We start from the raw sequence: 56,479 nt of genomic DNA, 5'->3' as shown, positions 1-56,479 counted from the left end.
TTTTGCCTTCATCGTTTTGCCCCCATCGTTTTGCCCCCATCGTTTTGCCCCCATCGTTTTGCCCCCATCGTTTTGCCCCCATCGTTTTGCCCCCATCGTTCTGCCTCATCGTTTTGCCCTCATCGTTCTGCCCTGAATCATTCTGCCTCCCCCTACCGCGCATAATCCCAGCGCGGGCCGCTCGCTTACGCTTCCCGCTGGCATTTTTCCCCCATCGCTTTTCCCTTGTCCTCACCAGTCCCGCAACATCATTCCGCTCTCGGGGACTTCCAGACATGCGGCTTCAATCAGGGGGCAGCTAGAACTCGATCGGAGTGAGCTTGTTTTGCGTGTCGTCCAGCACGGCGGCGAATCCGTTCATCACTGCTTGCATGACGACGAAGTATCGCTGGTCGGGCTCCAGCACCAGCGGACGCTCTCCGCGCCAGTCCAGTTTTCCGGCCGGTGTGGCGGCAAGCCAGCGATGAAAATGCCCGATCAGCATGATTTGGTGGTGGAACCTTCGAAAGCAGCCGCCAACCCAATCGTCGTCCTCCGGTTCGCCAACATAGTATGCCAGAATGTCGCTGGCATCTTCGGTCGGAAAGGTGTGCGAGAACAGCACGTCGCCGATCTCAAGCCTCGGCCGCAGCGTGCCGAAAAATCGCATCGCATTCGTTGAGTACAGTTCCCGCAAATCGTCGTCGGGATCGACGCACAGTCCTAATTCATGGTTTCCCCAGACTCCGACGGCATCACACGATCTCAACAACTCAACCGTCGCATCGGCATGGCTTGATTGATAGATGACATCGCCGAGCACGATGAACTGATCGACGTGTTCCTGTCGAAGCCGCGCGATCGCCTTTTGCAAGTTTTCAACGTCACCGTGGATGTCAGCCAACAGTCCAAGTTTCATTGCGGATTCCCAGGCCGGTATCAATTGTAAAAACGGTGCAGCACGAGTGGAACGACGTCCTTTCGAGGTCGTCGCAGGGAGTCCGACGGACGACCTCCCGGAAGGGCTGTCGTACCCGGCGGAATGAATCTCCCGTGACCGGACCATCCCTGTAGTTTTAGACGATGTACGGCCCAACCATCGGCTGCGAATCGGGGCAGGAGTCAAAACGCAACGCATTTTTGCTAAGATGTATCTAGGACTCCTACCGCTCACTGATAGCAGGTGTTTCGTTGGCGGTCGATGAACAAGAGCACGGCGAGATCACACAACTGTTGCTTGCGCTGGATCGAGGCGATCCGAGCGCCGCCGATGCCCTATTGCCCTTGCTCTACGACGAATTGCGACGTTTGGCGATTTCCAAGATGTCGCGTGAGTCACCTGGGCACACCTTGCAGGCGACCGCACTGGTCAGCGAAGTCTATCTACGCTTGGCGGGCAGCAAAGGCCAACGTTGGAAAAGCCGCGGCCATTTTCTCGCCGCGGCATCGGAAGCCATGCGCCGAATCCTGATCGACAGCGCTCGCAGGAAACGGAGTTTGAAGCGGGGAGGCGATCGAGAACGCGAGGTCCTGGACGACGTCATCGTTGTCAATGACCGGGGCGTCGAGATTGAAGACTTGCTGAGCTTGAACGAGGCGCTCGAAAAACTGGAGGCCAAGGATCCGAAAGTCGCGGCTCTGGTCAGGCTGCGATTCTTCGGCGGGCTGACCGGCCAGCAGGCGGGGGAAGCCCTCGGGATCTCGCACAACACCGCCGATGCTTATTGGGCGTACGCGAAAGGCTGGTTGCGGCTGGCGACCGATGGCGAAAAGTCGCTCTATCTGATCGACCCCGACCCGATGGCATTCAAACCACTGGCGTCAGCAGAGCTGCTCGGGGAAGGCGGCGACAGCAGTGGAATCGCCGGCAGGATCGGTGGACGGACCCAAAACTGGGCGCCGCTGGCTCTTTCCGAAGGCAAACTCCTCATTCGCGATCAAACCGAGTTGAAATGTGTCAAAGTTGCGGAGTAGACTCTCGAATCGATTCATGTGCGCATTGATGGTCCTCGTGTCCACGACCGCTGTCGCTCAGGAGAAGAACGTGACGTCGGCCGAGACTTGGCCGAATTTTCGCGGTTCTGGCGGGCTTGGGAGGGCTACTGCAGCAGATCCGCCCTTGTCGTTCGATGTCGATTCGGGGCAGAACATCCTTTGGAAAGTGACGCTTCCCAAACACGGCATGAGTTCGCCCGTGGTGTGGAATGATCGCATCTTTCTGACCGGCGCTGATCCAGACTCGCGGCAGATCTACTGTCTTGACGTAACTACTGGCGATATCAACTGGACTCACGATGTGAACCGCCTGGAGGGTGAATCCGCTGACGGAACGCTGCCACGCGTCCTCGAAGAGACCGGATACGCCGCGCCGACCCCAACGACCAACGGCCGGTACGTCGCCGCCGTTTTCGCGACGGGCGAACTTGCGTGTGTCGATTGGAACGGGAAACGGTTGTGGGCAAAGCACCTCGGTGTCCCCAAAAACCACTACGGTCACGCCTCTTCTTTGATCAGCGACGGTGACCGTCTGTTCGTTCAATTCGATCATGACGCGGGAGCAAAACTGCTCGCTTTTGATTTTTCCACGGGGAAGCTTCAATGGTCGGTGACCCGCACTCTGATCGCCTGGTCATCACCCATCTTGATCGACAATGCGGGGCGAAACGAATTGGTGCTGGCTAACTCCAACGCGGTCGACGGGTACGATCCGCAAAGCGGCGACATACTGTGGCACGTGGAGTGTCTCGGTGGCGAGGTGGCTCCATCGCCGGCGTTTTCCGATGGCAGAGTGTTTGTTGCCAACGACGGTGAATTTGCGACCGCAATTGACATTCGCGATCGTGACGTCGGTGCCAAAGTCGATTGGCAGTGGGACGAATCCTTGCCAGACACGTCCAGCCCCGTTGCCGACCGGGGCCTCCTGATCTTGCCGACGGCCTTCGGTGTCGTTTCCTGCCTGGACGCAGCGACGGGAACGTTGCGTTGGGAGCACGAGTTCGATGTCGGATTCTCGAGTTCTCCCATCGTTGCCGGAGATCGAGTCTTCCTGGCGGATTTGTCAGGGACGGTCCAGATCTTCAAGCTCAACGCGTCGTTTGAGTTGCTCGGAAAAGGCAACCTCGGCGAACCCATCTATGCGACTCCGGCGCTGGTCGGAAATCGCATCTTCATCCGAAGCCTGCGTCAGCTTTTCTGTATTCAATCCACAAACAACTAGCACTCCAACATTTTTTTTCCAGAGGTAGCGGAACTCGCCAAGAGTTTCGTTTACTCGACGCACCGCCGAAAGTCTTGGCGACTTCCGCTACCGAACCTGTCCGACCAACCTTCTTCTATAAATGATGAATCATATGAATCGAAACAAGGCGATCTTCGCGGTAATCCTCCTGCTTTCCACCAATCTTTGCATCGCCGAAGATTGGCCGCAGTGGCATGGGCCGAATCGTGATGCGATGTCGACCGAAACCGGATTGTTGCAGCAATGGCCGAGCGAGGGGCCGCCGTTGGCGTGGAGGATCGATGGGCTGGGCGGCGGCTACAGCGCTCCATCGATCGACGCCGGCAGAATGTTCGGCCTGAGCAATCGGGGTGACGACGAGGTGGTCTGGGCACTGTCGGAAACCAATGGCAAACAGCTTTGGGTCACGCGACTCGGGCCGGCACAAACCGAGGGCATGCCGCAGGGGCGCGAGGGCGCGGGCTGCTCGCCGACGATCGATGGCGATCTGATGTACGTGATCGGTGCCGGCGGCACGATGGCCTGTCTGCAGGTATCGGACGGAAAGATCATTTGGCAACGGAGCCTGACCGAGGATTTTGGCGGGGTGGTGCCGACGTGGCGATACAACGAGTCACCGCTGGTAGTGGGTAACTTGGTGTTTTGTACGCCCGGCGGGCCCAACGCGACGATGGCGGCGGTCGACAAAAAGACCGGTCAAACCGTGTGGACCAACCAGTTGGTCGCGAGTGCCGGAGAGTCTGAAAGAGAAGCGTCCGCAGGACGTCGCGGACGGGGACGCGGTCGATTCGGCCCGCGATCCGGAGCCGGGTACTCGTCTCCGATCTTGATCGAAGCGGCCGGAATGCGGCAAATCGTTCAACTGACGGCCGACGCCCTCGTTGGAGTCGACCCCGACAGCGGTGAATCTCTCTGGCAGTACAAAGCACCGGCCAACCCGATGGGAATCAACTGTTCGACTCCGATCTTCCGAGACGGCCTGGTATTCGCAGCGTCGGCCTACGGCACCGGAGGCGGCGCCGTGGTGTTGAAAAATGACGCGGCAGGAACGGTCAACGCTGATGAGGTCTATTTCACGCCCAAGATGCAAAACCATCACGGCGGGATGATCGTCATCGACGGTGCGCTGTACGGTGCCAACGGTGGCAACGGAGGCGGTGTGCTGACCTGCTTGGACTTCCAAACCGGCGATGTGCTTTGGCAAGACCGCGATGCAGACAAAGGAGCCCTTTTGCACGCCGACAAACGGCTCTACTTGCGAACCGAAGAAGGTGAGTTGATTCTGATCGAGCCCAACAAGCAGGAGTTCATCCAGCGGGGACGATTTGAACAACCCGATCGCACCGAATCACCCGCCTGGACGCATCCGGTCATTGCCAACGGAAAGCTATACATTCGCGACCAAGACGCCCTGTTCTGCTACGACATCCAGTCGAAGACCTAAACACCCTGAACACGTGTTGGTGTCCAGGCTTTAGGCGATTCCCGGTCACTGCATCGCAGCGACCAGCTCTCAAGGAGGGAAGGAGTGAAGGAGTGAAGGAGTGAAGGAGTAAAGGAGTAAAGGAGTGAAGGAGTGAAGGAGGCAGAATGATGGAAGGCAGATCGTTGACGCGCTGACTGACGGGGGCGCGGTGTGGCTGGATCCGGAGGGATGGAACGGTGGATCAATTGAGACGTGAAATGTGAAATCACCAGAGTGAGCCTTCGTCGTCTGACGACATCATCATTCTGCCCCGAATCATTCTGCCTTCCATTGTTTTGCCCCCATCGTTTTGCCATAAAAGAACACTCGCACCGAGGATTTTCTGGGAATCAAAGTAAGGATCCATGGTCTTGCGGCATCAAACGGGAAACACCCCATTCACAATTGGAGTCACTCCAAGGAGAACCATGATGCCTCGCATTCAACCCGTGAACGCCGAAACTGTCGATTCCGCGACGACCACGCTGCTCGGCGCGGTCGAGAAGAAAATGGGTCGGGTCCCGAACCTGATTGCCACCATGGCGCATTCGCCCGCGGTGGCGAACGCCTATCTCGGTTTCAGTCAATCGCTGTCGACCGGGACGCTTCCCGCTCGATTGCGAGAACAGATTTCGCTCGTCGTCGGCGAAACGAACGGCTGCGATTACTGTGTCGCCGCACACACGGCGCTGGGCAAGGGGGCCGGTCTGTCGGAAAAGGAGACGTGTGACGCCCGCCGTGCCGTCGCGAGCGACGAAAAAGAGGGCGCGGCCTTGGAATTCGCACGCAAGATCGTCGCCGAACGTGGAGTCGTGTCCGATGCCGACGTGCAAAACGTTCGTGCGGCCGGCTACACGGACGGCCAGATCAATGAAATGGTGGCCAATGTGGCGTTGAACATCTTCACCAACTATTTCAATCACGTCGCGGAAACGGAGGTGGACTTCCCCGCCGCGCCGGAACTGGCAACCGTATAATCGACTGAGTTGCTTCGCGATCGACACGAAGGGGATGGCTGCGACATGGGCCGGGACAATGACCGCTGGGTCGAGGACTTGAAAGCAGGTGACGAATCGGCGATCGCTGATCTTCGTGACGCTTTGCGACGCAATCTTCGCAAGGCACTGTCGCCCCATCCCCGTGCGGATGAATCGTTTCTGGAAGATGCCGTCCAGGATTCGATCCTGCGAATCATCCAGCGCGTTAACCAGTTTCAGGGACGCAGCCGGTTCCTGACCTGGGCGACGTCCATTGCCATCCATGTTGCGATGGGTGAGTTGCGGCGGAAACGTTGGCAGGACGTTTCGCTCGATGATGTCATTTCAGATGCCACTGGCTCGCCGAACTTTGCCATCGACCGGCAGGCAACACCCGATGCCGAACTGGAACGAAAGTCACTTCGTGCGCTCATGGAGCGAGTCATTGAAGAAGAGCTTACGGAAAAACAGAGAACGGCGCTTCGGGCGGAGTTGAAAGGAATGCCACAAGCGGAAATCGCCCGTCACCTCGGCAGCAACCGAAATGCCATGTACAAGCTGACCCATGATGCTCGGAAGAAGTTAAAAGCAGGGCTAGAAGCCGCCGGATACACTGCCACCGATGTCGCAACCATGGTGACGCGTTGAGGACCGAAACATGCCACTATCCAAACAAGAAATCGATGATCTGCTACGCTTGGTCGGCCTCACCGAGAGGACAGAAATTAACTGCGAGCAATGTCTCGCGTTGGTTGCAGAGTTTGCCGAGCAAAAGTTGACCGGCAAATCGATCCATGAAGGATTGGTCGCCGTCGAGCAGCATTTGACCGTATGCTCCGAATGCCGAGAGGAATACGAGGCGCTACGTCGAACCCTGAACGACAAGTCATTTGCTGATTGATTGTTAACGATTACTCGTTTGAAGGATAAACATGATAGGGGAGACGAAGAGAAGGAGGCAGAATGCCCCGGATCATTCTGCCTCCTCCCTACCGCGCACGATCCCAGCGTGTGCCGCTCGCTTACCGGCCTGTTGATTTAGTCGAAATGAAACAGCTAACGATTAGCCGAGGGGCGCTAGCCCCGGTTTTGCGGCGGCGAGAACCGCGGCTAGCGCCGTGCGGCTGATTAGATCAATAGGCCGTTACGCTTCCCGCTGGCATTTTACTCTTATCGTTTTGCCACAGGAATCCACATTGTCCGAGTCTGAATCATGGATCCTCGCTCAGTGTCATGTGCAACAATGGGTAGGGTTTGCCTTGGCCGTCCAGCGGTGATCGCCCCGTGACGCGGAACCTCATGCGTTTGTAAAAGCCGACGGCTTGCTCGTTTTGCTCGTTGACGTCAACCCTTGTTGCTCCCTGCTGCCCGATCGCTTCCTCGGTCAACAGCCGTCCGATCCCAGAGCCTCTCGCCTGCGGGGCGACGAACAGCATCTCGATGTTCCCTTCATGCACGCCGCAAAAACCGCGGATCTCGCCGGCATCGGACTTCGCGCATCGCAGGTCGACCGCGTCAAAGTACTGGTCCAAGATCATCGGTCGGAGCCTTTCGATGTCGCCTTCCTGCAGAAAGTCATGCGTGGCTCTCACAGACGCCTCCCAGATTTGGATCAGCGTTGAATAGTCATCCTGGGTCGCTTGCTCGACTCTCATGTCGTCCTACTTCCTTTGCACTGAATGTCTTGAAATTCTTCTTGGCCCACAAAAGTGGCCCTGGCGTTCTTCGCAATTGTGGCTCTGGTGCAGGGCCACCCTGATCCTAGAATTGCGGTCGAGTGTCCCGCCCACAAAAACTTCGTCGAACAGGTGAAATTGTGAAACAACTCTTAGCAAATTTTGTTTTAGTGATCGCCACCCTTTGCACAAGCCACGTCGCCAGCGCCCAGCAGGCGACAATCACCGCACCGGAAACTTGCACCATCAACGTCAAAGACAGTGTCAGTCGGTCGACGTTCGACGCGTCGCTGCCGACGATCGGCGTCCTGCTATTTGACAGCGTCTTGATGACGGAAGTGACCGCGCCGATCGATGTGTTTTCCAAGCCTGACAAAAACGGGAAAACACTCTTCAACGTCGTCACCGTCGCCCGGGCCCTCCAGCCGGTTTCGATGGAAAGCGGGCTGCGAGTCGTACCGGATTATTCGTTTGACGATTGCCCCGAATTGAACGTTCTGGTGGTGTCCAGCTCCTATGAAATGGAATCGGTGGTGGCTTCCGCCGAGATCGTGGACTTTGTCAGATCCAAAGGCAAAACGACGGACTTTATGGTCAGCAACTGCGCGGGTGCCCACTTGATTGGCGCAGCCGGCGTCGCCGATGGCCGCAAAATCGTCACCTACATCGGCGGAGGCAATCTGCTTCAAGACACCTATCCGAAGCTCGCGGTCCAAGATGACAGCCGCGTGAGCTTCGTGAAAGACGGCAAAATGATCTCGTCCAACGGCAACCTCGCCAGTTACATCTCCGCGTTAGAGTTGCTGCAAGAGATGACGAGCCGGCAGCATCGCAACTTCGTCGAATCGCATCTGTATCTGGACCGATTGAAGAACTACAACCGCTGAGACGACACTGTGGGGGCTCACTTTTGCAGCTCTTTCCCCCAACGACGGACCGTTCGACGGATCGATTCTTTGTCGAACGCGGCAAAGCCCAAGATCATGCCAGGTGCGTCCCCGTTTCGTGAATACATGCTGACCGGGTGAAATTCAACTTTCGCTCGGTTGGCGGCTGCGATGAGCTTGGTTTCGGTCGCTTTCGTGACACCGCGCGCCACCAGGTGCATCCCCGACTCAAGTTGATCCACCTGCACGTACCCGGCGAGGTGTTTGTCGAGCGACTCGAGAAGGACTGATTGCCGTTCGCAGTACAACGCTCGCATCCGGCGAATGTGCTTCACGAAGTTTCCGGACTCGATGAATCGGTGCAGCACCATTTGAACAAGCGGCGGTGACGCACGGTCCTGCAAAAAGCGAGCGTAGGCGAAGGTCTTCGCCAGGGCCGTCGGCACGATCAAGAATCCCAATCGGATCGCCGGATAGAGCATCTTGCTGAACGACCCCATGTAGATCGTACGTCCCGAAGAATCGAGACTGCTGAGCGAAGCATGGGGACGTCCGGCATAGCGAAACTCACCGTTATAGTCGTCTTCGACAATCCAACTATTGTCCCGCTGTGCCGTCGCAATCAGTTCCAGCCTACGATTCAAGCTCATCGTCATGCCCATCGGCCATTGGCCACCGGGTGTCACAAAGATCAGTTTGGGCGATGCGGTGTTTTTTGGAACTCGTGACAAGTCGATCCCCTGGGAATCCAGCGGCAACGGTATCAGGCGTGCCCCCGCGATTTCCAGCAACCGATTGGCCGGCGCGTTCCCCGGATCTTCCACCCAAACCGTCTCGTTCCGCTCCAACAACAACTGCGAAATCAACGTCACCGCCTGCTGCGATCCGGAGCTGATCACGACCTGGTCTGCGTGGCATGAAAGCCCTCGCGAAACCGCCATGTACTGGGCAATCGATTCCCGCAGCGGTTGATAGCCTTGCGGATCGCCAAGGCATAGATGGCGGCTAGACCACCGAGCCTGTTCGTTGCGGAAACGATTCCAGATTTCGAGCGGAAACTCATCGATCGCTGGCAAGTGGGGAGTGAACGCTTTCGGTGCCGCCGTCATCGTCGGCGTCCAGCGAGCCTCTTCGCAGAACTCCCGGCCCAAGGGTGATAGACCTTCCGTGGAATCCATTTGCGGCGTCTTCGGGTTCGTTGTGGCATCGAATTCGAACGCTTGTGGCGGCATTTTGGCGACGCGAGTTCCACTGCCGCGAACCGATACCAAATACCCCTCGGAAATCAACTGTTCATAGGCGGCCAGTACCGTATTGCGAGAGACGCCGATGGCGGTCGCAAGGTTGCGGCTGGAGGGCACGCGGTCTTCGGGATGCAAGACTCGGTCGGCGATGGCCTGCCGCAGATGATGCTCCAATTGTTGGTAGACCGGCGTCGCAGATTCGGGAATCAACTGAATGGACTCGAACTCGAACTGCTCGTTTCTGCGCCGCGACATGACTTCCCCAAAGTGGTCCCAACAAATTGCCGTAAAGTGGCCCTTTGCCGGTGCCACCGGGATTCTATGATTCTACTTCGAAACGTCGTTCTATGACCATCGGAGAATGAAATGCGAGCAGATTACTTTCAATTGGTTTCCAAAGAAATCCGGCAGCTGTCCGGCGTCGAGGCGACGATGTCGGGCTACCCGATGGGGCAGCGATTGCTGGAACTGGTGAAGCTGCGGGTGTCACAAATCAACGGCTGTGCCTTCTGTGTCCGTTTGCACACACAACAATTGCGACTGCTTGGCGAATCCGATCAGCGGATCGATTTGATCAGCGTTTGGGAGGAAGCCCCGTGCTACACCGATCGCGAACGAACGGCGTTTCGTTGGGCGGAAGCGTTGACCCGACTTTCCAACGGAGAAGGTGTTGACGAAGAACTCTATGAAACCGCGGCCCGAGAGTTCAGCGAGGAAGGGATTTGCCAGCTGAGCATGGTGGTGGCCATGATCAACACTTGGAATCGGTTGGCCGTCCCATTTCAAACGGCCCCTCGGTATATCGACGCCTTTTTCAAGAAACCCACCGCAGCGGTCTAGCCCCAAACGATCAAGTCGAGGAACTCGCCACGAGTTTCGTCCGTATCACATTTTGCACCAGCCCGACGCGCTAGCGAGTGAACCTCGAGAAATACTTGACATCAATCTCCATCGACACGCCAAAAGCGGGCGCTCACTCGCTTGCGCGTCGGGCTTGTCTTTGTAAAAGCGTGAGTGAGGGGCACAGCGCAGCGATGGCATGCGCACGCAAGAGTGGCGTCATGTTAAACTGGGCCCCCGATGACTCGCTGACTCCAACGGAACTTGTGTCCCACCATGCCGACCCCCACGCCGCGAACTCGCACCTTCGTTCCATTCTTCGTGTGGTTATGTACCGGCGTCGCCTGCGTCGCAGCCGACGGACTGGTCAATCCAACCGATGCAACGCCCCACACGGTTCAAGAAACGGGTTCTAGCGTCAAAGAGGGAACGCCGATTTTCTTGACGGCCAACGACCTATCGATCGCGACGGGAAAGCCTTCGCTGGTGACCATGTCCAGTGGGTCCACGCATGTTCCCGTGTGGTCCTTGTCCGGGGGCACCACGGGGCAGTCTGTCGCCGGAATCGTCAACGGTCTGCCCAGCGAGTGCGTCGCGGTGAGGGTCGAGATTGTGGTCACGACGACGGACGGTACGACCAGCCCCGAGTTCCAGGATCTCTACCGCGTCCATTTGTCTCAGTTGGTCGATGACGCCCCGTTCACGGACCGGTACGCACTAGGAAAACCGGTGCAAACCAAGCTCCCCGCCGCACCGTTTCATAGCCGGACGATCGTGCTGGAGACGTTTTACCAAGTGGTTCCCGAAGCTCCGTTGTGGCTGAGGATTCAGCGTGAACCGGGGCTCCCCGGCGACACGTTCACACGGCCCACTGGCCTGGCGGTCGTGAAGGTGACACCCTTGATGACCAACCCTCCGGAAGCGCACGTCGTGCAGGACGTGGCCGGCTATAACTCCTGGCCGATGATCCAGGCCATCGGAGAAAAGCTCGTCTGCACTTACAGCAGGGGTTCAGCACACTCGATCGCCGAAGACGCCCGCGCCGTCTACGCTCGCACCTCCACCGACAGCGGCAAAACGTGGACCGAGGAAACGGTGGTTGCCGACACACCCGGATATGGAGAGGTCACCGTCGGAAAAGGTCTGGATTCCAGCGGAGCGATGTTGTTGTGGGTGCGCCGCATCGGAAAGGACTGGAACCACGACCTTTACCGCAGCACGGACGGGCGGACGTTCACGCTCCTGGCCACACCCAAACTGGACGTTCAACCGATGCAGATCACCGACGTGTTCTCCGTCCCCGGCGTCGGACTGATGTCGCTGTGGTTCGCGGGAAAATACAATGACCAGCCCGTTCATTCGTGGGGCATGATGACCAGCAGCGACGATGGCGTCACTTGGAAACAGACCACCATCGAATCCGAATTGACGAAACAGGATTGGCCGACCGAACCCGCCGCCGTCTACCTGGGCCAAGGGCGGATCCTTGCCATCGCGCGAACCGAAACCGGCCCTTCTCAATTCCAAATGGTGTCCACCGATTATGGCGCAACCTGGACCCGCGAGCGAACCAACATCGGCGACATCGCGGCCTCCACCCCCAGCCTGATCCTGGATCCCGAAACCGGATTGCTGAGCAACTATTACTACGAACGTGGCCGAGGCCTCCTTCGCCGCCGCGTCGTCGATCCGGAGCACATCTTCGAACATCCACAAAACTGGCCCGCGTCGGAGATCGTGACCCTCGCCAGTCCGGTGATGTGGGACTCGGGAAACGCAAACGCCACCGTGATCGGGAACGTACACTACGTGTCGTTCTATTCCGGCAAGGCGCCAAACACGTCCGTGCTCGTTTCCGAAGTCCGGGCGCCGACCGATCAGCATTAGCCTTCCGCAGTTTCGGCAATCCTCAACGTAACATCCCCTTCCTCTTTCCGACGACGCGGAGAATCCCGCATGAAATCGATCATCCTCTTGTCGGCAACAATCTTCGCAATTCCAATCTCAATGACGCCTCTTTGCGCAGATGACGCTGCCGCAACTACGGAAGAAACGAAGGCCGAAGCCGCGCCCGCTTGGCAGAGCAAGGCGGTTGAATACGCGCGAATCATGTCGCGGGTGAAGTGGACGCCGGTGGCCGAAGACATGCCCAAGCGGGGTGGGCATTTCACAGCCGGAAAACAATACACCGGAGTTCCCTACTCCAGCGTCAAGCATGTTGGCCGCTACATCGGGTTTGATATTTTTCTGAAGACTTTCCTTGCCGCGGTGGAGAATCCGAAGAGCGTCCTCTATACCGAGAATCTCTACGGCAAGGTCAAGAATGCCGAGTGCTACTACGGCAAGGTCTGCTCCTCCTACACCAGCTACGCACTGCAGTGCGGAATCTGGTATGTCAGCAAGGTGCATGGCCCTCGGTTTCGTGAAGGCGTCTCGACGGTCCAGCCGCAGTCTGCCCGGGCGGCGCGCCCCGGCGATATCATCTATACGCCGCCGGCCAAGAAAAACGGCGGCTCGCATGTCGAGCTGGTCACCGAAGTCATCCGAAACGAAGATGGCGATGTGACTCATGTCCGGGTCGAAGAAAGTCGGCCGCAAACGACCAGCAACACGTTACGAGATGCAGCGGACTTTGATAAACACCTGGCTTCCAGAAATCGCGAGCTGTACCGCATCACTGATCTGGACGCCTGGCGCGGAGGCAACCGAGCGGACGCGTTTCTATTCCCCAACTACGGAGACGACTCGGCAACTCCCAAGATTAATCGTGTCCTGCTCCTCGATCGCGGCGACTGGGTTCCCTACGCAAAGGGACAACCGGTCAAAATCAATCTGATGGACCGTGACAAGCAAGGGATTCGAACACTCGTGATCAAGAGAGGCGAAACAACCATCGAAACGATCAAGCGTCCTGGTTACGGCGTCATCGAACGTACGTTCGACACCTGTGGCGACTACACGGCGCACTGCGTGATGAACGATGGATCGAAAAGCCAAGCCTGTGAGTTTTCCGTCTGTGAACTCGATTTTCGCCTACCGCAGCAACCTGTCGAGCGAGCGAAGCCTTGGACGATCGATCTGACGTCCGACAACCTGAAGCCGATCGTTCTCTACTTCAAAAACTCGTCCGATGGATATGACGAGCACAACATCTTTCTCACCGAAGAAGACCGCAAGTCAGCCACGGTGACCATTCCAGCCAGTGTGACGCAAAACGCGAAAAAGATGCAGGTCTGGTTGATCGGAGAAAACCGGTACGGCCGATTGAAGAAGCGGTACGATGTCCAAGTTTCCGACTGAGTGCCCGACATTCGCATCCGCTCTTTGTGCAACCTGTAACCAGCGACCGACCTCAGCCCTCTGCATCGAACTCTATTTGGAAAAGTATGGATCCAGGCTGGCCTTTAACTTTTCAATCGACGCCAGCGGAATGGTGGTGAAGATAGACGAGCGGTGGGGGGACTTCAGGAAAAACGTGACCGCTTTTCCGATACATCGTGTGCACCCAACGGCCGCCAAGGACCATCCAGGGCTGTTTCGCTCTCGGCCACCTCGCATTACTTGTCGAGTGCTCGCAGCTTTGCGTTTGCTCGAATGGCTTCCGCCATCGAACGTCCGTTGGTTGCTTGCAAGATTTTGATGGCGTCCGGATAAATGACAAAAAACTCGTCTTTGGCGTTCTCCCCGTGTCCGATCACCATCACTCGCCACAACCGGTGTTTGGCCAGCACCTTTTGAACCTTCGCCACTGCCGCTGGCAGGATGCTGGGTAGATCGTCCGAGGGATGAATCTCAATCTTCTGTGTTCGATCAAAAAATTTGTCGTCGTAAACAAAGAAGTCGTGTTCGCCTTCCGTGGCGGGGAATCCATTAACACTGCCATGTTCCCACAAGGCGGACACGAGTTCCGAACGCACTTGCGAAAATTCTTCCAGAGTGAGTTTCGGCAACTGTTCGATCTCTTGCCAGACTTCGACCCTGTGGTTTTGCAAACCGGCCCTCGAAACGTTGTACGCTCCGAGGGACTCGCGTTCCGGTCTTCGCTTTCCAGAAAGCCTGAATTCCAGCGGCGGCTTCACTGCGATGAGGTCATCAATCATAGCAGGGCTACCCTCTCGGCTTTCGTCATGCGGCGTTTCGGTCGCGACCGAAGGTTTTGGTAGCGTCTCACGCGTGGTCATGCCATACAAGGTGCCTGACGATAACCGGATCCTTGACACCGGACGGCGAAGGCTATTGAAGACAGTGTCAGCAACGTCTGTCTTATTCGCTGCCCCCAGCCCACGACCGAACGCGTTTAGCAAGCCAAGACTTGGCGGAACAGTGCGTAGGTATTCACTCAGCTTCAGCAGTTCGGCCTCGGACATCACTTGAGCGATGGTTTCAAAGCGGTCACCCGCCGCAAGACCGAGGTACACTTTGAAACGCCGATCGAAATCGGCTTGTTCTCCATCGAAGAGTGTCTTCAGAGCATCCGCAAAGAGGTCACTCGCCATTTCAGCATCGCCCGACTGAGCGCAAATCATTCCCAGTGACAAAAGAGCCGAACACCGGTCAGGGACGTCCAAGTCCTGCACCAGATCAATTGCGTCGTCGATCGCCTGCGTGAATGCGGCTCGGTCCTCACGATGGGCGGCAATGCGAGCATGACATTCGAATTTCAACAACGCCGCCTCCTGCTCCGAGAAGCCGCCGAAACGCGATTTCAGTTGGCGTGCAGCCGCGATCGTCTTTTCAACATAGTCCGGGTCGCTTGGACGCCTTGTTTGCCGCACCCGTTCCATCCGTTGCCGAATGTCCTCTCGAATCTCTTTGTCCGTCACCCTCGCGTACTGATCCACGACATCCTTGTAGCGGTGGGCTTCGAGTAGTTCATTGATGACGTTCTTCCTTGCCCGATCTCTTTCGGTGAAATCTTCGATCTGATCAATAAGTTGGACACTTATCTCATAGTCGCCCCGTTGCGCCTGACGGATCGCGATGAGGGACCGAGCACGTTTTACCAATGGCTCATTGGTCAGCGACTTCACGATCTTCTGCGCCTCTTCAACGTGTCCCATCGTCGCTTGGGCATCGGCAACGGCCAGCATCGCGAAGGACAACGACGAGCCCTTGAGTTGCGAACGCAAAAAACGGATCGCCTGCTCCGGCCGTCCCGCAAGACTTAATGCGTAACCCGCCTGTAACATCACAGACTCAAGCTCCTCTTCCGTAACGGAATCGTCTTCGTCGGAAACAGAGTGCAGGCTTCCGACAAGCCGATCGACCCAAACGTCCGTCGACTCATTCTGTGCGAGCGTTGGGATTGAGGGCCACGCGAGAACACCGAGAAACACAACACTCGCTATGACGTTGACGCGACGCATGGAGGGGGATTCAAGAAAGTTCGAAATGTTACGAGCCACGGGCGGAATCATTGAGTGCAAACCACGGGAAATGCCGCATCTTCGGTGGCTCGATTGAACCCGGACCGGAGTCTCCGCTCCGGCGATCGGTACGTCATGCGGTATTTTCCCGGTCGCCCTGGTATCCTACCAGACAGATCGATCGCCTGACTGACCAACGAACCCCAGCGGTGAAAACCATGCAACACCCCGCAATTAGACGAAATCCCGGCGAGGGGCGCAGGATCGGCATTGTCGGCGACGTGTACCGCTTCCTTGCCACCGCGGAAGAGACGGGTGGGAAGTACGCCACGTTTGAGGCGATCGTTCCGCCCGGCAGCGGCCCGCCTCCGCACATCCACTCTCGAGAAGAGGAGTCGTTCCTGGTCCTGGAAGGCGAAATGACGTTCCAGCTGGGCGACCAGAGGTTCACGGCCGGGGAAGGCACGTTCCTGAACATGCCCGTCGGCAGCCTCCATTGCTTCAAGAACGAGTCAAACAAGACCGCACGGCTGCTGATCACGTTGGCACCGGCCGGGATGGAGGCAATGTTTTTCGAGGTGGGGACACCACTCGCCGATGACGCCGACACCGCGCCGCCGCCAAATGAAGACGAGATCAAGAAACTGCTCGCCGCTGCACCCCGCTACGGCCTCGAAATCAGGGTGCCCTGAAAGAAAACGCAATGGCACACAAGAAACCGAACCTGCCTGAGAAAACCTGCGTTGGATGCGGCCGACCGTTTAAATGGCGGAAGAACAAGTGGGATAGTCTTCCAGCCCGTCATGGCGAAAACGACAGGCTGGAAGCCTATCCCACAATCAATCCCCACCACTTATTCTTCCGACGGTCCTTAGCTGCACGGTCCCGGTTGCCGGTTCTGGCAAATTACCGAGTCCCCGTCGCCAAGCCCTCTCGGCCACAAACGAAATTGCTGACGATTTCCTTCCCCGTTCTGTAACGCCCTGCGTACCTGGGTTGGCGGGCGCCCTGCTCGACTTCAGAGCCACCGCCACCCGTTTGGCAAACGCCCGACGGCGAACAACACCAACCTCTTGATAACTGGACGGGAAAACCATGAGTGACGGTATCGTTGACGAGCGGAGCGTGTCCCCTCCGGCAGCCCTCTTGGCCGACTTTGGTTTTGATGATGACAAACTGAAATCGAATCACAAGGCCTGGCTGGAATCCGCCGTGGTCGACCGGATTCGTTCCGTGGCGATGAAGCCGGCGGACGGCTATTGGGAAATCCGCCTCGAAGGAGCGGCCAGCCAAGTCGGCAGCGACGGCTACAACCTGCAATTGTCACAGCGCCGAGCCGATCAGGTGCAGCATTACATTCGGGGTCGGCTCGCCGGGCATCCGCTGACGTTTCGAGTGATCCCCAGGGGCGAGAGCGTGCCGGTCGACCCATCGGTCCAGGACAACGCTTGGGACCGGGCCGTCGCCGTGATCGTCACGAAAAATCGCCTGCCCAAGCCGACAAAGAAGCCGAAAAAACGCAAGCTGCCGCCGACGAAGATCCCCAAGGTTATCCCCCCGATTCCGAAAACCAAATCGTTTTCGGTCCAGGTGATCAGCGGTGAAGCCGAGTCGCTGTTCAGCCTGGCCGCCCCAACCGGTCTGGCCAAAGGTGTGGCAAAACGGATCGCCAAACGCATCGGTGCGAGTACGAAATTTGTCGAGAAGATTCTCAAAAAACTTCCCTTTCCCAACGCACGCTTCGGGCTCCTGGCGTTGGAATTCGAGGTGGAGATCGTCGACAAACTATTCAAAGAATCCGCACGTTACACCATTGAGCACAGTGTCCCCTATTGCAGCGGCGGAATCACGGGAGCACCCAAGCAGTTTGAGATTCTGCGTGGCGACAAGGCGACGTTCACCGACTTGCGAGCCATCGAACCGGACGACTTCGCCGGCGACGCTTTCCTGTCCATTGCCGACGAACGGATCAGTTTTGGAAAACCGGCCAAGGGGCGAGGGTTTCGGCATTCACGCGTGGACCTCGATTTTCGCTGGGATCCACGCAACGTCATTTTCGGGGATGTCGGTGCCGCGGTGGATTTTGAACTCTGCTAGTACTCCAAGTCAGCTTGTTTATCGGGTCGTGGACGAGGCGACGTGGAATACGAGCCAACCTCCCGTCCTGATCGAGAATCGTCAAGACACGCAGACGCAGCCAGACCTCCTCCGCGACCGCAGCACCGATTGAAACCATCAGCCCCCCCAAATTCCCGGTGTCCAAGCGCCGGCAATTCTGGTGGCAGAGACGGCTGAGCGACGAATCGAAGCAACAGCAACGATATCCCCAAAACCAGTCCCACGGGGATAGCCAGCTTGGCATCAAGGACAAGTTTCTTTCCCGATCCCGGCGTTCGATTCAGTAGGTCAGTGACCAAAGGCGAGACAAGTCCGATCGTTTGTCCGAGCATCAAACCGAACGCCGCCAGCGGAATCGTGACGGCACACAAAACGAAAGCACTTGGCCCTAAAGACGAAAAGGAAGTTGCCGTCGTAGGTAGCGGCCACGCTACCGAGTTGGGCGACCAGCGTCAGCCCCACCAACGCAATGAGAGGAAGAATCGTTGGTCGTTTGAATTCGAATGCCGATGCTATGCTCATTTGACTGGTGGTGCTTACGGAGGAATCTAAGGGCTTGGACGATTCGCAAATTGCACATTTATCTTTGCCGCCGATCGAGGTATTTCTACCAAAATCTTCGATCTCCCTACCGTCGCACCTCAACAACAACATTCGCGGCGGGGCACGCAAGCTGTGGCAATTCAACCTGAACCCCGATGGCAGCGTTGACACCGCGATACCGAGGCTGATTGATGACTGGGGGCAACGCCGGGGCCGGATGGCCTTAAGCTCGATACCGTAGGCAGGCTTTACGTTGCCGCCGGACTGAATTCACCGAAGCTGCCATCGGGCACTCCGTCAGAAAGCAAGGATTGAAACGCCCCCTCCCTGACGGAGAGGTCAAGACGACGTCATCACGGATCGGTTGACTGGCCTAGCCGCAGAACATCAACGTTCCCATCGGGGGCGAAGCGCGGCGCCTCGACCGCCGCCTTCGATCGGACTCGTTTCTGCCGTGATTCGTCTCTGCTGTGAAACGCTTCACGTCGGGCTCCGCCAGCGAGCGAATTTTAGCGAATGCTTCTGTGGTTCTTTATTTGTCAGCATCCAAAGAACGGCATCGTGGTACGCTGCGGCAGCATCCGCACAGGAAATCTGACGAACCGATATCGGCGTTCTTGGACGATCCGCCTACACCAGGAATCGTGAAGCTTGCGGCAGAACGGTCGGATGATTTCGATTCGCCATCAATTCAACGGTAAAATCGTCGCCAAATGAGTGGGAAAGTGGATGGCGAAGGCTGTTTGCGGTACTCTTGGTCCACTACCAATCATTCAAATCGCGTCCAGTTCCTCCGTTGCCTGCAATCGGTCATCCGCGACGAAGGCACCTTGTCATCGAACTCCGGCAGCCACGCTGTCACGACGCGGATTGGTGTGATGCATTCGCCGAAACCGCAGCCCGTCAGTGCTTTTGGATCCGATCGAAATGAATTTCTATCGTCGCTTTTTGGGAATCGAAACATCCACACGACCGAATCTGTTTGAGCTGCTCAGTCTCTCAGAGTCCGAAACGGATCCGCAAGCGATTAAGAAGGCTGCCAATGCGCAGCTGCAAAAACTGCGTCAGCACAAAACCGGTCCGCAAGGCGGCCCGGAACACGAGGCATGCAAAAAGTTAGCTGCCGAAATCAAACATGCCTATCAGGTATTGGCAAGTCCTCCGCATCGGCAGGACTATCTGTCAAAGCTGTCTGCGACGCGTCAACCATCCTCGCACACCGCCCCGACCGCGCAACGCGTGGCTGTCCCGTCAACCGACGCGGCCCCGGACGCACGTTCGTCCAGGAAAGCCGTGCTGTTCGTAGCGGCGGGCTTGCTCGTGCTCGTTGGTCTCGGTGGCGCGGCGTACTTTCTCATGGGCGGAGCAGAACCAGCCGTCGTCGCAAGCAAAACTGAAAATTCGCCACAGCCCGTTATCGCGGCGCCCGGTCCCGAGGAGACCGATGCTTCCTCGAAAACGGATCCCATCTCGCCGGCGACTGGCGAGACACTTGAACCGGCAATCGACCCGGCGATCGACCCGGCAATCGACGCGTCGATGGATCCGGCGTTGCGATCCGAGCCATCATCTGAAACGAACAGTGCGCCAAATACGCCACAGCCATCCGCAGTTGAAGCACACAACACTGCGACAACCGAATCGTCGGCTCGCGGTGCAACCGTGGAACAAGCCGATGAAGATCCCCACGTCTTCGACATGCAGCTTGCGACCGAAGCAGAGGCCATCCTTCGCCGGAATTGTTATCGATGTCATGGTGAGAACGAGTCCGACGAGGGTGGATTCGGTTTTGTCACCTCGCGTGAAAAGCTGATCTCGTCCGGGTTCGTTGTCCCGAGCAGTACCAAGGATTCCCTGTTGTTCGAGCGGATGGTCTCGGTGGAGTCACCGATGCCTCCAGAGGGAGAAACGCCACGTCCAACCGACGAGGACGTCCAGACCATTGGCAACTGGATTCAGTCCGGTGCCAAACCGTTCAACGAATTGGCACCGCAGCAATTCGTCAGCACGGATGCGTTTTATGAATTCGTGGCTCAGGATTTAAACTCCGTTCCAGCCAAGGAACGTGCCTATGTTCGTTACTTTTCGATCACCCATTTGGCAAACGCTGGCTATTCCGATGATGAGCTCGAAATCTACCGCACCGCGCTCGCCAAATTGCTCAACAGCCTGTCCTGGAATCGGCAGCTCGCGAATTTGCGAACCGTCAACAACCTGGACACAGTGTATCGGATCGATCTGCGCGACCTGAAGTGGACGGACGAGAGTTGGAAATCGATCCTGGCGGGCTACCCCTACGGATTGTTGCACGACAGCGAGGCCGCTGTCAGCATCCGCGAACAAACTCAATCTCTGATTCCCGTCGTGCGAGCGGATTGGTTTACGTCGACCGCCTCGCGTCCGCCGCTCTATCACGTCTTGGGGCAGATCCCGGCGACCGATCGTCAATTGGAACAACTCCTTCAAGTAGACGTCCAGCGCAACCTGGAAGAAACGCGTGTGGTTCGCGCCGGTTTCACCCGATCCGGTGTCTCGCAGCACAATCGCATGATCGAGCGTCACGAATCGATCTTCGGAGCCTACTGGAAAAGCTATGACTTCGCCGGGTCGGCCGGCCGCAAAAACTTGTTTGACTTGCCGATGGGGCCGGGGGAGACGGCAACCGACTTCGAACATGACGGAGGTGAGATTATCTTTCAACTTCCCAACGGGATGTTGGCTTACATGCTGGTCGACGCGAAGGGGAAACGGATCGACAAGGGGCCCACCAGCATCGTCAGTGACCCGCGTCAACCGGATCGTGCGGTGGTCAACGGTGTCTCGTGCATGTCGTGCCACTACGGCGGATTCATTCAAAAGTCCGACGAAATTCGGCAACACGTGTTGGCCAATAAGACCGCTTATCCGAGAGCGGATGACATTCTTGATCTCTACCCCGTTTCGGAAACCGTATCCGCTGCGATCGCCAAGGACACGAAGGCCTACCTGACAGCCTTGGCATCCGACGCGATTGGTATCGACCAACCGACGCAGGCTGGTGAACCCATTGTCCTGGCTTCCTTGCGATACAACAACGAGCTGGATCTGCGGCTGGCGTCGGCTGAACTTGGGATGACGCCGGAGTCAATGCTGGAAGAACTCAAGAAGCTTTCCGATACCAATCTCCGTCGTCGCGTCGGCTCGTTGCTCCGCAAAGGAGGTGTCGTAAAGCGAGAAACATTCGCCGACTCATTTTTCCAACTGGCCAACGCACTCAATCTGGGGCGCCGCGCGACCGTTGCGATGCCCAATGAAATTGCCAACGTGCCGCCGCAGCAAGCTCCCGCGGCGCCCGCCGCTCCCGCGATCAAGCGGATGAACATTTCCGCGTTGCCGATGGGCACCAAACCCGGCGTGGCAGAACAAGCGTTGGCAACGGCGAGGCGACTTTCTGCTTCAGCCAAGTGGCGCGATGCGGCACCCCAATTTGAAATCGCCATCCGAGCTGCGACGTCAGCAACGATTCGGCTGAAAATCTGTGAGGAAGCCGTTGAGTTCTACCAGCGAATGGAAGCCGTCGAAGCGGTGCTGGATGTGTACTGTTACATCATCAACAGCTGCCGTACCCCGCGAGAAGTCAATCGAACCCGCGAACAGATGTTTGCCACGTTGCAAGCGATGATCGGGAAAGACGCTTCGTGGAGTCGTTCGGACGAACCGTTTCAATGGCCATTGTCAACCACGCGGGCGATTGCGAACACCTTCGAACCTCAGCTCGCGAAATACCCCAATCACGAGCCAACCCTGCTCGTGTTGGAACATTTCTATTCGAACATCCAACGCGACGACAACAAGCATTTGGTTGTGCTGGAGCGACTGGACAAAATCCTCCGCACGCGCGGCGAAAAACTGAAGATCGAGCAATACGTCACGCTTGCCAATCTGATGGTGAAGGCGGGTAACGGACTGGAAGCCGCTCGGTTGACGGAAAGAGAAATCCCCTCTCTGTTCGGAGCACAAAAAGCGAATCTGTATCTGTTGCAAGCTGCGGCGTGGGTGGAAGCCGGCAACAAGCCGAAAGCGATGACGTCGCTCCAGCTGGCCTATCAAGAGTGGCGAGCGGCCCGGTCCCACGCGATCGCCAACGCCTACGTCGAGATGGGGGATCTCTACATGCGGCTTGATGAACGTGACTTGGCGGCCGAGCGGTACCGATCCGCGCTCATCGCGCAAGCCCCGGACTACTCGGTCGAACAATTACAGTCGAAACTTGCCCAAGCGGTCGGCCAGCAACCCACCGTTGCCGCCATGCCCGACGGCCAAGCAGGGGCCGCTGCGGATCCGCCCTCCGACGCATCCTTGCTCGACCCCAAACGCCGATTTGCCGTCGCCGCCGCTCAGGCCGAAGCGAACGCAAGTACCCACCCAACCTTGATCGTGAATTCGATGATGGACGCGGCAGACCTCTGGCTCAAGGCGGGAGACAACGCGCGTGCAGTCAAAGCGATCAAGAAGGCGTCGGCTGCCAACAAGCGTGCCGGCACATCAGCTCGCTCCAATCACGACAAGATCGCCAAGTTGTTTGTCCGTGCTGGCGATAACCAAGCGGCATTGGATCAATGGATTCTCGCGCTCAAGAGTGAAACGCTTGCGTCGTCGATCTCAGGCTACCAGGTTCAGATCGAAGCGTTGATGCAGGAGGATGCTTCGCTGGCCGTTGACGACCAAACGAAGCCCTTGCTCGATCCCAAGTATGCTCCCCGCGTCCAGGCCAAAGAGATCGAAGCGAGCCGCTCCTACGATGCTTCCGGGCGCGCGGCGAATCTGTTGCGGGCGGCGGGCTACTGGAACGAGGCAGGCGAGAACGAAGAGGCCTTGCGTTGCATCGCCGCTGCGGAAAAAGCCATCGACACCGTCGCCAGCGGCGCAAACAGTTCTCGCTCGGAGACGCCCTACACGCAACTGGCAGACGCGTACGCGGAGCATGAGATGCCGGCCGATGAAGTCCGCTGTCTGGTTGCTGCGGTCAAACATTGTCGCAGCGATAGCAGCGCGCAACGCTATTTCCAGAAGATCAAGCTGCTTTGCCAAACGCATTCGTTGCCCGTTCCGAAATTTGATGCGGAAGTTGCCAAAAAGCTTGATCCACTGAATCGATATCGCGTGCAGGCAGCCGACTATCACACCCGGGCGAAGCAGACGCCCTCGTCTGCGGGAATGTATTACCGCATGGCCGTTGACGCGTGGGTCCGTGCTGAAGAACACGAGAAAGGCCTGGTGGTCGCCAACGAGTGGGCAACGCTACTGTTGAAAGACAAACAGGACCGGCAATACGAATCCAATCTCGGTCAATTGGCTGACTTGTACGTCAAACTGGGACGAGATGACTTGGCCAGGAAAAGCTACGAAGAACAGCTGAAGGTGACGACGAGTGACTCCCGCAAGCGATCGGTGCAACGCAAAATTGATCGGCTCAACGAGTCGGAATAGTGGCACGAATCTGGGCGGCCTGCGTCTTGGCAGCGCGGGCCCTTGCGGCATCAATGATTTCTTGATTGGGTGGGCCCAGCAGATCGATCGTCACGATCGCCTTTGTTTTCTCTTCGGGAATCCAGTACCCCTCTCCTTTCTCGGTCGGTTGCGTCATTCCATCGGTCAATGCGTCACGATCGTCCAGGTGTGCCGGCAGTGTTTCAATGCTGCTGACTTCGCAGGGGCGTCCCAGCGCCAGGTTTTCTGAGCCGGCATACACTTCGATCTCGGCAAGCCCACTGCCGCTGCCCGTCCAACGCATGGTTTCGACTCGGACCTTGTCAAACAGAACATTGGGCAGCCGAAAGGGGCTGTTGTCGGCACGGCGATTGAGCTTGGCAAATTTGTTGGTCCAAACCACGCGGTCTTGCTGGAGAAGTTCGATTTTGACCGCGACCGTGGAACGATCGTGCAGATTCGCTTTGGAGGGAAGATTCCAAATCACGATCCCCAGCTTGCCAGCGTTTTGCTTCAAACGAAGCGTGAGGTTCGACTGCGCGACCGAAAGCTGGTACGTCGCGTTGGATTTTTTTAGCGTTGCGGAACGCTTTTTCATCGCCTCTGCCACCGCGCGTTCGTAAGTCTCGGTGGCCTCTCGGCGGGCGTCGGCAATCCGCGACTTGGCCGCATTGGTGTAGTTCTCGCGGACTCGCTCTGCGACTTCGTTAATCCGTTTTTGATCGGCCGCAACTTCACTCTGTCCATAAGTGCCACCCGCCGCAATGATCTTTTCTGCACTTGCGATCGCCTTGTCGTACGCGCGAAGCACCAGCTTGTCGGGATCCAGTTTGGTCGGGTGGTCGCCTTTGTTAATCGTCTCGGTGACCTTCAGATGAGCTTCCTTGCTGCGTTTGAGCGATTCGAGGAATCGATTCGCCGTTGTCGCTTCTTGGTTCGCAGCTTCTTGCAAGGCCGAGCACGGCGAGATCGCGGTCACAAGCAATAGCACAAACACAGAGATTCGTTTTCCGTTCATCAACAGCGCCAGTTTATCAGTTGGAAGGATCCACGATGGGGGGCTGTAAGTGTAACAGATTTCCACATTCGCTCGTGACGGTTGACGGCGCGTGTACGGCAGTATCCAGCAGAACATCGTCGCGATTCCTGAAACCACGTACGACGCTTTGGCGGACGAGAGAGTTCTGCAGAGGCACAAATTGAGCACGGTGCCCGGTGGAATAGCAAAGGGCGACGGCACGGTCGCGTATCGCCACTCTCCCCTTCGGTTCCTCATCGAAGACATCCGAGAACCCGAAGCCATAGGCATTCCCAACTCCTGCCTGGAACTGGATGGCCGATGCTTAGAACTCTGACAGCGGCTACCTTCGCCGTCGTCGGCCGAAGACACTGACCACTCCGGGGAGTGCCCAAATTACAGCACTCGCCGGCTCGGGGATCACGTTGGAGGATGCAACAACTTCGACCCTGGCGGTTAAGTCGGACTGCGAGAAGTCAGCCAGAGGAGGAGCAAAGCCGGTCGGGGGAAATGGATTCATGCTGATAACGAATGCGTCGCCTGCCTGTGGTGCGAGTGGACCCAATGTCGTTAGTTGCAGACGGGCCAATAGCTTTGTGGAACTCGGAAGAATCGCGACAGGAGGGTTGGACCCCGTCGCGTCGCCGACAGTGATTGTGTCGTTCGGCACAACGGAAGTCGTCGGGCCGACGGTAATTCCCTGGTTAATCCCCACAACATTCATCACATAGTCAGGAGTGTTGAACGGTGGGATAGTGGTAGGAGCGAACTCGAGCCTTGTACTCCCGGTTGGTGCGATCTGAAACTGTGCGTTGTAAAAGGCCAGGAAGTCGAAAACTGGGCCGTCAGACTCGATCGTGAAGTCGACGAAACCCGTGCCGCCTTGTTGAATCGTCGTGTCTACGCCTTTGATGATCAGTCCCGCCTCGGCGGCTGTGGCTGACACAAAAAGAAGAAGCGTAGCAAGTACCGTACTTCGTAGATTCATCAGAGCGTTCCCGGAGTCGTTGCCGTCAAAATAGGTGGACATAGTGTAATCGTCAGGGGATGCCGATCGATCCTCACTGGAAAAATATGACGAATTTCTAATCATCGAGGTGTAGCCCGCCGTCGATTGTCTGATTCAGGTTGTCGATCACCCGCTGATAATCGTTGAAGTCCGTGAGTTGGTCGCCGTTCAAATCGCTGTCCAACGGCCCGGCGGCGAAGTAGTTCAGGAAGATCGGAGACGTGTCCTCGAATCCGACGGAGCGATTGCCGGTGGCGTCGCCGAGCAGGCGATAAAACGCCTTCACCGTCTCGAAGGAGCCGTTGCCGTCGAGGTCCATTTCGAGTCGGTAATAGCCGTCGCCGGTCGCGGAGTTGGCGTCGCCCCCGATTCCTTGCTCGCCGAAGTCGATTTCCATCACTTGGTCCACCGCGCTCGCGCGTCCGGTCAGATCCACCGCGTCTCCGGGGCCCGATCCGTCGTTGTTAAATCGCAGCAGACGGAGGCGGTCGTTCCCTGCGTCGGAATCGTCGAGCGTGGTGATGATGTCGCCGAAATCCTGCGTGTTGAACGTGACATCCAAGTAGCGGATGTACGATCGCTGGATCGCGCCGCGTTGAACGTCAAAGTCGGTCGCCTCCAGAGACGCCGGAACTTCGAAGAGGGCATCGATCGTCACGTCCGCCGGTGAAGCCGGGGGCGTCTCCACGTTCGCCGTGGTGGCTCCGTCGGTTCCGGTGGTGAAGAACCGGTACGAGTGCGAGGTGCCATCGGCAATCGCTTGATAGGCAATCGATCCGGAGTAGACGCCCGACCCGTCAGGCGATCCGGCCGCGACCGTCCCCAGGCTTTGTGCCGTGGCACCGTCGACAGAGACGAACACCTCGAAGTGTTGAAGCCCCGTCGGCCCCGCGTCTGTTCCGCTGAACGAAACGTCGAATGTCGGGTTCGTGGAATCGACGGCATCCACTTGGGTTACCGGCGCGTCGAGATCCGGAACATAGGTCCCCGCTTCGATCGTCGGCGCCTTCGATTCACGGTTGCCTGCCGCGTCGATCGCGATGCTGTAGAAGCCGACCGAATCCCCGCTCTCGCCGGTGTACATGGCCAGCGGACTATCGGCCGTCACCGTGGTCCAGAGTTCCCACGCGGTTCCGTTAACCAGCCGATAAATTTCGTAGGCCGCGATGCCTGATCCGAATCCGGCCGCGGCCGTGTCTGAGCCGGACACGTTGACGGGAAAGGTTTTCGCGGTTTGAGCAGGAGCGAGACTTTGCACCGAGCTGGTCGGGCCTGAAGTGTCGGTGGTCCAAGTGTCTGATGCCGAGTCAGTTCCGCTGTTTCCGAACGGATCCTGAACGGCCGCGGAGCTGACTTCGATTGTGTAGTTGCCCTCGGCAACGGTGAACGAACCGAGACCGGAGATGCGATACGTCGTGCCACTTACCAATGAGCTCGTTACGGTCGCGTCCAGTGGAACACTGACGCCGTTGCGACTGAGCGTGACATCTTCAAAACTGAAACTGCCCAAGTCGACTTCTTCATCGAAGACGACATCCACGAAGTCCACGGCTGTGGTCCGCGGATCGGGAGTGACGTCCTTCACGTCCAGGACGGACGGGCCGGTGATGTCGACCGGTTGATTTCCGAAATCGATGTCATCGCGGTGTTGTCCCGGTGCCAACTCGATCGTGTAACGGAATCCGCCTCCCGCCGAGGGCCCGACTTCGCCACCAGGGCCGTCGCTGTCTGGGCTTGTCGGATTTACCGCCTGGGATCCGTCGTACGAGGAAACGGCGTCCGCCAATGCCACCAAGTCGAGTCGCAGGAATGTGGCATCGGTGTTCGGCACGCTGTCGTTTTCGTCGTCGCCATCGATCACAACCGCACCCGACGCGTCCAGCAAGTAACGGAATTCGTGGGTGGAGAGTGAACGTCCGAGCGTGGTCGTTGCGATCTGTTGGGCCAACACGGCGGCCCCCGTGACGTACGGCGTCGCCATGCTGGTTCCTCGCATCGTGCTGACGCCACCCATGGCATTGGCGGCCGTGATCAGTGCCCCCGGTGCCAGCACGTCCAGCATCTCTTCATGGCGTTGCGAGAAGCTGGTGACTCGGTCGGCGGCGGTCGTGTAGTCCGTTCCGTTGTCTCCGGATCCCCAGGGGCCGCCGCGATCAGCATCCCAGACCGCACCGACCGAGATGGTGTTCGGGTCAGCAGCCGGGTAGGCCAAGCCTTCAATTCCTGTCAGGCCGTAGGTATTTCCGGCCGCGGCAACCGTGATCACATTTTGTCCGGCCAGGACTGCCAGTTCGTCATCGATCCCATGAAGACCTCGCGGCTGCGTCCAATTCAATCCGTCGCCCACGGAAAGGTTCACGGCGGCAATGTTGTACGTGTCAACGTGATCGATCACCCATTGCAATGCCTGCTCGACATAGCTGAAGTATCCGATCCCGTCGTCTCCAAAGACTTTCAGATGAATAATGTCCGATCCTGGAGCGACACCCTGATACATCTCGTCTTGGGACGCGATCACACTGGAGACATGGGATCCGTGTCCCGAGTGGTCGGACGCGTCGTTGTCGCCATCGGCGAAGTCGTACTGGAAGACAATTCGATCGGCGACGCCATCGCCGTCCTGATCTCCGCCGAAGAACGCGTGATCGAGGTCGATTCCGGTATCGATGATGACCACCGAATGACCGCTTCCATCGACGCCGCTATAGTCCGGATCGTCGTAGAAGTCATTCAGTCCGACCAGTTGAGACGCTTCGGGGACGGTGGGGCCTGCGATTTCCTGTCCCGGGGTGAAGGTCAGCGAAGATCCCCCGTCCAACGAGTACGATCGACTGACGAACGTGTCGCCGGTATGAGTTTCGTTGTCCGTAGCGCCGGCGGCACCGGGAAAGGTTTGCGTGTATCCGCTTTCGATGACTTCCGCGACGACGTGTCTTCCCGGGCGAACGCTGTCGAACGTGTAGCGTCCGTCGGAATCGGTCTCGCGTGAAGGTTCGCCAACATCGAGGAAGCCGTTGTCGTTATTGTCCAGGTACACGGTCCATCCTTGAAGACCGTCATCACCGCTCTGGCGTTGGCCGTCTCCATTGACATCGTTCCAGATGACACCCGAGATGGATCCCGATTGGACAAGTCCCGCGTCCCAACGATTGTTGAGTCCGTTGGTGACGTTGAACGGATCGGTCGAACCGGTCAGGAAGTCGACATCGCTGTCGGTCGAATCGCTTCCGATGTCTTGCTTCGTGAACGAGTAGCCGTCTGGGGTTGCGAAGGTGAGGAAATACTGACTGAAGAGATCCAAGCCTCCGAATGAGTACCAGCCGTCTCCGTCGGTGGCGGTGGATCCAACCGAAACATCGCCCGCGGGGTCGACGCGGAACAGTTCGACGGTGACACCGGCAACGCCAGCTTCGTTGAGATCTTGGACTCCGTTGAAATTGGCGTCATCCCAAACGAAGTCGCCAAGGGTGGCTTCGCCCAGCGGTACCTCGACCTGCCAGTCTGCGGTAACCGGAGCGGCTTCCACATTGCCGGCGAAGTCCGTGGCCACGCTGTAGAACGCGTAGGTCCGACCAAACTCGCCGTCGAATGTTGCGGAGATTGCTGTGGTCGCATCTTGCCACAACAGAAAGTTTCCTCCGTCGATGGAGACAAAGACGTCGAAAAAGGCCAAGCCGCTGCCACCGTCTTCATCGGCGCCGCCCCACTGAACCAGGAAGCTGGGCGTGGTGACCTGGCCTCCGTCGGCGACCGAACTGATCGGCGCCAACTGGTCGTCGACGTTCCGCCAACTGGTCATCACATTGGAATCGGGGGAGTTCCCGGCGAGGTCCTCGAGTCCGCCGCCGACTTGCAGCTTGTAAGCTCCAGTCAGGTCGGTCAGCCCGGCAAGGCCTGACAGCCGAACCAACGAATCCGAAAGGACGTCGATTGAAACCGAATCGTCGATCAGGTTCGGGCCGTCATCTCGCGTGAGCACCAAGTCGCTGAGCGACAGCAACGACCAGTTCATCGGTTCGTTGCTGAACAAGTCCAGGCTGGTGACGGGCGTGTCGCGTGGATCGGGCGCTACCTGGGTGAGTGTGACGACGGGGGATGTCTCGTCTAGAACGATGTCGAAGAATGCGTCGGCGATGTTGTCGGCACCATCGACCGCTCGCACCCGGATGCGGTGGTTGACACCATCTCCCAGCGCAAACGTGTGAGTGAAGGTCGTTCCGTCGACGGTCGCATAGCCGAGTTCTTCCCCCAGCGTTTCGTCGACGAGTCGGACACTCAAGCCTGTTTCGGCCAATGTTCCTGTCAGCGTGATTTCGCGACTTCGGGTTAGTCCGTCCGTGTCACTCACGCCGGTGTCGGGCGTCATCGCCAGATTCTCCGGCGGCAGCGGGTTGGTGAAATCCATGACCCAGGTGACCGTCAACGCATTCTGCCCGAGGTTGCCGGCGAGGTCTGCGATACCGCTTGCATCGACCGTCAGTTCGTAGTTGCCTTCCAGGCCTTGATTCCAGTTTGTTCCCTTGATGAGGAAAGTCGTTTCCGTGACCTGCTCGATCGAAACGAGACTGTCAATCAAGTTGACTCCTCCGTTTCGGGTCATGGTCACGTCGTCGCGGGTAAATGTGCCGACATCGATCGGTTCATCGAAGGCGACTTCAAACTCAAGTTGGACGATCTTGCGCGGCGTTCCCGGTTGCTCCAAATCAATCAGCGATGGGGCCGTTTCATCGAAGGTCCAGGTTGCGATTTCCAAGCCCAAGCCGGGTGTTCCCGCTGTGTTGGCGACGCCCGTGCCATCGACGCTGATCGCATAGGTGGCTTCGGCGCCTGTTAGATCAGCGAGATTCGAGATCCGGAACCATTGATCGCTGATGGCTTCGATGCTCAGGCCGTCGACGGCAAGCGGTGTTCCGTCTCGCATCAGCGCGAGGTCACCGATGTCGAAGGTGGCCGGGTTGATGTCCCCCGAAAAGCTTACATCGACTTGGGTTACCGGCACGTTTTGGCGGGCGGGCCCCGGGTCAATTGCGACGACGTAAACCGGCGCCGTGCCGTTGGTCCACGTATCGACTTCGGCTCCAAGGCCGACGTTGTCCGCGTAGTCGGTGACTCCGGAGGCATCCAGTGAGAATCGGTAGACGCCGGCCGGTGATGTGAAACTAGCGAGGCCACCAAATTCGTAGAGTCCGTCACCAAGATCAGAGATGGTGATCGAATCGTCGAGCGGGACAACGGTTCCGTTTCGGGTCAGCCCCAGGTCTTCGAACGTCAATGTCGACGTATTGATCTCTTCGCTGAATTGAGCTCGGATCGTGTCAACGGAGGCGTCTCGCGGGTCGGGGGTGACGTCGATGACGTCGGTCAGGACGGGAGCGACTTCGTCATCGAGACGGTAGAAGATACGGTAGCCGCTCGATCCGCCATGATCGAACAGATGGAGTTTGTTCTCGTAGATCGGACGTTCACCTTGCGTCTTGAAGGTGCGGTCGGTCAACCAGACATTCGTGTCGATGGGAACGACGCTTCCGTCGGCGCGTTCGACACGATCGAGAAGGTATTGCCCGTCGCCGGGGTCGTCGATCAGCAGATAGCCGAATTCGTCCGGCATGGTGACATCGATTTCGGCGACCAAATCACCCAGAACAGGATTCTTCAGCACCGCTTGGAGGTTTCCACGGCCGACCGGTTGGACCGACATGTCGCTGAGGTGGACGGTGTCGGGTAGATCGAATTCATCGTCGACGTCATTGGTTAAGAAGTCGTATAAATCGTCGGCTCCGTCTCGGGTGTCTCGCACCGTGCGGATCGTTTCGAAAATCTCGACTTGCTTGACGATGGAGGTTCTCGGATCGCCGAACCCGGTCAGGTGCTCGAAGGACGCGCTGTAGTTAACGAAATGACCCTGAAGCGTCGACGTCAGTTGCCATCGCCCGACACGGGTCTCGTCGGGCAGGATGTTGCCCATCGTGATCGTCAATGCTTCCGGCTGTGGCACGTTGTTCACATCGGCACCGATGATTTCGAAATCGATCAATAACCCCTTTTCGTTTTCAATGATCTGCGGTTGCGCCGAGACGATTTCTAGATTGTTGGCCGTTCCTTTTCCGACGTTACTGACCATGATGCCCAGGTCGTAGGGAATCGAGGGCTCGACTTCGTCGGTAAACGGATCGTCGCTGAAGACGTCGCGTTGGTGGAAGTACTTCAGTTCGAGAGCCGCGTCGGGAAAGACGGTGATCGGTGCCGGGTAGAGCGGCACATTGATCGTTTCGCCATCGAGCGTGTACGTCATCAAGCCGCCGACGGTGTATTCGGTCGGCCCTTGGGGCGCTGCCAAGTCGGTCGGTAGGAGCGTCCACTTCAGTACGCCGGACGCTTCGGCGGCCAAGTCCCAGAGCGGAAGCTCATCGGAACTGTCGGGAGACGACGTGAAAGTGGACGCAATCGCCTCACTGATGGCGAATCGATCGTCCACGATGTCGCCGCTGGCGACATCGATCACTGTGATGAAGACCTGCAAGTCTTCGAGTCGAGACGCGGCCCCGTTGTTGACTTCGAGTGTCGCTTCAAACGCTGTTCGGGTGAGCACCACGTCTTGTTCCAGACGCAATCGAACCACGGCACACACATCGCTCGTGGTGCGGAACAGGGAATGATCCGCCGGCGGCGGATCTTCGACCGTACCGTCCTCATTGATCGTGATTGGTTGGCCGAGCGACGCATCAGGATGCATTCCAAGCGCAGCTTTGAAGTCTTCTTCGGTGCCGTCGTACGCGTTGACGAGCGTTTGTGGATCAGACAGATCCTCGAATAACGCATCAAGCGCACTTGTTGCAGTCGACTCGGGGATGCAACTCGCCCCCGCAATTTCCTGCTCAAAACCGACGCCGACTACTTCCTCTCCAATGAACAGTTTTGCTTCGGCAACAAACTTGACCCCGTCAAAGCAAATTTTGCCAGTGGTTTCTTCGCCCACACATTTTTGCACCGAACCGGAGACCCCCGTCTGTAGAGAGATCGAAGCCTCCCCGCCATACTTTTCAACGCGCAATCCACCGACGGGCTTCCTGGATCCCGAGACACTTGCCTTTAGCCCGATCGACGCGCCAAGGCCAATTGAGACTTGACCGCAGGCCTTAAATTCACCATCACACTCCTTTTCAACGGTCGCCGATCCTGTCACCGTTCCCTTCACTTCCAAGGGGGCTCCGGCAGTGATCTCGAACGAGTATTCATAGCCGCCGATAACCTCGGTGTGGGAGATTGAACCACCGGCAAGAAAATACGTTAACCCGACCTCGCCGGTGATGCCCGCGCTGCCAGAGAATTTGAGTCCGGTCGCGCCGTCTTCCTCCGGACAACATGTTTCCGCTTTCACCTCCAGTTTCGACTCGACTTTGACCTCTCCCTTGACTGGGCCGAGGCTGAAGTCCTTCAGCGGAATCGGGACGCCGACGGACAAAGATAGACTTCGCTTGACGCAATCGCACTCCTCGGGTGGGTTGTAGTTGAAGACCGGGTTATTAAGGCTGGGGCCAATATTTCCACCAGCTCCACCTCCGAAGCCACCACCACCACCTCCTCCGCCGCCGGATCCGGAGTAAGTGTTGCCGCAGTTACCATGCGCGTTCAAAACCGGAATCGGAACGGAGTACGGGATTCCGAACGGACCGCAAAGCAAGATCCATTTGATCGTCGCGGTGAACGAGCAGGGCCCCTGGTTGTTGGCCAACAGGTCATTGGGGAATGCCGAACCATCGAACGAGATGCGACGGATAATCACAGGGATGTTGACCGAGCTTTTGGCGGGCAAGACGTCAATGTTGTCAATCAGCGGCGTGATTTCCCAAAGCGGGTGACTCGGGAATTCCAAACGTAGATCTTCGGCCTGGATCAAGCCTTCGTTGCGGATCGTGAACTCGATCTGCTGGAACCCGTTTTCAACCTGCGCCAGGTCAATCTGGCCTGGATCCACCACGATGACCGGAACCGGAACGTTGGTCGAAAATTCCGATTCGATCGTGACGCGGGTGCGGTCTTCGAATTCGACCGGTTCGACATTCCAGTTGTACGTGACCAGTCGTGTCTTGATGAAGGCGGTTCGTTCGATGGTCGCACCGGGCTCGATTACCAGAGACGACCGTGTTGTGTGGTGGTCTGCGGCGGATACGGCCAGTTCATAGTTGCCTTCAGGGATTGCATCCAGCAATAGGATACCGGTGGCATCGGTGACAGCCGACGCGACGACTTCGTCCGTGAATGGATTGGTCAGCGTGACGGTGGCGCCTTCGACGTTGGCGGCATCGGCGCCGTAGTAGGTCAGCTCATCGACGACCGTGATTCGAAGGCCGCCCGTGGCATCCGATGTCGCCGTGAACGTGAACGGAATGCTGACCGCCGACGCGTTCGTCGGACTCAGCACGAGACTTCCGGAGTAGGGCCCCAGAGGCAGACTCGCGTCGGGGTTGAGTACCAATTGCAGCTTCGTGGTTTCGCCTGGCGCGAGTGACTCGATTTGGGATGGCGCCGAGAGCCAGGGTGCCGGCGGCAACAAAACGTCGATCGGGCCGGTCGACGCACCACCGTCGTTGGTGATTTCCAAGTCGATCGGGGTCAAGCGTCCCCGCAACATTCCCTCGTCGATTCGCGATGGCACGGTCAGTCGGCCCATCAGCGGAGTGACCGTCACGGAAACGGGAACGTCCAGTGTGGCACCTTCCGAGGCCGTCACACGAATGGTGAAGTCGGCGATGGTGATGGAGTCATTGAGAACATCGATGGTGTAGGAAAATGTCTCGGTGTCTCGTCCGACCAACCGTGCGAACGCCGGTGGAGAGACGTCGATATCGAGGTTCGTCGGGGCGCCGATGATTTCGAAGTTGATCGCCGTCAAATCAACGTCGCTCAGATTCACCAGTTGCAAGTTCTGGGTCAGTGAGGTTCCATCTTTGATCTGGTGGCTGGTCGATCGTGGCAGCACCCGCATGCCGATCAACGTGAACTCGTCTTGTGACGCAGGACTCGTTTCGCCCGGATGTGCGCCCGCGATGGCGTAGTCACCGGCTTCACCCGGCAGCGGCGTGAACGTGGCGGAGAATTGCCCGCTGGCATCGGTCGTCGCGTTGATGCGTCGCACGAAGCCGCCCTCGCTAGTGACAAAGACGACAATGTCCGCGTTTTCGGCGGGCAAGCCGCTGTCGGCGAGGGTGGCCGCTCCTTCGATCGCCACCGGTGTCCCCATGACGGCTTGTTCGACTTCCGTCGACGCATTGACCAAGTACTCGGCTGTGACATCGATGGTGTGGGAGAATCCGCGGTTGTTGTTTTCAAGCGTTTCATCGACATCGAATTTCACGTCCGACTGCACGATGAAGAAGTATTCGCCGACGTCCGGGGGCAGCATGACCGGTGCCGTAACAGTCAATTCGGCGCCGACGTCCAGGGCTTGATCGATTTCGTGTTCGAACACCAACGTGTCGGCGTCGCTGAGAATCGGATCGGTCGACAGATAAATTCGGTCGGTCCAACCTGCCGGTGCGGGTTGTCGGCCTTCGTTCTGAATCTTGTAGACGACATCGACAACGCGATCCGTTAGGCCGGCTTCGGGCACGGAGACTTCCGACAGCCGTAAATCGGGTTTGTCGACGTCAGACACCACTAGGATTGCCGAGCCGGTATTGAAGCCGTCCGCTCCGGCGGAGACGGTCACGAACTGAAGTCCATCGGGGGTGAAGTCATCGACGGCATTGACGTCAAATTCCGCTTCACTCTCGCCCGCCCGGATCGTGACGGTTGAGTTCAGGGTCGCTTCGGTTGTATCGCTCGACGCCAGAGTGACGACCAACGCTTCGGAATTGTCCAGGGTGTTTCGGCTGACGGTGCCGCGAGCGGCGGGATTCACCGCGTCCTCGTTGACGAGCCCACGATCAAGCGTGACTGTCAGCGTCGGGCTGTCATTATCACGCACTTCGATCACAGACGATCCGCCCGGCGGAACCGGCGTGCTGCGGTCGATCGGGTCAATGCCCTTAGCCTCAATCGCAATGTTGACCGAGTCACCTTGGGTGACGTTGTCCACCGGGTACATGGGAAACTCGACGAAGTCTCGGCCGGCAAGAATGGTGACGGTATTCGGTACCGTCAAGCGAGTCGGATCTCCGCTGCGGAGCTGGATGACTTGAGAGACATCAGTAGCAACCGGACGGGTGACACGACCGACACTGGGGAAGATTGAGTTTTCGATCACGAACGGATCGACTGTCACGGTCAGGTCTTTTCGATTGACATCGCGCACCAACAACGATTGGGTGTCCTGCCCAAATCCGCTCGCTGTGACGGTGTAAGCCCGATCGATTTCGACGAGCTCGTCGCTGAGCGCCAGCACGTCGAAGGTGGTCGAAGCCTCGTTCGCATCGAGGGAAACGCTAATCGGCACATCGAGCTGGCTGTCATTGCTGACTCGCAACGTGACCAACATGGGTTCACTGTTGACGCTGGTGTCACGACTTACCGTTGCGGTCACGCTGTCGCCCTCATCGACTTCAGCTACGGCAAGGCTGAGTGTCAGTTCGGGAACCGCGGAGTCGGTGACGGTGAAGGGAATCGTGTCGGGCGAATAATTGGCGGATTCGGATCCGTCGGGATTCAGGATATTTGCGGTGACGTTCGCGACCCGATCACCGTCGGCAGTGGAGTCTTGCACGGGCGACACGAGGAACTCGACCCAAAGCTGGTTGGCGGGAATCGTGACCTGTGCCGGCACGTCCAATTCGGACTCGTCGTCGCTCACGATGTTGACCGTGAGAGCATCGTCGACGTCGCCGCTTCTAGTCAGTCGAACATTGATCGGTGCACCGTCCTCGGCGATGGAAACCGTGGGTGACGAGAGCGTCAACGTTACCGGAACGACCGTTCCCAGCAATGCAAACGCCGTGTTATTGGTTTCGTCCACCTCGAAGAACGTGTCATCTTTGTCCACGCTGACCCGAATCAACCACTCACCCGGATCGATTCCTTGGGGAAGCGTGAACTGCTCCTCTCTGTTGAACGACTGGAAGGCCGGTATCAGCGCCTCTTCTACAGGGAATTCACCCAGCACGATCTCGCTTTCCCCCTTCACGAGAGCGACCTCCTCGATCCAGCTTCCGCTCGCATCCAGGTCCGTGGGGTTGGCGGTTTGCCAAGTGACCGTCATCTGTGTGCCGGCGAAGATGTAGGCGGGGGCCTCGACCGCTTGCGGAATCAAATCCGGATAGTTGCCCAGGGCCGAGGCGAACGTCGCGGTTGCCACATTGTTCGACTCGCCGTTGGTCGCGCTGTACTCAAACACCTCGTCTGCCGAATCGATGGTCAAGGTCACCGTAAAGTCGCCCACGCCCGCGAGACCGTCAGGCAAATCAAACTCAAATGTACGGTTCTGCGATACACCGGCTCCGATTAGATCGTTGCCTGTGTCTGCCGGGTCATAGCGGAGCGTGCTGTCGACGATCACATTCCCACCGGCGTCGGTCACCACAATGTGCTCGTCAAAAGGATCCGATACGGACGCGTTGCCGACGTTCTCGGTGTTCCACTGCAACGAGACCGTCTCGCCCGAAATGATCTCGGTCGAGTTGGTCGTGAGGAGCTGTGCCGGTTTCAGATCCGGATAATCATTGATCGTCGCTGTGAAACGCAGGGGAGGATCGAGGCGATTGTTGGTCTCGGCTGTCCCCGACTCGTTGTCTTCTTGGACAACGCCAAACCAATCAGTATCGATCAGAACATCGAAGTCACCAATGCCGGGAGGTCCATCCGGCAACATCAAGGTCGCCATTCTCGCGATGGACTCGTCTTGCTCAAGCGTCCCGAGGGTCGGCGCGTCGTAGAACACGTTGGTGGCCGCGAGCGTGTCGCCTGTGTCGACGTCGACCAAACGAACGCGGTCGTGGAAGCCGCTTCCAACTTGCGTTGCACCGCGATTCGTGACGTCGTACGAAACGGTGAAGGCCTCTCCTGAGCGGAGGCCGCTTGCCGGCGTCAGGATGGCATTTTCGACGACTAGGTCCGGGGAGGAGACGACAAAGGAGTCAAGGTAGGCATCGGTGGGTTCTCCGCCGGTTCCATTACCGTCTTGATTCATCAGGTTGGACGCCGGGTCGATGATATCGGGGCCGACCGAAATCGTGTAGGTTCCGTTGGCAGATTGGTCCGTGAAATCGACCCGGAACGTGTTGCCGGCGATCCAAACCGGATCGGTGACGGGAATATTTCCCGCGGGTCCGACAAGCGAGATGTCATTCGACGTGAACGACTCCGGGAGAATGCTGCTGTCGAACGTTACATCAAAGTTCTCGGCTTGACCGTTTGCGCCGAAATGGGGCACGACCGATTCGACGGCTGGTCCTGTCTTGTCGAGTGTGAGGGTAGTCGAGACCGCTGAGCTCAATTGGTTGCCACTGAGGTCTTCGATTTCGGGGCCGATCGAGACGTCATAGTCTCCCTCTGCGGTGATGGGCGTGGTCAGTTCAACGGTGAAGAAAAGCGAATCTGCATCCGAGATCGAGGCTACCCCAACCTGACCGTTGGGGCCGGTAATGCTGACGTCGTCGACAGTGAACGATCCTGGCCAGATCGCCTCGTCGAATTCCAAGAACAACGCGTCCACGTCGCTGTTGATGACGCCGGTCGGAAACAGCGAAACGACTTCCGGCGGGGTGATGTCCGGCAGCAGTTCAAAGGTGTCGGCGGGACGATCGTCAAAGGGCTCTCCATTGATGAAGTCTTGATCTTGGTTGGCCGGATTGCCGGCCAGATCGGTCAGCGCGGCTGACGCCGTGATCTGATAGGTGCCGGGCAGTGTGATCGGAGCAAACCCGAACGTGAACGCGTTCCCGATGCCGTTGGCGGATGTCAGCGGGACAACCGAAAGGTTTGGATCCAGCATGACGATGTCGGTCGGAAGGATGCTGAACACATCGATGTCTTCATTGAAGATGATCTGGCGAGACGAGAGGGGAGCCTGCTCTTCGGCGAAACCTGGAAGTACGAACGGACCTTGCGTGTCGATTGTGAAAGGCAGGGAGAACGAGACCGGGTCACCAATGGCCGGAAAAAAATCGCCGGACGCAATTCTGCGCCCGTCAGTCAGCGGCGCCGTCTCGACCGTAAGTGTGCCTGGTTCGGTGAAAAGTTGAGAGACGTCCGTGACTCCATCACCGTCCAGGTCGACCTCCAAAAGTCCCGCCTTGTTCACAGACAAATCGAATGTCGGTGTTTCATCGTTGGTCAGATTGTCTGAGTCGGATACGCCGGAGTCGCTTACTGTTTGCAGATCAATGGATCCGATGGCCGGACCAGTCAGCAGACTGAGTGTCGCAGTGTAGGGCGTCTCCAAGGCATTGCCGGCCCTATCGACGATCCCATCAACGGTGAGCTGATAAACCTCGTCACCCAGCGCATCCGTGGCCAGTAGCACGGAGGAGTCGGCGTAACTTGCCGAGTTGATCGGAATAGAAATCTCATTGCCGTCTCCAAACGTGCCGTCCCCACCGCTGCCCAGCAGCGTGTAGTTCAATGTGGACTGGGCGCTTGCGGTATCCACGCCGCCCGCGTCAAAGAAATCGATGGCGGCTCCGACGGGCAAGATGGCGACGTCCGAAACCATCGGAGGCGTTTGATCGATGGTGAACGTGCTGATGTAGTCTTCGAACCCGGGAACGTCGGGGTCGCCGTTGAGCGGTACACCGGAGTTGGTTTCTAGAGCGCCGGCCCCGGATGCGACCAATAGCTGGTAGGTCCCCTCTTCCAAAAATTCTGATTGACGCAATCCGCTGTAGCGGACAGAAGATTGGCTGTAGTTGTAGAAGGCGATCTTTCCGGCACCCAAGGCGTTCGGGTCATTCAAAGATCGTTGCCAAAAGACAGCTCCATCGCTGCTCCGTCTGATTGACACGTCGATGTCGCCGTTGCTTTCGTAGCGAAAACGAAATTCATATTCGGTGTTGTCGGCCCACCCGACCGTCGTGTTCGTGAGCCGCTCCAACACTTCAATGCGGGCACTGCCGGAGGTGGCGTTTTCGCCGTTCCACATCCAGTCGTTCACGGTGCCCGCTGAAATGGTTGAAGAGTTCGTGATCTTGAGGAGTTTAAATCCTTCTTCGGCCGAACTTTGGTTGCTCTGTTTCCAGTTCAAAAGATAATAGCTATCCGGTCGATTGTTGCTCGGGTTGAGACTCAGTCCGAACGCGACACCGATGAAGTCATCATCGCCCGAAGTCTCCACCTTGATTCGGCCTGTGAATTCACGATCGATGAAGTCGAAGTCGCTGACAAAGAACGTGGGGCTTCCATTGACGTATTGCTTGACGCTGGACCCTCCACCTTCGATTCGCCAATCGCCACTTCCACCGGCGGCATAGTCACGTTCGATCCAATTGGCCAAATCAACGACACCACCCTGCACGGGGGCGAGATCGATTACGTCCGTTCCATTCAGGTACGTCGGTGCAACAGGGATGATTTGATCGTCACCGCCGCCCGGAAGGCGATCCGGACCGAGATCGGTGAGCACGTAATTGTTCGCATCATTTGCTCCGGCAACCGAAACCGGTTCGGATAGATTCAGCGTGATCCGAGAGGCCTCGTCGCTCGTTGAGCCGTAGGGTACTTGCGAAACAACCTCGGGGGCCGACGTCGGGATGCTGAGCGGGATTACCGCGGTGTTATCTGTGAAATCCGGCTCAGCAACGCGTTGATCGTCATTGACATTGACGATCAGGAAATAATCCCCGGGTGCGATACCTGTCAGCTGGACGGTGCGCGACACGGGGAGTTGCTCCCCGGGATTGACAATGTCATTGGCGACGGAGTTGCTCAAAAGCAAGTCGACACCCGGATCAATTTGAGTGTCAGTGGAGAGATACACCGCATCAACGCGAGAGGTCGTTGTCGCCGCGAAACCCACATTCTCGATCGAGTAATCCAGTGTGACTTGCTGCATCGGTTGAGCCAGCAAGGAATCTGTAACAGGGGTCGCGGCGAGATCGGCGAGCAGCGGTATCGGCGTGTTGAAAGTAACATTGTCGATCGCGGAAGTATCGGTCGTGGATCCCAGTGAGAGGTCGACACGAGCGATGCCCGGCGTGGCGATGGTCACCAACTCTTGTGTTGCGCCCCCTGCGTTAAATGTGTCGGAAAACAGAACGGCTCCAGTCTGATCGTATGCCGTTGCCGTCACGCCAATCGCTTCTGCGTCGAGCGCGTAAAAGCTGAATAGATCTGTCGAGGCGGGTGTCGTCGTCCCTGGCACGACAAAGGTGAACGACACCGTTCCGGTGTCCGCCGGGTTGGGGTTCGAAGCGCCGAACACGTTCGAGGGAGACACTGGGACGAAGTCGGTCGGGAATGCATTGGTGACCTCAAGACCGCCCGATGTTTCGAACAAGATCCCTTTGTCAGCAAATTGATCCGTGACCGCCGTCCCACTGGGCAACTCTTCGAACGTAATCTGTTGGTTGCCGACATTCGGATCGACATACATCGAAGACTGAGGGATCAACTGTGATCCCGTCGATGCCGTGTTCCACCAAAGCTCAAGTCCGCTCTGACCACGCGAGTTTGCGGCGAATAGCAGATTCACCGGATAAAGCCCTTCCTCGGGAACACTCAAGCTGAATCCCGAGAAGCTGAAACCCCGGTCACCGGTCGACCCTATGAATTGGTCGTCGAACGTCAGATAGAATCCATCGTCACTTCCTACCGACATCGTGATATCGATGTCCTCGGTCGCCGGGTTAAGATCCATCTGCTCGGTGATCCCGAGATAGAAATCGATGTCCAGAATGAAATTTTGAGCCGATAATCCCGCGACCTGATCCGGAGGGGTCGTTGTGTTGGAAAAGAAGGAATTGAAGGAATTGCCGACGTTGATGACGGAACCGGGGCGCGGGAAATCGATAAAGGGACTAAGTGTCGAGCCACTGGGGGTCCGCGTGGCGATGTCACTTGGTAACGGTGCCCTGCCGCCGCCGATGCCGTTGTAGAGGTCGATCGTAACACCATCGCCTTCGACACTCGGCAAGCCTGTTTCTGCCGAACGGTAGGTCACCTCAAAGTTGTCGATCGTGAAGTACGTCCCATCGAAACTGCCGCCCGCCGTTCCCGGATCGGTATCAAATTCGATGGAATGAATGCGTCGCCCGCCGGTCGCCGACGTATCGATACTGAATCGGGTCATCGAGTCCGGCGCGGTTTGTCCGATCAACGTACCCTCGGCGTCGTAAGCAAAGAGAGTCTTCAGGGTCGTGTCGTCATCCGTGTCATCGAACGACACGGAATCAACGCCTTTACTGAACTGCGCGACGATCCCGCTGGTGTGATAGTTGTTTGGCCCCGTGGTCGTGTTGAAGGCTCCCAGTACGAAGTCGTTTTGGCTGCCGACCTTAATGTTGCCGAAGTTATCGTTGGTGAGATGCACGCCGGCCGCGTTGCCGCCCGACGCACCATTGGACTCGTCGTCGGTGAACGTGATCTGAAAGCCCTTCGGTCCATTGAACACCAAGTCCCCGTGGCTTTGACCGAGGTCGTCCTGCTGGCTGTTGAAGTCGAGCAGCACGGTATCACTCGCAAGCATGCGGCGATCTTCCAGGCTCTCCATACCCCAGATCTGCCGCGAGAAATCCTTCCTTCGCCGACTCCGAGTCTTCTTGTTCCCAAACAAACCGCGTCGCATCGCAAACTCTCCCACGCCTTAGAAACGCATGTATCCCCGCTGATGGACGGTTACGTTAAAGGAGTCAGGGTGGCGGTGCAACTAGTTGGGGGCCGTCTACGTACTTCTTAACCAAATCCTTTGAGATGAATGATGTACACCTTGCTTGCAGGGCGGCCTGTTCCCAATTACTCGATCGTCAATTTCGAGTCCATGTTGCCAAAAAGGCCTCGAAGCGAGTACGTAAAGTATCGGCTCAAGAGCAAGGACTCAGCCAATGACGACCTCGCTTCTCCTTCTCCAAAAGTGACTGCGTTTGCATCGCCCGCCGCGCCGAACGAAGTCGCCCTTCGCCGCGGCTTCTCCGCCGCAGCGAACCAAACGACTGATAATGGACCTCTCGCGCCAGAAGTTCTCTTCCAGTGCCGCTTTCACCGGTGGCCAACACGCCAAGCACTTGGTCTCTATACTCCAACACAGGTGAGCGAGAGTTACTGATCGGGTGTGTGGCAAGAATGACGAGATTTCGTTACTTCTGCAACGGATCTTCGTGATCCCCGAAATGTCGTGCCGCCGGTCGTGACCGAGGGAATGGCCGTAACTCCCTTTGCGAAAGTCACTTAAGAAAGTTCGCCTCAACTGGCATTGAACGTGCGTTTGGGAAATGTCAACGATCGGCGAACAACGCTGACCGACCGAACCACCTTCAGAAGTCGAGTTGAACGATGTCCAGAATCCCAACCACTGATCCCAAGCAAGCAACGGGTAATATGTCGAGCCTATCAAGGCCAGTTCTTTCCCCTGTCGAAATGTTCGGGCGCAGGCTGCGCAACCGGCTGGCAGTCGCTCCGATGACCCGCGTGAGCGCCAGCGGCGATGGGCTGGCGACGGATCGCATGAAAGATTACTACCGCGATTTTGCTCGCGGTGGCTTTGCGATCGTCATCACGGAGGGAACCTACACGGACAAGGATGCCAGCCAGGGCTACGACCGCCAGCCCGGTATCGCGGATCGGCGGCAAGCCAACTCCTGGAAGCCGGTCGCCAATTCGATCGCCGATCATGGGAGCTTGGCCATCATGCAATTGATGCACGCTGGCGCATTGTCGCAAAGGCAAGGAGCAGATCGCGTCGTTGCGCCGTCCGCTGTTCCGCCACTCGGCGAAATGATGCCGGCATACGGAGGCAGCGGTCCCTATCGGTTGCCTTCGGCCATGACGACGACTGACCTCGCTCAGGTTCGCAAGGGCTTTGTCGCGGCGGCAAGACGCGCACGACGCGCCGGATTTCATGGGGTCGAAATCCACGCCGCGAACGGTTATCTGCTTGACCAGTTCATCACCGACTACACGAATCGCCGCGATGACGGGTACGGTGGTGCGGTGTCGGCGCGAATTCGGTATCCGGCAGAGATCGTTGCCGCTGTTCGCGATTCATCACCCGATGACTTCGTGGTTGGCATCCGCGTTTCGGAGGCCAAAGTCAACGATTTCAACTACCGCTGGGGCGGAAAGTCCGAAGCCGAGACGATTTTCGTAGCACTCGCTGAGGCCGGAGCGAGCTATATCCACGTGGCCGGCGAAGGCCGCGGTTTCCGCGAGTCGAGTACAGACAACCGGGAGCCGCTTACGACGATGGCTCGTGGCATGACCGGACTACCAGTGATCGCCAACGGCGGATTGCATGATCCGGATCTCGCCGACGACGTGATCCGAAACGAGCATGCTGACCTAATTTCGCTTGGACGCGCCGCACTGGCGACACCTAATTGGCCTCGAAGGATTGCCAATGGCGAACGGGTCGTCCCATTTGAAAATGTGATGATTTCGCCAAGTGCATCGATCCAAAACACCGACGCGTGGTTCGCTCGGCAACTCGCACATGGCATGCATGCCTAGTGCAAACGTCTCCGACAAGTCAACGAAGTTCGTGCTCATGAACACAGCGGGAAACAGCAATCGCGATCTAGAGGAGCCGATTTCACTCGCTCAAAGCTGCGTGATTGGGCTTCTCTGTCTGCTGGTGCCGCCTCATCAGGATAACGAGAAAGCCGCGGACTACCTGCGAACCGAGGTTGGACAAAATGACATTGAGATCCAGTGGGCGGCCGTTCGTCCAGATAGTTTGTTCGAGGAAGACGACGTGAACGTTCAGCTCAAGGGATAGCGGACGCGGCAATTTGGCTGCTGGGACCGGTCACTCGAGTTGGACGCCAACGTCATTGCTGCCGGGAAAACCGATGGATTATGTTGTTCCTTTGATCAAATTGAACGAACGCTGAACGCTCTCGATGCCCACCGGTTGATTTGGCTGGCCTGGCCATGCAACTTCACTTTGAGCCTCGCTACGCCCGTGGGTTCGAGCCGCTGATCAAGGAATTTTCCCAGACTCGCGTCGTCATCGATCACCTCGGTCGACCCTTTCAGGGCGTTCCGGGAGGAGCATGAAGGCATCGTCCGGTGGTCGCGATTCCACAACACGGTGATCAAGCTCTCGTCGATTCCTTCCCGCTACCGATCACGAGAGTCGATTTCACATCGCCAGCCGGCTTCTCCGAATTGGCCGGCCCCCCTTCCAAACGTGACTCGGCCAACCAGCCAAGACGACAAACGGCAAATTTTCTTTTTGCCACTCAATTGCATATTTGCATCAGCTGTTCACGTAACTTACATGGTCAGCAAGTCCAAAATGTCGACCGGCCGGCATCGGTCCGACAAGCAACTGCTCGCCGTGGATCGTCGAAACAAAGGCATTGGCCCGAAACCGATCGACAGTCGGTCTCCTTCGTCTTCGACCGTGAGATGATGGAATGAGGCGGCGAGGATGAGCATCAGCAGTCCAACGGCAGGGAAAACCCACTGAATGACCGGCTCGGCGCGCGAAACCAGACCCAATCCAAGGAACATGACCGCGATCACGTAAACGAGCAGACAGAGCGGTGCACGCTGCACATGTCGGTAATTGCCGTTCATCGTTGCAGTGTCCTGACGAATCGGCCAACGACATCGACGTATTCAATCTCGTTCGCCCGAAAAATCGTGTTGTGGTTCCCATACGCAAATCGAACAAGTTGCTTCTGTCGGGAACCGGCCCATTTGTGATTGCGCTCCGCGTGGGAGATGTCAATCAGGCCGTCATTTTCGCAGTGCAGCGTCAAAAGCGGGTTCGTGTATCCGGCAAGCTTCTTTTTGTGATTGAAGAAGCGTTTGACGTCCGCCTCGACCTCCGCTTCGTCCACCCTCGCCGCCTCCAGGTCGGCGTAGGTCAAGAAACGCTCCAAGGGATCGGCGATGCCGCTCTCGATGATCAGGCCAGCGATGCTCGGCTGGCGATGGGCTAGTTCGATGGCGTAGAGCGATCCAATGGAACGTCCGAAGACGATTGCCATTTCTGGGGCAACCTCAGCGGCGTCCATTGCCGCCTCGCCGTCACCGAGCATCGCAACGAGCTGGGCCTCGCCAGTCGAGCCACCGTAATCGCGATATTCAACGAACAGAGAATTCAGGCCAATATCTGCAAACACGTCCGCCATGAAGGGGACGTAGTCGGCGACCGCCTCGCCGTTGCCGTGGAAGTGAATCATTGTGAACGCATCGGCATCAATGATCCTCCTGTAGCAGGCCAGTTCTATCTGATCGATTTTGACGCGAAACGGATCATCAACACAACGTGCTTGTGGAAAGAGGTAGCATCCGCTGATCGCGGGGTTATCGAGAATGCTCTTCACTTCAAAAAACCGTTGTTGTTCGGATAGACGGAAACGAGGCATCACCGGATGATTCTCGGGAAATGGCCTCCTGCTCAAGCGGTCGGTCCAAGCCAGGTCAGCACACCGCGGTTAATCGTCTCGTTGGTTACTCTCCACGGCGGTTTCGTAGACCGTGACCGCAGCTTTCGCCATCAGGTGCATGGTCTGGTGACTTGGGAGAAGCGGCAATCGCTTCAAACCCATCTCCATGATGACTTGAGCGATTGCCTTCTGAAAATCGCGTTCGAGCTTCTTGACGACCTTCTGGTCCATTAGCGATCTCCTTTGATGAACTCATTTACAAACAGCGATTGCGATCAAGAGCCCGACTCGCACCATGCAGCCCAAGGCGATCACAGCATAGCCGATTCGAAACGCGAAGAATTGCGACACGTTGTCGGTCGGCTCAAATGTCGCCAAGAAGCCGAATCCGCAGAACCCAACGACAACGAGAAAGGCAATCTCGCCGGAACACCGGCAATTCGCTTCATGATTCCCCGCGTTTGTCGGTCGACCTCCCGTCACGGCACTTGCGGCACCGATCATTCTATCCTTGATCTCAGATGCTCGCCGACCGCTGGCAATCTACGAGCACTGAACGGTGCCACTCAACATCACTGGGTCCGCCGCCAGTTGGGCAACCCACGTTGCATTTTCTTTGTCGCTTTTTTGGGATTGAATTCATCCGCGTTAAAGGGGCCGGCCCACTGCGTGAAGTGGTCGTGGTCTTCGTGCTCGGGATCAGCGAGAACTCCGAGGAATTCAGCGTAGCCCCAGACTCCGCCGACGTCTTCGGGTGGGCAGGCCCGCTCGCCCTCGACGCAGATCGGATACCGCAGGCCTTTCTCGGCACGGAGGCACCCCTCGAAGAGCACTTCGTGCTGCCAACTGTCTCCAAAATCGTACTCGTAGCGAAATGCAAACCGACTGCCGCTATGAGGAACGATCTCACTGATCTTTGTCACGGTCGAATCCACGCACTCGAAGTCTGTAAATCCGTCGTCGAGAAGCAAGGAATCACCGTAAACTTCGCCGTTGATCTTAAACCGATGTAGATGCGAATTGGTCCACCCCATTGCGGTTTGAATGCGTTCATGGAGCTTGTCGAGCGCACAATTCCTGGTCTGAATCCGTCGCCAGATCGCTGGTGTCGAATCGAGAAGTGTGATTTTGAGTTGATAAAGGCGCTCTGCCGCGGGGATTGAACCGATCCCGCTTGCTGATTCCAGGGTTTTGCTGATCGCCTCGACGATGTGACGCAGCGAGTTCCGTTTCATGCCGTGATGGGAGTGGTGATGAGCCGCCATGGCCAGATCACGGACCAACTCAAGCTCTTGCGCGGTCAACCGCACCGTTCGAGCATTGACTGCATCCAGCATCAGTCGATCTTCGAGTTCGGGCAGCAATTCCGCAACGACCCTACGTTGGGGAGCAGAAAACACGGTGGGGAATGTTTTGGCAGACATCGCTTCGACACCCATCGAATCATGGCCGTTCAGAGGACAAGCTTGCAGAGCTGCCATTATCGCAGATGACAACGCATTACGGCAGCGGGAGCATCGACCTGGGAGATATACCTAGGTCGCACTTTCCGAATACCTCGCAATTCAGCAGGAGCATTTGGTGGCGACGGGTCGCCCGATCTGGCACAATTCAGATGCCTACTTTGTCTCATTCTGGTCGATTTACCAATGCAGGTTCGTTGCCCTAACTGCCATGAATCGGTGACACTTGGCCCTGAGCCAGAATTGTCCGATATCATTTGCCGCTCATGCGGCGATGGCTTTAGCATTCTTCCCTCAACCACGGCAGGCAACGGTCAACGATCACACCAGATTGGTCAGTTCAAACTGATCGACCAGCTAGGTGTTGGGGCGTTCGGTGCCGTTTGGCTTGCACGCGATGAGGAACTTGATCGAGACGTCGCGATCAAGATGCCCCGAAAATTGCAGTTGTCGTTTTCGGAGTCAGAGCAATTCCTTCGCGAAGCCCGCGCCGCTGCGCAGCTTCGGCACCCCAATATTGTTTCCGTTTACGAGGTAGGCCGCGAGGACGATCAGATTTACATCGTCAGCGACTATGTCCATGGCCTGACGCTATCTGACTGGATGGTCGGGCACGCGACCGCAGCGCGTGTGACAGCGGAATTATTCATGAAACTCGCGGGAGCGCTCAGCCACGCCCATGAAGTGGGAATCATCCATCGTGACTTGAAGCCAAACAACATCATCATCGACGAACACAATGAACCGCACATCTTGGATTTCGGATTAGCCAAACGGGAAACGACTGATGTCACGATAACAATGGACGGAAAGCTGCTGGGCACTCCGGCATACATGTCGCCTGAACAAGCAAGGGGAGAGGCCAACCGAGCCGACCGCCGCTCCGATATTTTCTCACTCGGTGTGATCCTGTACGAAATGTTGACCGGGCATCGTCCGTTTCGCGGCAGTGCCCGAATGCTTATGCAACAAGTCATCCATGATGATCCGTTACCGCCGAGGAAGCTAAACAGCAGCGTTCCGATCGACATTGAAACCGTCTGCCTGAAGTGTCTCGAGAAAGAACCAAGTCGCAGGTACGCAGACGCCGAGGAACTCGCGGACGAACTGGGCCGTTTTTTGGCGGGCGAGCCAGTTGTGGCTCGACCAATCGGTCGAATTTCGCGAGCCGTGCGATGGTCGCGAAGGAATCCTGTTGTCACGTCGCTGGGAGCTTTGTTGTTGGCCGCTGTGACGACCTTGGCAATCGCGGGATTCATCTTTGCAGCTGTTCAGGCCAGATTAAAACGGCAAGCCGACCGTCAAAACTATGCGCTAACCATGGAGATTGCGTTCCAAGCACTCCGCGAAGGCGACTTCGATCAGCTCAGAGAAATCCTTGCCAAAGCAAAATCCGAGGCTGACTTCGGCCAAACCTACGAGTGGAGGTTTCTGAATTCAAGGCTCCCGGAAGTTCGCGAACAATTCTCGATGGTCCATCCATCGGCGATCACGGCAATGGATGCAAATGACCGTGGCGATTTGCTGGCACTTGCATTTGATGACGGGCGTCTGATGGTACGGAAAACAGACGACAACGAGCTCGTCAATCTAACGGACATGCTGCTCGACTGGACCGAAACTTCGACGGTGCTTTTCTTGTCGAACGATGTGCTTGCTGCCGGTGGTAAAACTCGTGACGGCGACGGAGCGATCGCGATACTTCGCGTGCCCAACTTTGAATTGGTGCAAGTCAATGACAGTCTTTCGTCGCTTGTCACCAGTCTTGATAAATCGTCTGCGCATAACTCCTTAGTCGTCGCCTGCAAAGATGGAATTGTGTATTGCTTCGATCAGGCTGACGTCAAGCATGTCGAATGGACGTATCAGTATCAACCAAGGTTGCCGACAGACTTCTCAGCCCGAGCGAGAAAGACGTACGCAGTGATCTGGCGTGACTATGCGATCGTAGCGGGATACCGAGATCCGTTGGGAATCATCCTTGATGTCGCAAACGGTGAAGTCGAGAGCGAGTTTGAGCTGAATCAAGCGGTTCGGTGCGTCACTGTTTCGAACGACGGGAAGTATCTGACCGCAAGCAACGCGACTGGAATTGATTTTTACACACTTGACCCTAATCTCAAGCTCCGGCATGACAAACGCATCCCGATCAGAAGTCATGCCGTAGCATTCTTCTCGAATAATCGCTTTGTCGTCGGAGCCGACACCGGCGGAGGAGCTAGGATCTTCGACATCAATACGTGCCGGACAAGATCTCGATTCGTCCATGAAGAAGGCGTTGCCACGGTTATGTCGTTAGAACTCGTTGACAGTGACCGTCGACTTGTCACGGCGGACGCGTTCGGCGGTGAAAAGCACTGGGACGTCTCGGCGGCAGTTCCGCCATCGGTCCGGTCTGGGATTCACAGAAGCGCCCATCAATTCATCGCGACCGACCCTTCGTTGCTGCTTGTTGTGACTCCCGGACGCAATCGTGATTCAGTCGAACTTTGGGACATCCGCACGAAAGAAACAACGCCGTTTTCCTTCGCCAATTTGGTCGACGTTCGGGGCGTAGCGCTGACCAATGACGGGAAATCGATCGCGGCAGCATCCGGAATTGGAACAATTGTTTGGGATGTCAAAGGTGACGATGAGCCCATCAAGCTGCCGACACAGAATGCTGCGATCGCGGTAGCGTTTTCACCAGACAACAAATGGCTAGCAACCGCTGGCGAGAACGGGGTGGAACTTTGGAATCTTGCTGACCGATCCAGTATCCGTCTGGAGGGGCAGTTTCCATCAACAATTTTCCGTTCCCTTACGATTCGTGAAAGCCCCGATGGAAGAATATTTCTGGCGGCTGGCGGGGGAAACATGTTGTTTCGATCTCGCAACCAGAAAGGAGAGGTGATCTTGTGGGACATCTCCGACTTAGATAACGGTGGTCGTGTTATCAAATTAGTAAATGAGCCGTTTGATCGCACCGTCTATTCGGTCGCAATCTCCCCAGATTCGAAATCACTGGCGATCGGATTGTTGGAACCTGAGGTTCGCGTCGTCGATATTGAATCCGGGACAATGAGGAGTACACACAGAAGTTCATGGTGGGTGACTTGTGTGGCCTACACGCCCGATGGCCGACGATTGGTAACAGCGAGTCAAGGCGGACAAATCACATTTTGGGACTCCGAAACGTTGTCGAACTACGGTTCATTCCACCCTGGAGAGCATGTGCGCCGGATCGGCTTCACCTTAAACGGACTCGTCTCGGCTAGTAGCGAGGGATGGGTGCGTTTTTGGAAGGTCGACTGATCCTCAAATGGTGTCCTCCCGCTGGACATGTAATCCCTTATGGAATCACGCATCCACCTTCGAGATCTGTGATAGTCGACTCACGTTACTCAACCGCTACCAAGGAGCAGATATTACCGCCGATCGTTACACCGACGTCCTGAGACGCACCGGCCAAATGGTCCAAGATCAAAATGTCCAGCACCTCGCCAGGGAACATGGTCTACAAGTACTCGATGTCTGATAGAGAGATGCCGCCCGATTCCACAACTCTGCTGTCGGCCCCCAACATCAGCGATATGACGATTCAAGTCCAGCACAACGTTCCTGGCCGCAGCGACTGCGAGTTGAGCAGTATTCCTGTGATTTGTTCCCCCAATTTCACAGATCTTTCCCTCAACGCTCCAGCCGATAAGTTTTTTCCGCTGATCGGAAATGAAATAGGCGATGCTCAGAATACTGCTTGGAAAACAGTGGTAGGCGACCTCGCAACATAGCGTCGATCATGCGGTCAAAGAATAAACGTATTTGTCTTCAACTGGAGATCAGGGAATCGCTTCTTGAGCCGACCAATCAGACGCTCCTCATTTGTAACGCCTGGCATCTCGCCCTCCAACTATATGGCTGAAGGAACAAAATGGCAGAAGAGTCCTGGGAACTAAAACGGCTTCCCTGCCTCGACTCCGTTGAGATGGCCGAAGCCCGTCGGCATGAGCTGGATATCTCGCGAGATTTCGCTCAGGATCTCGGTCGGTCCGCGGTGGCGATATCCGAGTCCGGGGTCTACCAGAATTTCAAAGGTGAGCGAGTCGAGATTAAAACGATGGTCGAGGATGCTGTCGCCACAAAGGTCAGCATCGCACCCGACACTCCGCTTCCTGAGCAGGTCGAACGCACGGAAACGACCGTCCAGGTCACGAACGAGACCACCTTGCTAGCGGCGAAACGGCTGACCGAGTCAGGGCCAACACCGCTTGCGTTGAATTTCGCTAATGGTGTTAACCCGGGCGGCGGGTTTCTCCATGGCGCGCGTGCTCAAGAAGAAGGTCTTTGCCGATCGAGCGCGCTATTTCTCACACTCGTCGGTGATCCGATGTACGACCATCACCGGGAGCGAGCAGTTCCCGATTCGACCGACTGGGCCATTTACTCGCCGCAAGTCCCCGTGTTTCGCTCAGATGACGGCAAGGAGCTCGACGAACCGTGGCGGCTGAGTTTTCTCACCTGCGCGGCACCGTACGCCCCGACGATCGGTCAACCACGATCCGGAGACTTGCTTAAGAGTCGCATCCAACGCGTACTCGCCATCGCCGCGGCCTATGGCCATCGCAGCCTCGTGCTCGGAGCCTGGGGCTGCGGGGCCTTTGAGAATGATCCGAAACGGACCGCACAGGATTTCCGCAGTGCACTCGAAACGGAATTCGCCGGCGTCTTTTCAACCGTCGTGTTTGCGATCACGGACTGGTCTCCGGAGCGGAGGTTTCTGGGGTCGTTCCGCGACGTTTTTTTGTAATTCTGGGGCATCAATTGGGCTGAGCACATCTGCAGGTTGCTCTCCGGAAAACTAGCTGGTACATCCCAGTTGCCGTGCAATTTCGTCTACTCGATGGAACTCCAATTCAGTCAGCTTGGCACGGAAATCTTCGTCATGGAGGTGCTCGCAAAGGTAGGACGCTGTTGCGCAATGAGGGTGGAGTTTGGCATAGACCTTCGCCCCGACAACTTTCGCGAGTTTCGCCCGGTCTACCCAACGTTCCAGATCCGCAATGGGGATGGTTGTCAGCATCGCCATCCGCTGCAAATCAATCGCCGCCAAGTCGACGACGTCATGAATTCCTTCTTCGGCCAGCCGTGAGACTTTGCCGAACGGAATGACCTCCAACTCCGTCAGGGGCGTCGGCTCATCGACGGTGGGAAGGCTCTTGTTCACATAAGTCGTCAGCAAGCGAACGGCATCGGTCGGGAAGACGCCAGCGATAAACAACAGAAGCACGGAACCGGTCAATTGTCCGGTGGCTCCGACGAGCGTCATCCGGACAGCCATCGACAAACCGAGCACCAGAAAAAAACGCTGGACCATCAATGTCAGGATGCTGGTGCTGACAACATCGCGGCGGACAGCGCGATAGAAGAACGTCATGAGAAGATGCACGTACCATCCGAGAAGCCCAGCAAGAACCGGAGCGATGTCGCTGTTTTGGGGATGCAAGAACTGAGCGTACGTCGAGTTTTCGGTGGCACTGTGAACCGAGATAAAATCCTCTACGGTCGACGCAGCCCGCCCATCAGGACAAACATGGAGTGAAGCGCTGTAGGCGACGATCAAGGCAAGGATGAACCGCTTTCCGTATCCGCGATTGACAAACACCTGAACGATACCCGACTTGTGGTCTTCCAATTGTTGACTACGTCGGTACTGTTCTTCATCTCCGCTCAGGCTGATGCCGAAAACCAAAAACGGCAAGATTGTCATGAAGACAATGATCACCCCCTGTCTGCTTAGCACGATATGTCGGATGCTTCGCTCAGTTATCGTTTCAACCCATTTCTGTTGCGCTCCATCCTTGTCCTCCGAAACCGCACCAAACTTTCCCTCGCTAGATCCGATAATCGTTCGCCACGTCGAACGAAGGCGATCGATGCGGACTTGCCGGGCCGCGTCGGACGGTTTTGAATCCTCGACATCATCGGGAATGACATGATTACTTAGAACCGAATAGCCGACTTGTGCGATTTCCGCGCCTGCTCGGCCTGCCGCCTTGGCGTGCAAGACCAACATGAAAGCCAACGCAAGCAGTGGCGCTACAAGAAACTGTAGAAAATACCCGAATCTGTTGAGCCGCGATCGACTCTCCGCACTCAGTTGCCCGTTCAAGGTGCCCTCCAACAAAATTTGCCCAAGTCTGTCGTTCGATTGACTTTCAAGAAGTTCGATGCACCAGCCAATCGAGGGCCTGCCCCGCGGCTGATCGCATCAGCGTGAAATGACCTTCATTGGCGATGGTGAAAGAGACGGAATTCGCGAGGTATCGGCCCAGGAATTGAGATGTCGCTGGCGGTGACGTCAAATCCGAGTCACCACGCCAGATGGCAACGGGCGTTTTGATACGCTGCAAGCAAACGCCGCATGGCCAGATGATGTTGTTCATGTCGATTCGCACGCCAGCAGTTCCACCTCTCGTCGATTCAACAAGGATTTGTCGAAACACCGCTGAATGGCATGAAACAAATTGCTGGTCGAGCGTGCCAAAGCTGTCGAGTTGCTTCTGTCCAGCCCTGGGAGCCCCCCGCTTCGCCAATCGAACTTGTCGGCTCAAGAACAATCCAGCCAGCCTCGGGAATCGCGTGGCGGACTGAAGTTGCTTGTCCAACCCCGTGACCGGGACGCCCGGTGCGAAAGGCGTTCGGGGAGAGAGGATACCCACGGCCGATATGTCTTTACTCAACGCTTGAGCACAGGCCAAAGCGTAGGAAGTTCCGCCAGACATCGCCAGAATCCCGATCCGACAGTGCGGCGAGGGTAGCCGTAAATGATGAATCAATGCTTTGACATCTGCAGCGAATGATTGCTGGTCAAACGAACAAAATGTCGAAAGCCCCATTCCCGGCCGATCGACCGCAACTAGACAGACGCCTCGTTTCCATGCGATTGAATCCAACAACTGTGCTTCCAAGCGGCAACTCGGAGTTCCGTGGAAGTACAAGACCGGAACGCCATTCGGATCACCATACCTGCGAAAAGCAAGTCGCCTGGAATCTGGCAGAACCAACCGCTCTGTGATGCATAGGTTGGATTGGCCATTGGCAGGATCGCAAAACCACAATGATGGTATTGCCGCGAGAAGCACTCTCCGGGACACGCGTTCGCAGCGATCGATACTCATTCGTGGTCCTTCCGATAGATTTGCCCTTTAGCGACAAAAAGTTTTTGACGGATTGGGCATGCTGTAGAAGCGATCCGTCAAAGAATGAAGGTTCTCACATCATTCTGCACCCCTAAACGGGCAGGGACGGCTCAGCGTAAACGCTTCAGCAAACCATCGCAAGGAAAGTGAGCCGAGTTAGTCGCTCACCCCTGCACGCATTGTCGCGTCAATCCGCTCAGTCAAACTGAATAATCTTTTGCGGTTCATCGTCAATGGTAATGGTCTCGACAACCACACTCCGGTGGCGTTCTTGCATGTATCCTCGGAAAACCCACCTGCGTTTTGCGACATCCGTTTTCCAAACGGGAACTCCTAGCTTAACCCAACACGCCTTGCCGCGAACGATCACACACCTGACACGGACGTTCTTTCCAATCGCCCACTTTCCGCCATTTTCACTGCGGTACAAATCATAAGTGGGGTCCTGGCTTTCGATCGGTTTCAAAACCTCTAGAGAATTGGATTGAGGATCGAACACTGTCGAGGCATCCCCGGCAAGATGAAAACGCAGGTCGCCATTGCCGAGCACGCGACGTTCCGATTCCAAGGACACCTGCTTCGTCTGCACGACAAACGACGTAATATTCACGATCATGCCGACATCATGTTTCTTAGTCGCATCCAGCGGTTCGAGTGCGATCGGCGTGTAGGGGCTGAGTCTTACTGTCACCTGCAGCGGATTCGCCGTATTTCCAAGCGGGATCTTAGTCAGGCCAGTGGCCTTGTCGAAATTTGCTTGCCCGTTCTTCACAGTCCCAACCGGATTCCCCTTTTGGTCAAATTCAGTGATTGAATATCGGACCTGGGCCGCGTTGATTTGTTTGCCACTGAGCCTCTTCAATTGCAGATCCAAATCGGCAGCTCGGACCGTTACGGTAGCGACTACAACAAGGGATAGAGCGAGAAGATTACGCATGGCTGCCTCGTAGCTATTCGAATTCAAAGTAAGCATCTTTCAACAAGTTCGCTGGCTCGACCGCGTCGGAACAGTCGTCTGGCATCATGGATGGGGGGCACGATGTCGCTTCGACAAAAAGTACTAATCGTTGGGCCTTGTCTGGGCGTTCAAGCAAGACGGTGATCTTGTTGCCACTGATGGAGTGGTATTGCTTGCTCATCACTGGTTGTAGCCATAGCGGCTTCCCCTCGGCCGGGGAGACAAGGTATGCCGCGACGCCACGGATGGTCATTGCTTGCGCTACAATACAGAAAACTCTTGCATCGTCGCAGTTTTCAGGAATTGGCTCTGATTCAATGTAGTAAACACGATCTGTTTTGGGGATGTCTTGATACGTCCCGGCCCAACGCAACAATGATGCAGCTTCGAGTTCCTGCCGCCGAGCGTCTTCGCCACCTTTGTGGATTCCTGTGATCTCACGCGGAAATCGTTGGTCGAGATACTGCGTCTCAGTAACTTGCAAGAATGGACGCAATAGAGGTAGATGCTTTCGAACCAGCCTGATCGATGCAATGCTCGTGGCATATAACAGCAAACTTATAGTGGCAAC

At 57.0% G+C, this 56,479-nt stretch carries 35 protein-coding genes; 20 read left to right on the top strand and 15 right to left on the bottom strand.

The window, feature by feature from the left end; genetic code table 11:
* Positions 1-298: 298 nt before the first annotated feature.
* Positions 299-898: a metallophosphoesterase family protein gene (locus H1B37_RS27935; RefSeq protein WP_182870572.1), complete on the bottom strand. Its 600-nt coding sequence runs from the start codon at positions 896-898 to the stop codon at positions 299-301.
* 272 nt (positions 899-1,170) lie between these two features.
* Here H1B37_RS27935 and H1B37_RS27930 point away from each other — a divergent pair, with 272 nt between their 5' ends.
* The 6 genes from H1B37_RS27930 to H1B37_RS27905 all read left to right on the top strand — a co-directional run bounded on the left by H1B37_RS27930 (position 1,171) and on the right by H1B37_RS27905 (position 6,560).
* A complete protein-coding gene (locus tag H1B37_RS27930; RefSeq protein ID WP_182870571.1) occupies positions 1,171-1,953 on the top strand; it encodes an ECF-type sigma factor in 783 nt (260 codons plus the stop codon).
* 145 nt (positions 1,954-2,098) lie between these two features.
* Complete coding sequence (locus tag H1B37_RS27925; protein WP_182870570.1) at positions 2,099-3,196, top strand: PQQ-like beta-propeller repeat protein; 1,098 nt, start codon at positions 2,099-2,101, stop codon at positions 3,194-3,196.
* Between the two features lie 133 nt (positions 3,197-3,329).
* Positions 3,330-4,661, top strand: a complete 1,332-nt coding sequence (locus tag H1B37_RS27920; RefSeq protein WP_182870569.1) for a PQQ-binding-like beta-propeller repeat protein — start codon at positions 3,330-3,332, stop codon at positions 4,659-4,661.
* A 449-nt stretch (positions 4,662-5,110) separates the two neighbouring features.
* Positions 5,111-5,659 (top strand): carboxymuconolactone decarboxylase family protein, encoded by a 549-nt coding sequence (locus tag H1B37_RS27915; RefSeq protein WP_436298945.1) that lies wholly within the window; start codon positions 5,111-5,113, stop codon positions 5,657-5,659.
* 78 nt (positions 5,660-5,737) lie between these two features.
* Positions 5,738-6,307: an RNA polymerase sigma factor gene (locus H1B37_RS27910; RefSeq protein WP_182870568.1), complete on the top strand. Its 570-nt coding sequence runs from the start codon at positions 5,738-5,740 to the stop codon at positions 6,305-6,307.
* Positions 6,308-6,317: 10 nt separating this feature from the next.
* On the top strand, positions 6,318-6,560 hold the full coding sequence (locus H1B37_RS27905) for an anti-sigma factor (protein ID WP_182870567.1): 243 nt from the start codon (positions 6,318-6,320) through the stop codon (positions 6,558-6,560).
* A gap of 310 nt (positions 6,561-6,870) precedes the next feature.
* Here the strand turns inward: H1B37_RS27905 and H1B37_RS27900 are convergent, their stop codons facing one another.
* The gene (locus tag H1B37_RS27900; protein WP_182870566.1) at positions 6,871-7,314 is read right to left on the bottom strand and encodes an acetyltransferase; all 444 of its coding nucleotides are present in this window, start codon (positions 7,312-7,314) and stop codon (positions 6,871-6,873) included.
* 191 nt (positions 7,315-7,505) lie between these two features.
* On the opposite strand from H1B37_RS27900, the gene H1B37_RS27895 reads away from it, so the two are divergent.
* On the top strand, positions 7,506-8,222 hold the full coding sequence (locus tag H1B37_RS27895) for a DJ-1/PfpI family protein (RefSeq protein WP_353620941.1): 717 nt from the start codon (positions 7,506-7,508) through the stop codon (positions 8,220-8,222).
* Between the two features lie 17 nt (positions 8,223-8,239).
* Here the strand turns inward: H1B37_RS27895 and pdxR are convergent, their stop codons facing one another.
* Positions 8,240-9,721 carry a MocR-like pyridoxine biosynthesis transcription factor PdxR gene (pdxR, locus tag H1B37_RS27890; protein ID WP_182870565.1) on the bottom strand — a complete coding sequence of 494 codons (1,482 nt, stop codon included), beginning with the start codon at positions 9,719-9,721 and terminating at the stop codon, positions 8,240-8,242.
* Positions 9,722-9,832: 111 nt separating this feature from the next.
* On the opposite strand from pdxR, the gene H1B37_RS27885 reads away from it, so the two are divergent.
* The 3 genes from H1B37_RS27885 (at position 9,833) to H1B37_RS27875 (ending at position 13,606) form a co-directional block, all read left to right on the top strand.
* The gene (locus H1B37_RS27885) at positions 9,833-10,306 is read left to right on the top strand and encodes a carboxymuconolactone decarboxylase family protein (protein WP_182870564.1); all 474 of its coding nucleotides are present in this window, start codon (positions 9,833-9,835) and stop codon (positions 10,304-10,306) included.
* A 276-nt stretch (positions 10,307-10,582) separates the two neighbouring features.
* A complete protein-coding gene (locus tag H1B37_RS27880) occupies positions 10,583-12,193 on the top strand; it encodes a sialidase family protein (RefSeq protein WP_182870563.1) in 1,611 nt (536 codons plus the stop codon).
* Between the two features lie 120 nt (positions 12,194-12,313).
* Positions 12,314-13,606, top strand: a complete 1,293-nt coding sequence (locus tag H1B37_RS27875; protein WP_286178278.1) for a hypothetical protein — start codon at positions 12,314-12,316, stop codon at positions 13,604-13,606.
* Positions 13,607-13,863: 257 nt separating this feature from the next.
* Here the strand turns inward: H1B37_RS27875 and H1B37_RS27870 are convergent, their stop codons facing one another.
* Positions 13,864-15,672: a tetratricopeptide repeat protein gene (locus H1B37_RS27870; protein WP_182870562.1), complete on the bottom strand. Its 1,809-nt coding sequence runs from the start codon at positions 15,670-15,672 to the stop codon at positions 13,864-13,866.
* 218 nt (positions 15,673-15,890) lie between these two features.
* Between H1B37_RS27870 and H1B37_RS27865 the strand changes: the two genes are divergently transcribed.
* From H1B37_RS27865 to H1B37_RS27845, 5 genes are all read left to right on the top strand, one after another.
* A complete protein-coding gene (locus H1B37_RS27865) occupies positions 15,891-16,364 on the top strand; it encodes a quercetin 2,3-dioxygenase (RefSeq protein WP_182870573.1) in 474 nt (157 codons plus the stop codon).
* 11 nt (positions 16,365-16,375) lie between these two features.
* Positions 16,376-16,651, top strand: coding sequence for a DUF2256 domain-containing protein (locus H1B37_RS34595; protein WP_182870561.1), 276 nt, complete (start codon positions 16,376-16,378; stop codon positions 16,649-16,651).
* A 116-nt stretch (positions 16,652-16,767) separates the two neighbouring features.
* On the top strand, positions 16,768-17,769 hold the full coding sequence (locus H1B37_RS27855) for an OmpA family protein (RefSeq protein WP_182870560.1): 1,002 nt from the start codon (positions 16,768-16,770) through the stop codon (positions 17,767-17,769).
* A 577-nt stretch (positions 17,770-18,346) separates the two neighbouring features.
* Positions 18,347-18,574: a hypothetical protein gene (locus H1B37_RS34590; protein ID WP_182870559.1), complete on the top strand. Its 228-nt coding sequence runs from the start codon at positions 18,347-18,349 to the stop codon at positions 18,572-18,574.
* 686 nt (positions 18,575-19,260) lie between these two features.
* On the top strand, positions 19,261-23,802 hold the full coding sequence (locus tag H1B37_RS27845; protein WP_182870558.1) for a c-type cytochrome domain-containing protein: 4,542 nt from the start codon (positions 19,261-19,263) through the stop codon (positions 23,800-23,802).
* On the opposite strand, the gene H1B37_RS27840 is transcribed toward H1B37_RS27845, so the two are convergent.
* The 4 genes from H1B37_RS27840 to H1B37_RS34585 form a co-directional block, all read right to left on the bottom strand.
* Complete coding sequence (locus H1B37_RS27840) at positions 23,786-24,937, bottom strand: hypothetical protein (RefSeq protein WP_182870557.1); 1,152 nt, start codon at positions 24,935-24,937, stop codon at positions 23,786-23,788. The genes H1B37_RS27845 and H1B37_RS27840 overlap by 17 nt on opposite strands.
* Positions 24,938-25,163: 226 nt before the next feature.
* Positions 25,164-25,850: a hypothetical protein gene (locus H1B37_RS27835; protein ID WP_182870556.1), complete on the bottom strand. Its 687-nt coding sequence runs from the start codon at positions 25,848-25,850 to the stop codon at positions 25,164-25,166.
* Positions 25,851-25,905: 55 nt separating this feature from the next.
* Positions 25,906-42,441 (bottom strand): SdrD B-like domain-containing protein, encoded by a 16,536-nt coding sequence (locus tag H1B37_RS27830; protein WP_182870555.1) that lies wholly within the window; start codon positions 42,439-42,441, stop codon positions 25,906-25,908.
* Positions 42,442-42,775: 334 nt separating this feature from the next.
* Positions 42,776-42,997: a sigma 54-interacting transcriptional regulator gene (locus tag H1B37_RS34585; RefSeq protein ID WP_353620940.1), complete on the bottom strand. Its 222-nt coding sequence runs from the start codon at positions 42,995-42,997 to the stop codon at positions 42,776-42,778.
* A gap of 247 nt (positions 42,998-43,244) precedes the next feature.
* Here H1B37_RS34585 and H1B37_RS27820 point away from each other — a divergent pair, with 247 nt between their 5' ends.
* The gene (locus H1B37_RS27820; RefSeq protein ID WP_353620939.1) at positions 43,245-44,417 is read left to right on the top strand and encodes an oxidoreductase; all 1,173 of its coding nucleotides are present in this window, start codon (positions 43,245-43,247) and stop codon (positions 44,415-44,417) included.
* Between the two features lie 37 nt (positions 44,418-44,454).
* Positions 44,455-44,685, top strand: coding sequence for a hypothetical protein (locus tag H1B37_RS27815; protein ID WP_182870552.1), 231 nt, complete (start codon positions 44,455-44,457; stop codon positions 44,683-44,685).
* 802 nt (positions 44,686-45,487) lie between these two features.
* On the opposite strand, the gene H1B37_RS27810 is transcribed toward H1B37_RS27815, so the two are convergent.
* From H1B37_RS27810 to H1B37_RS27800, 3 genes are all read right to left on the bottom strand, one after another.
* A complete protein-coding gene (locus H1B37_RS27810) occupies positions 45,488-46,288 on the bottom strand; it encodes an alpha/beta hydrolase (RefSeq protein WP_182870551.1) in 801 nt (266 codons plus the stop codon).
* A 69-nt stretch (positions 46,289-46,357) separates the two neighbouring features.
* Positions 46,358-46,540, bottom strand: a complete 183-nt coding sequence (locus tag H1B37_RS27805; RefSeq protein ID WP_182870550.1) for a hypothetical protein — start codon at positions 46,538-46,540, stop codon at positions 46,358-46,360.
* Positions 46,541-46,881: 341 nt separating this feature from the next.
* The gene (locus H1B37_RS27800) at positions 46,882-47,733 is read right to left on the bottom strand and encodes a plasmid pRiA4b ORF-3 family protein (RefSeq protein ID WP_182870549.1); all 852 of its coding nucleotides are present in this window, start codon (positions 47,731-47,733) and stop codon (positions 46,882-46,884) included.
* A 282-nt stretch (positions 47,734-48,015) separates the two neighbouring features.
* Here H1B37_RS27800 and H1B37_RS27795 point away from each other — a divergent pair, with 282 nt between their 5' ends.
* The 3 genes from H1B37_RS27795 (at position 48,016) to H1B37_RS27785 (ending at position 52,558) form a co-directional block, all read left to right on the top strand.
* Positions 48,016-51,066, top strand: a complete 3,051-nt coding sequence (locus H1B37_RS27795) for a serine/threonine-protein kinase (RefSeq protein ID WP_182870548.1) — start codon at positions 48,016-48,018, stop codon at positions 51,064-51,066.
* A 173-nt stretch (positions 51,067-51,239) separates the two neighbouring features.
* Positions 51,240-51,542 carry a hypothetical protein gene (locus H1B37_RS27790; protein ID WP_182870547.1) on the top strand — a complete coding sequence of 101 codons (303 nt, stop codon included), beginning with the start codon at positions 51,240-51,242 and terminating at the stop codon, positions 51,540-51,542.
* A 140-nt stretch (positions 51,543-51,682) separates the two neighbouring features.
* Positions 51,683-52,558, top strand: coding sequence for a TIGR02452 family protein (locus H1B37_RS27785; protein ID WP_182870546.1), 876 nt, complete (start codon positions 51,683-51,685; stop codon positions 52,556-52,558).
* 51 nt (positions 52,559-52,609) lie between these two features.
* Here H1B37_RS27785 and H1B37_RS27780 read toward each other — a convergent pair whose 3' ends face one another.
* The 4 genes from H1B37_RS27780 to H1B37_RS27765 all read right to left on the bottom strand — a co-directional run.
* Positions 52,610-53,920, bottom strand: coding sequence for a hypothetical protein (locus tag H1B37_RS27780; RefSeq protein WP_182870545.1), 1,311 nt, complete (start codon positions 53,918-53,920; stop codon positions 52,610-52,612).
* 46 nt (positions 53,921-53,966) lie between these two features.
* Entirely contained in the window at positions 53,967-54,929 is a 963-nt protein-coding gene (locus H1B37_RS27775) for an alpha/beta fold hydrolase (RefSeq protein WP_182870544.1), read from the bottom strand.
* A 217-nt stretch (positions 54,930-55,146) separates the two neighbouring features.
* A complete protein-coding gene (locus H1B37_RS27770; protein WP_182870543.1) occupies positions 55,147-55,887 on the bottom strand; it encodes a hypothetical protein in 741 nt (246 codons plus the stop codon).
* A gap of 13 nt (positions 55,888-55,900) precedes the next feature.
* On the bottom strand, positions 55,901-56,479 hold a 579-nt coding region (locus tag H1B37_RS27765), incomplete at its 5' end, for a hypothetical protein (RefSeq protein ID WP_220498403.1).

Origin of the sequence: Stieleria mannarensis (genome assembly GCF_014154935.1) — a bacterium.
GTDB classification, from domain to species: Bacteria; Planctomycetota; Planctomycetia; order Pirellulales; family Pirellulaceae; genus Stieleria; species Stieleria mannarensis.
This window is presented reverse-complemented; position numbering and strand designations above follow the sequence as displayed.

Bases quoted from the DNA above. Each gene is read 5' to 3' on its own strand.
- H1B37_RS27935 (WP_182870572.1), bottom strand. From the start codon at position 898: ATGAAACTTGGACTGTTGGCTGACATCCACGGTGACGTTGAAAACTTG.
- H1B37_RS27920 (WP_182870569.1), top strand. From the start codon at position 3,330: ATGAATCGAAACAAGGCGATCTTCGCGGTAATCCTCCTGCTTTCCACC.
- H1B37_RS27915 (WP_436298945.1), top strand. From the start codon at position 5,111: ATGATGCCTCGCATTCAACCCGTGAACGCCGAAACTGTCGATTCCGCG.
- H1B37_RS27905 (WP_182870567.1), top strand. From the start codon at position 6,318: ATGCCACTATCCAAACAAGAAATCGATGATCTGCTACGCTTGGTCGGC.
- H1B37_RS27900 (WP_182870566.1), bottom strand. From the start codon at position 7,314: ATGAGAGTCGAGCAAGCGACCCAGGATGACTATTCAACGCTGATCCAA.
- pdxR (WP_182870565.1), bottom strand. From the start codon at position 9,721: ATGTCGCGGCGCAGAAACGAGCAGTTCGAGTTCGAGTCCATTCAGTTG.
- H1B37_RS27885 (WP_182870564.1), top strand. From the start codon at position 9,833: ATGCGAGCAGATTACTTTCAATTGGTTTCCAAAGAAATCCGGCAGCTG.
- H1B37_RS27880 (WP_182870563.1), top strand. From the start codon at position 10,583: ATGCCGACCCCCACGCCGCGAACTCGCACCTTCGTTCCATTCTTCGTG.
- H1B37_RS27875 (WP_286178278.1), top strand. From the start codon at position 12,314: ATGACGCCTCTTTGCGCAGATGACGCTGCCGCAACTACGGAAGAAACG.
- H1B37_RS27870 (WP_182870562.1), bottom strand. From the start codon at position 15,672: ATGCGTCGCGTCAACGTCATAGCGAGTGTTGTGTTTCTCGGTGTTCTC.
- H1B37_RS27865 (WP_182870573.1), top strand. From the start codon at position 15,891: ATGCAACACCCCGCAATTAGACGAAATCCCGGCGAGGGGCGCAGGATC.
- H1B37_RS34595 (WP_182870561.1), top strand. From the start codon at position 16,376: ATGGCACACAAGAAACCGAACCTGCCTGAGAAAACCTGCGTTGGATGC.
- H1B37_RS27855 (WP_182870560.1), top strand. From the start codon at position 16,768: ATGAGTGACGGTATCGTTGACGAGCGGAGCGTGTCCCCTCCGGCAGCC.
- H1B37_RS27845 (WP_182870558.1), top strand. From the start codon at position 19,261: ATGAATTTCTATCGTCGCTTTTTGGGAATCGAAACATCCACACGACCG.
- H1B37_RS27840 (WP_182870557.1), bottom strand. From the start codon at position 24,937: ATGTTCTGCTGGATACTGCCGTACACGCGCCGTCAACCGTCACGAGCG.
- H1B37_RS27835 (WP_182870556.1), bottom strand. From the start codon at position 25,850: ATGTCCACCTATTTTGACGGCAACGACTCCGGGAACGCTCTGATGAAT.
- H1B37_RS27830 (WP_182870555.1), bottom strand. From the start codon at position 42,441: ATGCTTGCGAGTGATACCGTGCTGCTCGACTTCAACAGCCAGCAGGAC.
- H1B37_RS27820 (WP_353620939.1), top strand. From the start codon at position 43,245: ATGTCCAGAATCCCAACCACTGATCCCAAGCAAGCAACGGGTAATATG.
- H1B37_RS27815 (WP_182870552.1), top strand. From the start codon at position 44,455: ATGAACACAGCGGGAAACAGCAATCGCGATCTAGAGGAGCCGATTTCA.
- H1B37_RS27810 (WP_182870551.1), bottom strand. From the start codon at position 46,288: ATGCCTCGTTTCCGTCTATCCGAACAACAACGGTTTTTTGAAGTGAAG.
- H1B37_RS27805 (WP_182870550.1), bottom strand. From the start codon at position 46,540: ATGGACCAGAAGGTCGTCAAGAAGCTCGAACGCGATTTTCAGAAGGCA.
- H1B37_RS27800 (WP_182870549.1), bottom strand. From the start codon at position 47,733: ATGTCTGCCAAAACATTCCCCACCGTGTTTTCTGCTCCCCAACGTAGG.
- H1B37_RS27790 (WP_182870547.1), top strand. From the start codon at position 51,240: ATGTCCAGCACCTCGCCAGGGAACATGGTCTACAAGTACTCGATGTCT.
- H1B37_RS27785 (WP_182870546.1), top strand. From the start codon at position 51,683: ATGGCAGAAGAGTCCTGGGAACTAAAACGGCTTCCCTGCCTCGACTCC.
- H1B37_RS27775 (WP_182870544.1), bottom strand. From the start codon at position 54,929: ATGAGTATCGATCGCTGCGAACGCGTGTCCCGGAGAGTGCTTCTCGCG.
- H1B37_RS27770 (WP_182870543.1), bottom strand. From the start codon at position 55,887: ATGCGTAATCTTCTCGCTCTATCCCTTGTTGTAGTCGCTACCGTAACG.